The 56,116-nt window shown below is 55.5% G+C and carries 55 protein-coding genes and 1 tRNA gene (1 of these 56 running past the window's edge); 28 read left to right on the top strand and 28 right to left on the bottom strand.

The annotated features are described in order from the left end of the window. Positions 1-41: 41 nt before the first annotated feature. Positions 42-269 carry a hypothetical protein gene (locus BJF95_RS09625; protein WP_075639218.1) on the bottom strand — a complete coding sequence of 76 codons (228 nt, stop codon included), beginning with the start codon at positions 267-269 and terminating at the stop codon, positions 42-44. A gap of 205 nt (positions 270-474) precedes the next feature. Here BJF95_RS09625 and xseA point away from each other — a divergent pair, with 205 nt between their 5' ends. Beyond that, positions 475-2,082 (top strand): exodeoxyribonuclease VII large subunit, encoded by a 1,608-nt coding sequence (xseA, locus tag BJF95_RS09620; protein WP_075639217.1) that lies wholly within the window; start codon positions 475-477, stop codon positions 2,080-2,082. A gap of 15 nt (positions 2,083-2,097) precedes the next feature. Here the strand turns inward: xseA and BJF95_RS09615 are convergent, their stop codons facing one another. After that, a complete protein-coding gene (locus tag BJF95_RS09615; protein WP_075639216.1) occupies positions 2,098-2,601 on the bottom strand; it encodes a MarR family winged helix-turn-helix transcriptional regulator in 504 nt (167 codons plus the stop codon). Between the two features lie 80 nt (positions 2,602-2,681). Between BJF95_RS09615 and BJF95_RS09610 the strand changes: the two genes are divergently transcribed. Beyond that, complete coding sequence (locus BJF95_RS09610; protein WP_075639215.1) at positions 2,682-3,551, top strand: EamA family transporter; 870 nt, start codon at positions 2,682-2,684, stop codon at positions 3,549-3,551. Positions 3,552-3,603: 52 nt separating this feature from the next. On the opposite strand, the gene BJF95_RS09605 is transcribed toward BJF95_RS09610, so the two are convergent. After that, positions 3,604-5,478, bottom strand: coding sequence for a hypothetical protein (locus tag BJF95_RS09605; protein WP_075639214.1), 1,875 nt, complete (start codon positions 5,476-5,478; stop codon positions 3,604-3,606). A gap of 663 nt (positions 5,479-6,141) precedes the next feature. On the opposite strand from BJF95_RS09605, the gene BJF95_RS09600 reads away from it, so the two are divergent. Beyond that, entirely contained in the window at positions 6,142-7,545 is a 1,404-nt protein-coding gene (locus tag BJF95_RS09600) for a nicotinate phosphoribosyltransferase (RefSeq protein ID WP_075639213.1), read from the top strand. 81 nt (positions 7,546-7,626) lie between these two features. Here BJF95_RS09600 and BJF95_RS09595 read toward each other — a convergent pair whose 3' ends face one another. Both BJF95_RS09595 and BJF95_RS09590 read right to left on the bottom strand, forming a co-directional pair. Next, the gene (locus BJF95_RS09595; protein WP_075639212.1) at positions 7,627-7,998 is read right to left on the bottom strand and encodes a hypothetical protein; all 372 of its coding nucleotides are present in this window, start codon (positions 7,996-7,998) and stop codon (positions 7,627-7,629) included. 341 nt (positions 7,999-8,339) lie between these two features. Next, on the bottom strand, positions 8,340-9,287 hold the full coding sequence (locus tag BJF95_RS09590; protein ID WP_075639211.1) for an AEC family transporter: 948 nt from the start codon (positions 9,285-9,287) through the stop codon (positions 8,340-8,342). A gap of 162 nt (positions 9,288-9,449) precedes the next feature. Between BJF95_RS09590 and BJF95_RS09585 the strand changes: the two genes are divergently transcribed. The 3 genes from BJF95_RS09585 to BJF95_RS09575 all read left to right on the top strand — a co-directional run bounded on the left by BJF95_RS09585 (position 9,450) and on the right by BJF95_RS09575 (position 11,637). Continuing rightward, entirely contained in the window at positions 9,450-9,800 is a 351-nt protein-coding gene (locus BJF95_RS09585; RefSeq protein WP_075639375.1) for an ArsC family reductase, read from the top strand. 12 nt (positions 9,801-9,812) lie between these two features. Beyond that, complete coding sequence (gene ybaK, locus BJF95_RS09580; RefSeq protein WP_075639210.1) at positions 9,813-10,286, top strand: Cys-tRNA(Pro) deacylase; 474 nt, start codon at positions 9,813-9,815, stop codon at positions 10,284-10,286. 100 nt (positions 10,287-10,386) lie between these two features. Continuing rightward, the gene (locus BJF95_RS09575; protein WP_075639209.1) at positions 10,387-11,637 is read left to right on the top strand and encodes an aminopeptidase; all 1,251 of its coding nucleotides are present in this window, start codon (positions 10,387-10,389) and stop codon (positions 11,635-11,637) included. Positions 11,638-11,683: 46 nt separating this feature from the next. Here the strand turns inward: BJF95_RS09575 and BJF95_RS09570 are convergent, their stop codons facing one another. Then, positions 11,684-12,310, bottom strand: coding sequence for a ribonuclease D (locus BJF95_RS09570; protein ID WP_075639208.1), 627 nt, complete (start codon positions 12,308-12,310; stop codon positions 11,684-11,686). Between the two features lie 69 nt (positions 12,311-12,379). After that, positions 12,380-13,930 carry an alkaline phosphatase family protein gene (locus tag BJF95_RS09565; RefSeq protein ID WP_075639207.1) on the bottom strand — a complete coding sequence of 517 codons (1,551 nt, stop codon included), beginning with the start codon at positions 13,928-13,930 and terminating at the stop codon, positions 12,380-12,382. A gap of 708 nt (positions 13,931-14,638) precedes the next feature. Here BJF95_RS09565 and BJF95_RS09560 point away from each other — a divergent pair. The 3 genes from BJF95_RS09560 (at position 14,639) to BJF95_RS09550 (ending at position 18,062) form a co-directional block, all read left to right on the top strand. Further along, positions 14,639-16,063, top strand: coding sequence for a phosphomannomutase (locus BJF95_RS09560; protein WP_075639206.1), 1,425 nt, complete (start codon positions 14,639-14,641; stop codon positions 16,061-16,063). A 138-nt stretch (positions 16,064-16,201) separates the two neighbouring features. Beyond that, positions 16,202-16,696 carry an acyl-CoA thioesterase gene (locus tag BJF95_RS09555; RefSeq protein ID WP_075639374.1) on the top strand — a complete coding sequence of 165 codons (495 nt, stop codon included), beginning with the start codon at positions 16,202-16,204 and terminating at the stop codon, positions 16,694-16,696. 79 nt (positions 16,697-16,775) lie between these two features. Continuing rightward, positions 16,776-18,062 carry a UDP-N-acetylglucosamine 1-carboxyvinyltransferase gene (locus BJF95_RS09550; RefSeq protein WP_075639373.1) on the top strand — a complete coding sequence of 429 codons (1,287 nt, stop codon included), beginning with the start codon at positions 16,776-16,778 and terminating at the stop codon, positions 18,060-18,062. 137 nt (positions 18,063-18,199) lie between these two features. Here the strand turns inward: BJF95_RS09550 and BJF95_RS09545 are convergent, their stop codons facing one another. After that, positions 18,200-19,357, bottom strand: coding sequence for a GGDEF domain-containing protein (locus BJF95_RS09545; protein WP_245297279.1), 1,158 nt, complete (start codon positions 19,355-19,357; stop codon positions 18,200-18,202). 659 nt (positions 19,358-20,016) lie between these two features. Here BJF95_RS09545 and BJF95_RS09540 point away from each other — a divergent pair. Continuing rightward, positions 20,017-21,981: a methyl-accepting chemotaxis protein gene (locus BJF95_RS09540; RefSeq protein ID WP_075639204.1), complete on the top strand. Its 1,965-nt coding sequence runs from the start codon at positions 20,017-20,019 to the stop codon at positions 21,979-21,981. 137 nt (positions 21,982-22,118) lie between these two features. Here BJF95_RS09540 and lepA read toward each other — a convergent pair whose 3' ends face one another. Further along, positions 22,119-23,942, bottom strand: coding sequence for a translation elongation factor 4 (gene lepA / locus BJF95_RS09535; protein WP_075639203.1), 1,824 nt, complete (start codon positions 23,940-23,942; stop codon positions 22,119-22,121). 146 nt (positions 23,943-24,088) lie between these two features. After that, positions 24,089-25,075: a cell division protein FtsZ gene (gene ftsZ / locus BJF95_RS09530; protein WP_075639372.1), complete on the bottom strand. Its 987-nt coding sequence runs from the start codon at positions 25,073-25,075 to the stop codon at positions 24,089-24,091. Between the two features lie 188 nt (positions 25,076-25,263). Between ftsZ and BJF95_RS09525 the strand changes: the two genes are divergently transcribed. Both BJF95_RS09525 and BJF95_RS09520 read left to right on the top strand, forming a co-directional pair. Continuing rightward, entirely contained in the window at positions 25,264-25,845 is a 582-nt protein-coding gene (locus tag BJF95_RS09525; protein WP_075639202.1) for a helix-turn-helix domain-containing protein, read from the top strand. Between the two features lie 9 nt (positions 25,846-25,854). Beyond that, positions 25,855-26,394, top strand: coding sequence for a GNAT family N-acetyltransferase (locus BJF95_RS09520; protein ID WP_075639201.1), 540 nt, complete (start codon positions 25,855-25,857; stop codon positions 26,392-26,394). A 73-nt stretch (positions 26,395-26,467) separates the two neighbouring features. Here BJF95_RS09520 and BJF95_RS09515 read toward each other — a convergent pair whose 3' ends face one another. After that, a complete protein-coding gene (locus BJF95_RS09515; protein WP_075639200.1) occupies positions 26,468-26,656 on the bottom strand; it encodes a YegP family protein in 189 nt (62 codons plus the stop codon). A gap of 104 nt (positions 26,657-26,760) precedes the next feature. Between BJF95_RS09515 and BJF95_RS09510 the strand changes: the two genes are divergently transcribed. Beyond that, positions 26,761-27,069, top strand: coding sequence for an Rdx family protein (locus BJF95_RS09510; RefSeq protein ID WP_075639199.1), 309 nt, complete (start codon positions 26,761-26,763; stop codon positions 27,067-27,069). 24 nt (positions 27,070-27,093) lie between these two features. On the opposite strand, the gene BJF95_RS24635 is transcribed toward BJF95_RS09510, so the two are convergent. Both BJF95_RS24635 and BJF95_RS24355 read right to left on the bottom strand, forming a co-directional pair. Next, on the bottom strand, positions 27,094-27,183 hold the full coding sequence (locus BJF95_RS24635) for a hypothetical protein (RefSeq protein ID WP_425348687.1): 90 nt from the start codon (positions 27,181-27,183) through the stop codon (positions 27,094-27,096). Continuing rightward, positions 27,180-27,443, bottom strand: coding sequence for a hypothetical protein (locus BJF95_RS24355; protein ID WP_245297278.1), 264 nt, complete (start codon positions 27,441-27,443; stop codon positions 27,180-27,182). The genes BJF95_RS24635 and BJF95_RS24355 overlap by 4 nt, the downstream gene beginning before the upstream one ends. A gap of 520 nt (positions 27,444-27,963) precedes the next feature. Between BJF95_RS24355 and BJF95_RS09495 the strand changes: the two genes are divergently transcribed. The 3 genes from BJF95_RS09495 to BJF95_RS09485 all read left to right on the top strand — a co-directional run bounded on the left by BJF95_RS09495 (position 27,964) and on the right by BJF95_RS09485 (position 30,102). Then, positions 27,964-28,050: transfer RNA gene (locus BJF95_RS09495), tRNA-Leu, on the top strand. A 272-nt stretch (positions 28,051-28,322) separates the two neighbouring features. Next, the gene (locus BJF95_RS09490; RefSeq protein ID WP_075639371.1) at positions 28,323-29,534 is read left to right on the top strand and encodes a DNA cytosine methyltransferase; all 1,212 of its coding nucleotides are present in this window, start codon (positions 28,323-28,325) and stop codon (positions 29,532-29,534) included. Continuing rightward, positions 29,524-30,102: a GIY-YIG nuclease family protein gene (locus tag BJF95_RS09485; RefSeq protein ID WP_075639196.1), complete on the top strand. Its 579-nt coding sequence runs from the start codon at positions 29,524-29,526 to the stop codon at positions 30,100-30,102. The genes BJF95_RS09490 and BJF95_RS09485 overlap by 11 nt, the downstream gene beginning before the upstream one ends. Positions 30,103-30,117: 15 nt before the next feature. Here the strand turns inward: BJF95_RS09485 and BJF95_RS09480 are convergent, their stop codons facing one another. From BJF95_RS09480 to BJF95_RS09435, 10 genes are all read right to left on the bottom strand, one after another. Next, a complete protein-coding gene (locus BJF95_RS09480; RefSeq protein WP_075639195.1) occupies positions 30,118-30,528 on the bottom strand; it encodes a hypothetical protein in 411 nt (136 codons plus the stop codon). 122 nt (positions 30,529-30,650) lie between these two features. Beyond that, complete coding sequence (locus BJF95_RS09475; protein ID WP_075639194.1) at positions 30,651-31,631, bottom strand: type II secretion system F family protein; 981 nt, start codon at positions 31,629-31,631, stop codon at positions 30,651-30,653. A gap of 9 nt (positions 31,632-31,640) precedes the next feature. Beyond that, on the bottom strand, positions 31,641-32,645 hold the full coding sequence (locus BJF95_RS09470) for a type II secretion system F family protein (protein ID WP_075639193.1): 1,005 nt from the start codon (positions 32,643-32,645) through the stop codon (positions 31,641-31,643). Positions 32,646-32,656: 11 nt separating this feature from the next. Continuing rightward, entirely contained in the window at positions 32,657-34,126 is a 1,470-nt protein-coding gene (locus BJF95_RS09465; protein WP_075639192.1) for a TadA family conjugal transfer-associated ATPase, read from the bottom strand. A gap of 64 nt (positions 34,127-34,190) precedes the next feature. Continuing rightward, a complete protein-coding gene (locus BJF95_RS09460; protein WP_075639191.1) occupies positions 34,191-35,483 on the bottom strand; it encodes a CtpF protein in 1,293 nt (430 codons plus the stop codon). Between the two features lie 20 nt (positions 35,484-35,503). After that, positions 35,504-36,181 (bottom strand): CpaD family pilus assembly protein, encoded by a 678-nt coding sequence (locus BJF95_RS09455; protein WP_075639190.1) that lies wholly within the window; start codon positions 36,179-36,181, stop codon positions 35,504-35,506. A 7-nt stretch (positions 36,182-36,188) separates the two neighbouring features. Continuing rightward, positions 36,189-37,673, bottom strand: coding sequence for a type II and III secretion system protein family protein (locus tag BJF95_RS09450; protein ID WP_075639189.1), 1,485 nt, complete (start codon positions 37,671-37,673; stop codon positions 36,189-36,191). Positions 37,674-37,690: 17 nt separating this feature from the next. After that, a complete protein-coding gene (gene cpaB, locus BJF95_RS09445; protein WP_075639188.1) occupies positions 37,691-38,482 on the bottom strand; it encodes a Flp pilus assembly protein CpaB in 792 nt (263 codons plus the stop codon). Between the two features lie 98 nt (positions 38,483-38,580). Further along, a complete protein-coding gene (locus BJF95_RS09440; RefSeq protein WP_075639187.1) occupies positions 38,581-39,093 on the bottom strand; it encodes an A24 family peptidase in 513 nt (170 codons plus the stop codon). A 126-nt stretch (positions 39,094-39,219) separates the two neighbouring features. After that, entirely contained in the window at positions 39,220-39,408 is a 189-nt protein-coding gene (locus BJF95_RS09435) for a Flp family type IVb pilin (protein WP_075639370.1), read from the bottom strand. A gap of 428 nt (positions 39,409-39,836) precedes the next feature. Between BJF95_RS09435 and BJF95_RS09430 the strand changes: the two genes are divergently transcribed. The 8 genes from BJF95_RS09430 to BJF95_RS09395 all read left to right on the top strand — a co-directional run bounded on the left by BJF95_RS09430 (position 39,837) and on the right by BJF95_RS09395 (position 46,121). Next, positions 39,837-40,211 (top strand): pilus assembly protein N-terminal domain-containing protein, encoded by a 375-nt coding sequence (locus BJF95_RS09430; protein WP_245297288.1) that lies wholly within the window; start codon positions 39,837-39,839, stop codon positions 40,209-40,211. A 160-nt stretch (positions 40,212-40,371) separates the two neighbouring features. Further along, positions 40,372-40,995, top strand: a complete 624-nt coding sequence (locus tag BJF95_RS09425) for a TadE/TadG family type IV pilus assembly protein (RefSeq protein ID WP_075639185.1) — start codon at positions 40,372-40,374, stop codon at positions 40,993-40,995. Further along, positions 40,995-41,576 (top strand): TadE/TadG family type IV pilus assembly protein, encoded by a 582-nt coding sequence (locus BJF95_RS09420; RefSeq protein WP_245297277.1) that lies wholly within the window; start codon positions 40,995-40,997, stop codon positions 41,574-41,576. Before BJF95_RS09425 ends, BJF95_RS09420 begins: the two co-directional genes overlap by 1 nt. Before the next feature lie 78 nt (positions 41,577-41,654). Continuing rightward, entirely contained in the window at positions 41,655-42,875 is a 1,221-nt protein-coding gene (locus tag BJF95_RS09415) for a phosphopentomutase (RefSeq protein WP_075639184.1), read from the top strand. Beyond that, on the top strand, positions 42,872-43,882 hold the full coding sequence (locus tag BJF95_RS09410) for an adenosine deaminase (RefSeq protein WP_075639183.1): 1,011 nt from the start codon (positions 42,872-42,874) through the stop codon (positions 43,880-43,882). Before BJF95_RS09415 ends, BJF95_RS09410 begins: the two co-directional genes overlap by 4 nt. Before the next feature lie 84 nt (positions 43,883-43,966). Further along, a complete protein-coding gene (gene upp / locus BJF95_RS09405) occupies positions 43,967-44,596 on the top strand; it encodes a uracil phosphoribosyltransferase (RefSeq protein ID WP_075639182.1) in 630 nt (209 codons plus the stop codon). 233 nt (positions 44,597-44,829) lie between these two features. Then, a complete protein-coding gene (locus tag BJF95_RS09400) occupies positions 44,830-45,354 on the top strand; it encodes a TIGR02281 family clan AA aspartic protease (protein WP_075639181.1) in 525 nt (174 codons plus the stop codon). 137 nt (positions 45,355-45,491) lie between these two features. Beyond that, a complete protein-coding gene (locus tag BJF95_RS09395; RefSeq protein ID WP_075639180.1) occupies positions 45,492-46,121 on the top strand; it encodes a LysE family translocator in 630 nt (209 codons plus the stop codon). Positions 46,122-46,276: 155 nt separating this feature from the next. Here the strand turns inward: BJF95_RS09395 and BJF95_RS09390 are convergent, their stop codons facing one another. The 5 genes from BJF95_RS09390 to mepA all read right to left on the bottom strand — a co-directional run bounded on the left by BJF95_RS09390 (position 46,277) and on the right by mepA (position 50,316). Next, positions 46,277-46,912: a 2,3-bisphosphoglycerate-dependent phosphoglycerate mutase gene (locus tag BJF95_RS09390; protein WP_075639179.1), complete on the bottom strand. Its 636-nt coding sequence runs from the start codon at positions 46,910-46,912 to the stop codon at positions 46,277-46,279. Positions 46,913-46,931: 19 nt separating this feature from the next. Next, positions 46,932-47,744, bottom strand: coding sequence for a 4-hydroxy-tetrahydrodipicolinate reductase (dapB, locus tag BJF95_RS09385; protein ID WP_075639368.1), 813 nt, complete (start codon positions 47,742-47,744; stop codon positions 46,932-46,934). A 74-nt stretch (positions 47,745-47,818) separates the two neighbouring features. Then, positions 47,819-48,841, bottom strand: a complete 1,023-nt coding sequence (locus BJF95_RS09380) for a glucokinase (RefSeq protein ID WP_075639367.1) — start codon at positions 48,839-48,841, stop codon at positions 47,819-47,821. A 38-nt stretch (positions 48,842-48,879) separates the two neighbouring features. Further along, entirely contained in the window at positions 48,880-49,260 is a 381-nt protein-coding gene (locus BJF95_RS09375) for a methylglyoxal synthase (protein WP_075639178.1), read from the bottom strand. A 75-nt stretch (positions 49,261-49,335) separates the two neighbouring features. Then, positions 49,336-50,316 carry a penicillin-insensitive murein endopeptidase gene (mepA, locus tag BJF95_RS09370; protein ID WP_245297287.1) on the bottom strand — a complete coding sequence of 327 codons (981 nt, stop codon included), beginning with the start codon at positions 50,314-50,316 and terminating at the stop codon, positions 49,336-49,338. Between the two features lie 359 nt (positions 50,317-50,675). Between mepA and BJF95_RS09365 the strand changes: the two genes are divergently transcribed. The 4 genes from BJF95_RS09365 to BJF95_RS09350 all read left to right on the top strand — a co-directional run. Further along, positions 50,676-52,520: an extracellular solute-binding protein gene (locus BJF95_RS09365; RefSeq protein WP_075639176.1), complete on the top strand. Its 1,845-nt coding sequence runs from the start codon at positions 50,676-50,678 to the stop codon at positions 52,518-52,520. Between the two features lie 119 nt (positions 52,521-52,639). Continuing rightward, positions 52,640-53,728, top strand: a complete 1,089-nt coding sequence (locus BJF95_RS09360) for a microcin C ABC transporter permease YejB (RefSeq protein ID WP_075639175.1) — start codon at positions 52,640-52,642, stop codon at positions 53,726-53,728. Continuing rightward, positions 53,728-54,864 carry an ABC transporter permease gene (locus BJF95_RS09355; protein WP_075639174.1) on the top strand — a complete coding sequence of 379 codons (1,137 nt, stop codon included), beginning with the start codon at positions 53,728-53,730 and terminating at the stop codon, positions 54,862-54,864. The genes BJF95_RS09360 and BJF95_RS09355 overlap by 1 nt, the downstream gene beginning before the upstream one ends. Continuing rightward, positions 54,861-56,116 carry the 5' portion of an ABC transporter ATP-binding protein gene (locus tag BJF95_RS09350; protein ID WP_075639173.1) on the top strand. It continues 373 nt past the right edge of the window, so only the first 1,256 of its 1,629 coding nucleotides appear in the window; its start codon is at positions 54,861-54,863; the stop codon falls past the right edge of the window. The genes BJF95_RS09355 and BJF95_RS09350 overlap by 4 nt, the downstream gene beginning before the upstream one ends.

Genomic DNA, 56,116 nt, shown 5'->3' with positions numbered 1-56,116 from the left:
AGCGAAAGTTGAATGGTGAGGAAAACGGTTTATTGAAGATCTTATGCTGGGCGGTGGTTCGACACCACCATCGCCAGAATGAGGCAATTGATCAGCCCGACTTGATAACCGATCAAGGCCATCAGCAAGTCCATGACACCAAAGGACGTGCCAAGCACGATCATGACGATGCCACCCAGAAGCAGCATGGCTGATACCATTACAATGGAAAAGATGCTGCGCATTGCGCCTGTGGCAATGCCAATTGTCATGGCAATCAGGAAAGTCATGTCTTTGATCCCGTAATAAAAAACGTATCGTGATTTCCGCCAACATAACCCCTGAGAGTTAATGATTGTTCCATCACACTCAATATTACATTGTTGACATATGCGTGATTTGTGCGTGTGGCGGGGCACAACATGATACCGGAAAACCCTGCGTGTTGATTTGTGAAGGGGGTGCGTTTTAAAACGCACTCGGGTAAAAAGCCGCATGGCCAGTTTTTTCAGCGATGATTCGCCCAGCAATCTCAGCGAGTTTACCGTTTCGGAGCTTTCCGGATCGATCAAGCGCACCATTGAGACTGCCTTCGACCAAGTGCGGGTGCGGGGCGAAATTTCGGGTTATCGCGGCCAGCATTCCTCAGGCCATGCGTATTTTTCGCTCAAAGATGACAAGTCACGCATTGATGCGGTGATCTGGAAAGGCTCGTTTTCCAAGCTGAAATATAGACCGGAAGAGGGCATGGAAGTGATTGCCACCGGGCGCATCACCACCTTTCCTGGTTCCAGCAAATATCAGATCGTGATTGAGCAAATGGAACCGGCCGGTGCCGGAGCCCTGATGGCGCTGATTGAAGAGCGCAAGCGCCGCTTTACCGCTGAAGGCCTGTTTGATCCGGCCCGTAAACAATTGTTGCCCTTTATGCCCAAGGTGATCGGCGTTGTGACCTCGCCAACCGGCGCTGTCATCCGCGATATTTTGCACCGGATTTCCGATCGTTTTCCGGTGCATGTGCTGGTTTGGCCGGTAAAGGTGCAAGGTGAAGGCTCTGGCGATGAAGTGGCCAATGCCATCCATGGCTTCAACGCGATGGAACCGGGCGGCGCGATCCCAAGGCCGGATGTGCTGATTGTGGCGCGCGGTGGCGGCAGCCTCGAAGATCTGTGGAGCTTCAATGATGAAGCCGTAGTGCGGGCGGCAAGCGCCAGCACCATTCCGCTGATTTCAGCCGTCGGCCATGAGACCGATTGGACGCTGATTGATTACGCAGCCGACGTGCGTGCCCCCACGCCCACGGGTGCCGCCGAAATGGCGGTTCCGGTCAAGGCGGATCTTCAGGCCCAGATTGCCGGGTTGTCGGCGCGTCTGTCAGGGGCGATGAGCCGTCAGATGGACCATCACCGCCAAAGCGTGCGCGCCCTTGCGCGCGCCTTGCCATCTCTGGATCAGTTGCTTGCTTTGCCGCGTCGCCGGTTTGATGAGGCGGCCAGCGGCTTGGGGCGCGGGTTAGAGCTTAACACCATGAGCAAGCGGCGGCTGTTTGAGCGCGCCAGCGCCAAATTATCCCCCGATATGTTGGCCCGCCGGTTGATCGAGCGTCGCCAACGGGTGAGCGAACGTGCAGCGCTTGCCGACCGTATTGTCGAGCGGCTGATTGAGCGTCACAAAGCCCGCCTTGGCCGGTTTGATGCCACTTTGACCACGCTTCCCGCGCGTTTGAAAGCGCAATTGGGGCGCGGCAAGGATCGGCTGGAAAGTCTTAGCCGCCGGGCCGATAGTGCCATTGTTCACGATCTGAAACGGGCGCGCTCGATGGTTTCGGCCCATGATCGTATGTTGCAATCTTTGTCCTACAAGAATGTGCTGATGCGCGGCTATGCCGTGATCCGTGATGAGGACAATCGGCCCCTCTCGCGTGCCAATGCTCTGGCCAATGGTCAGGCCATTGCCATTGAGTTTGCCGATGGTCGGGTTTCTGCGGCCATTGGTGCGACAGATAATCCGCTACCGCCTTCGGTTCCTGCACAAAAGCCAGCGCCTGCGGCAAAAGCGCCGAAAAAGTCAGAACCGCCTGCGGGGCAGGGCAGTTTGTTTTAGAGTTGGCTTCCACTTTCAGGGTTCAAATCCGGCCAGAAACTGCCGTAACAGATCATCCAGTGCCGCTTGCTGCTCCGGCGGCAGCATAGAGACCAATCTATGCTGGTTTGCCACATGCCCGGTCACGGCTTTGTCGATCAGGGCAAAGCCCTTGTCTGTCAGAGCAATCAACAGACTGCGCCGGTCTTGCGGATTGGGCAGGCGCTGCACCAGACCTTGTTTTTCCAGCTGGTCAATGCGGTTGGTCATGGTGCCGGATGTGACCATCATGGTCGCCCACAGATCCGAGGGCGGAAGCTGGTAAGGGCTGCCCGCCCGCCGCAATGTGGCCAGCACATCAAAACTGGAGCTGTTGAGGCCGTAAGATTGCATCACCGCCTCAATATTGCGCGCCAACTGCTCGTGCAATCGGCCAAGCCTGCCCAAAAGCCCCATGGGGGTCACATCAAGGTCCGGCCGCTCACACTGCCACTGCGCCAAAATCCGATCCACGGCATCTGGTGTCTGTTTTTTTTCCATCAGGCAGCGATAGCAGAAATTGTCTTGATTTCAAGATAAACCGTGCTAGAGCTAATTATCTTGAAATCGAGATAATTGACATGAAGATAAATAAAGCATCCCTCTGGCCCATTGCCGTCACCGCTTTGGCACCTGCCATTTGGGGCAGTACCTATATCGTCACCACCAACTTGCTGCCGCAGGGCTATCCGCTGCATGTCGCCATGCTCCGTGCCCTTCCGGCTGGCATTCTGTTGCTGCTTTTGGTGCGGCAACTGCCGAGAGGGGTTTGGGCTTTGCGGGTGTTTGTGCTCGGCGGGCTGAATTTTACGCTGTTCTGGGCCATGTTGTTTGTTTCGGCTTACCGCCTGCCGGGCGGGGTGGCGGCAACCGTCGGCGCGGTGCAGCCGCTCATTGTTATTGGTCTCGCCCGGTTGGTGATTGGCACGCCGATCCGGCTGGCCGTGATCCTTGCGGCCTGCATCGGGCTTGCGGGTGTGGCGCTGCTGGTGTTGACGCCTAGGGCAGCCCTTGATCCGGTGGGGATTGCGGCTGGTTTGGCGGGGGCTGTGTCCATGGCCGCAGGCACGGTTTTAACCCGCCACTGGCGTCCGCCAGTGTCCAACCTGACCTTCACCGCCTGGCAATTAACCGCAGGCGGCTTGCTGCTGGTGCCATTGGCCTTGCTGCTGGAGCCTGCCTTGCCCGTGTTGACGCCGCTCAATTATCTCGGCTTTGCCTATCTGGGTGTGATTGGTGCCGCCTTTACCTATCTTCTCTGGTTCTGGGGCATTGCGCGGATTGAGCCATCGGCTGTTGCGGCCTTGGGCTTTCTGAGCCCCATGGTCGCAACTTTGCTCGGCTGGGCATTGTTGGGGCAAAGCCTGTCTCTGCTGCAAGGCGTTGGCTTCATTGCCGTTTTGGTCAGCGTTTTTATCGCCCAGCGGCGGGCAAGTGCTGCTGTGAAATAGACCGGCAATGGTGCTGTGGCCCTTTGCTTTCTGTTCTCCGCGCGTTGGTCTCCTATTCCAGATCGGCAATCTTCCAATAGAGCGAATCGGCAAGAATCGGCTCGTCCTGCGGTGCGGGCAGCCTGGGCAGTTCGGCATACGCCGTCTGGTCATGTGCTTCGTCTGTTGTCGCTTGTAGCAGAAGAGGGTCGTCGTCCATGGCCTCGAGAGCCTCAGTCTCCGCCTCCTCCTCTTCAGGCGGGTCCTGATTGGGCTGTTGGCGGGCATCCTGTTGGGTCTCTTCGTCGCCAAGAGCATCAATCGCGTCAATGCTGATGTCTCGCTCATCGGCAGGGGGTTGCTGATTGGCAAGGTAATTGACCACCGGCACAGGCACCGCCAGCGGAAACAGAATCTGGGAGGGCGCGGGAACAGGCACGGCTTGCGCACCCGCCAGGGTCAAGACAGCTTGCGCGCGCACGGATGCATGCTCTGTCGCCTGCTTTTCCGTCTCTGTGTCGCGGCTATCCGCCGTTTTGGGCTTGGCACTCTCAGCGTTTTGCGCAGCCTCTGGCCGGTTGGCAAGCGCGCGCAATGCCGAGGCTTCAGCACTTTCATTGAGATCGCCAGTTTGAAAAAACATCTGGCGAAACAGCTCCGCACCCGTCGATGTACTCTCCTTTTGCGCCGTGAGGGGCGCAAATAGCGCTGCTTCACTCCAACCTTTCATCGAAAGGGCGGTGGCCATCGCGGCCTCTTTTTGAAGTGCGCGTTCATCCACCACATCCGCCTGTGTCCGGGCGCTTGCTTGGGACGCAGGTCTCTCCGGGCCTTTCGCGGCGGGCGCGAGAGGTGTCGCCACCGTTGCGGTTGATCGCGGCGCTGCTTCAGCCTCTGTCTGCTGCAACGGAGATGGGGACAAGTCAGCAACCTTTGCCTTGAGCGACGATGGCTCTGCTGGCGGTGTTGTCAGCGTTTGCGCCACCGATTGTCTGGCTGACGGCGCATCCATGGGCGGGGTGGCGGACGCTTTGAGAGGCGTTGCGGCTGCCGCAGTCTGTATCTGTTCATCTTGCTGCGGGCCAGTGCTGGCAGGGAGGCCGCCAAAATTCGGTATTTTTGCGCCCAGCACTTTTGCACTTGTTCCGGTGTTGGTCTCTGGAGCGGGTGTGGTGCGGAGTGCCTTGGCCTCAGCCTCCGTGCTGCCGTCGGGCAGAGGTGACACCGAGATCACCTGTCCGGTCTCTGTTTGGTAATCGGTCAATGCGCCGGAAGACGCCTGTCTCAAAGTCGCCGCCAGATTGGCAATAGCGGCCTCCTTATCCACCACGCCAGCAACAGAGCCTTGCAGGGCAACGGTGATAGAGGTTTGCGGTGCTGTGGCGCGCGGTGTGGCACCTGCATTTGCGGCTTGTGCCTCCGAAGGCTTCTCGGGTTCGCTCTCAGAATTTTGATTGTAGGACGAAACAACCGTCTGGGCTTTAAGGTTATCGCGGTTGCTGCGCTGAATTTCCATATAGGCAGAGAGCAAGGCCGCCTCCGGCCCATCCTGATGTTGCAGCACTTGCAGCAAAACCTGCACTTGCAGGCCCTTGAGGACCTGATTGAGCTGCTTTTGCAGTGCTGCCCGCTGGCCTTCATCCAGCTTGGTCAAAGCAGCCACAAAACGAGCGGCAAAGGCGCTATCGGCTTCATTGGGCTTGCGCGCAATGCCAATGGAAGCGCCAACCATATTGGCAATGGTTGCCATATCGGCGCGCACGGTCTCGCGGCTGCTGAGCAACAGATTGTTGATGCGTCCGGCGATCGAAGAGCTGTTGTTTTGATCTGCGCGCACACCGCCATCCTGACCAGCGGTACCCGGCACATTGGGCAGTTGCGCACTCTCTGCGGTGCTGTCGGCAAAGGCGACAGCACTTCGCGATGTGGGTTGGACGGGAGGCAGCACGGCATACCCCTTTTCAGTTGCAGTTACGGCGCATCTTAAAAGCTTTGTTCTTCGGCGGATTGCCCCTTACACCATATGGTGCGAGGAAGAAAACGATCAACAACCGGATAATCGAACAAACAGTCTGTCTATCGCGCCCGGCATTTTATCAAATGCACAAATGACGCTGCAACATTTTAAATCTGCGGCATAATTTCTTAAATCGATCCCGATTGACAGAAGTATGCAGCGGGCAAAGTCGCTCATGCGACCGTGACATGGCTTGATGGGCCTAGAACAGCATGCAGAAAACTGGAATCGGCCCGATGCTCTCGATTCTTCTCTTGGCTTTGATGCGAAAACAGGTTCTCGCTTTTCAACCAGTAAAATGGGCCGCCACGGTCTCGAATCATCTGTGTTCACAGGATGATTAATCTTGGTTAATATTTGGTTAATTTCGAGTGTGTCAGGGAAAAGTGGAAGCCGGTTTTTCTGATCAGACAAACGAAAACAAGAGAAGCGACAGTCTGTCTGGTTCAATCTGAACCTGACAGACTGTGGGTGTGTGCATCTCTGCCACCTTGTCCATGCGGTAAGCTTCGGGTTGGTTTGAATGTCTATGAGGTGCATTTTGAATGCCATAATCAGACCTTTTTTGTCTGACTCAACCGCCCGGTGGACACCATGAGCCGCACAAACCCGATCTTGAATACCGATAGCTACAAGCTTGGGCATTTTTTGCAATATCCCCCCGGCACGCAGGCCTTAAGTGGTTATATTACCACCCGTGGCACCTCCATGCGGCCTGAAATCGTGTTTTTTGGCCTGCAAGCGTTTTTAAAGGAATATTTGTCGCAGCCGGTAACCGCCATCGACATTGCCGAGGCGCAAGATATTGCCGCTTTGCACGGCCAACCCTTTGATCGCAGCGGATGGCAGCATATTCTCAATGCCCATGGCGGCTTTTTGCCGTTACGCATCGAGGCTCTCCCGGAAGGGTCTTTCATCCACCGCGGCGTGCCTATGGTGCAGGTGGTCAGTACGGATCCCGCCTGCTTTTGGCTGACATCCTATATCGAAACCGCGCTGCTGCGGGCAATCTGGTATCCATCAGCGGTGGCCACCTCGCTGAGGGATGTCAAGCAAACGCTCATGCCCTATTTGAAAAACAGCTGTGATGATCCCGATGGCGTGATCGCAACCCGGCTTGCCGATTACGGCGCGCGCGGCGCGACCAGCCTTGAGCAGGCCGGTCTGGGCGGGCTGGCAACGCTTTTGCATTTCGACAATACCGATACGCTGGAAGCCATCGTCTATGCGCGCCGCTATTATGGTGCGAAAATGGCGGGTTTTTCTGTGCCTGCGTCTGAGCATACCACCATGATTGCCTGGCCGCAGAGCGAGGAAGACGCTTCCTTTGCCCATATGGTCGATCAATTTGGTGACTACCCGACCTATTCGGTGGTGTCTGATAGCTATGACATTCACAATGCGGTGTCTGAGCTTTGGGGCAAGGCGCTGCAACAAAAAGTGCGCTCCAAGCCGGGCACGCTGATTGTGCGGCCCGACAGTGGCGACCCCATTGATGTACCGGTGCAAACGGTGGCGCAACTGGCCTATCATTTTGGCACCCGGCTGAATGCCAAAGGCTTTAAAGTGCTGGATGACAAGGTGCGGGTGCTGCAGGCCGACGGCGTATCCTTGCGCGATATCACCATGATTCTCGGGCGCTTAGAGGGAATGGGCTTTTCCGCCGAAAACATCACCTTTGGCATCGGCGCGTCTCAATTGCAGAAGATCAATCGTTCCATCTATTCCTTCACCATGAAATGCACGGCATTGATGGATGACAAAGGCCGGTGGCGCGATATCTCCCGCCGGCCGGTGACCATGCATGAGCGGCTGCCCGAAGTGGGACGTCGGGCAGTGGTGTTTGAAGCCAACGAATTTACGTCCGTGCGGCTTGAAGAGCTGGGCCGGCGTGAAAACCACCTGCAACCCGTTTGGGAAAATGGAAATCTGCTGCGCGAATGCAGCTTTGATGAGGTTCGCCAGCGCGTTCGCACCAAGCATCGGCAGGATTTTTAGAATCCGACTTTAAAAATCTGACGCTTTAAAATCTGACGGAGAGACATGCGCGCTGGCGCAACGCGCATGACATCGAATGGATTACACGGTTTCTGGCAGAAACATCCGGTAAAGACCATTTTCGTCAGGATTGAAGGTTGATACACGATCAGCGGCGAAGCCGTTGCGATCCTGGTCAGAGAGAGCGTCCAGCCAGCTTGAACGTGCCTTTGCTTGCGTTGGGGCTTGCGTCGCGGTCTCGGAAGACGGTGCGGCAGGGGCTGGCGTGGTGTCATAAAAATCTTGAAACAAGGGCGGTGCCTTTACACTGTCGCGCTCGGTCTGCGGTTTGAAAAACAACAGGCCAATGTCTTTTGCATCATCATGCGCTGCCCCTAAACGCACGGTTCGTTCATTTGAAATGCTCGTCAGAGACGAAGCAGCGTCTCTTGCACTTGCCGCAGAATCCATCATGGCCACATCGGTTGAGAAACACGGAATAATTCCGCATTTACAAAGGCTTAAATAGTTCGAGACATAGGATATGGATGGCAGCACAAGCGTGCTTGCACCACAGCCTATCGCGTCGATTTTCTTTCGCGCGGCAAAGCATTTCAACTCCCCACTGCGCGCTCTGGAAAGCTACCGCCAAACCTTTAAGAAAATACTGCGCAAGTCTTTCAAAATACGGTTTCCTGCTTATCCTGTTTGAAAGACATTTCGCCTGGCTCGTTCAAAACAAATCCTGGGATAATCAGGGGTAATCCCTTGTGTCTCATGGTGAAAATTGTGCCGTGGGAACGGCAATCTGCCGTCTAGGCCCCTAGAATCCAGGCCCAGAGGGTCACAGAAAAAACACCTGAAATTGTGGTGATGGTGATGGTGGATGCGGCCAGCGCATGGCCAACGCCAAAACGATTGGCAATCAGCCATGCATTGACGCCGGTGGGAACCGACGAGGTCAGCACCATAGCCTTGGTCCACTCAGGCGACAGCTGCAAAATATGGCACGCAGCCCAGACGGTGACAGGCAGCAAAAACAGCTTGAGCGCGGATGTCACTGCCGCCAGACCCAGATTGCCGGTAACGTGATATTGCGTCAGCGCCATGCCCAGAGACATGAGGGCGGCAGGCCCCGCCATGGCGGTGATTTGCCCAAGGACAATTTCCAGCGGGCCGGGCACAGGCAGGCCAATGGCATGCACGCAAAGACCCGCCGCCACCCCGATCACCAGCGGATTGGTGATGAGATTGCGCCCCACTTGTTTGAGGATGGCAAGGATGCCCCGCGTTTGGGTGCCGTTTTCCTTGGCATCGGCATTTTCCATCAGCACGGTGCCAATCACCATCATCAAGGGCAGGTGTACCGCCAGCAGGATGGAGAGTGCAACAAGCCCGTCATTGCCGACCATATGACTGACCAAGGGCAAGCCAATGAACACATTATTGGCAAAGGCCGAAGACACGCCAGCCAAAACGCCAATGCGTGAATCGCGACCAAAAACCGTTGTGGCGAGCAGATGTCCGGTGGCCCAGGTGACGCCGACGCCTGCGAAATAGGCTGCCCAAAGGCGAAAGGGCGACGCACCCTGGAAATCGGCATTGGCGATAGTGTGAAACATCAAAACAGGCACGGCGACCTTGAAGACGAATTCTCCGAGATCGGTTCCAATACTGGCATTGAGAAAACCAGTGCGAACCAGTGCCCAGCCAATAAAGATCAGCAGGAAAATCGGAATAACATTCAAGGCTATATCATGCATGAAAAAGGCAGGCTTTCAAAGGGCTGGCAACGGGTTGGGAAAATGCACCTGCTGTTAAACCATTGTTGTGCTGTTCTCGCAATTGCAGCCCTTGCAAGGCCTGCCTTTTTTGATAGGCATGCTGCAGACAATCGCAGCAGATAATCAATGAGTGGAGCGCTTATGACCATCACCCTTTACGGCATTAAAAACTGTGACACGATGAAAAAAGCGCGCACATGGCTGGACGATCATGGTGTCGATTATACCTTCCACGATTACAAGGCCAAAGGCATTGACCGCGATAGCCTGCAAAACTGGTGCAGCAAAATGGGTTGGGACATTGTTTTGAACCGCGCCGGCACCACGTTCAAGAAATTGCCTGAGGATCAGCGCGCAGATTTGACCGAAGACAAGGCAATCACCCTGATGCTGGCGCAACCTTCCATGATCAAACGACCCGTTATGGACAAGGACGATGCCTTGCTGGTGGGCTTCAAGCCGGAGCAATACGGCGCGTTTTTTGCCGAATAAGGATGCATGCCTATGTCGAAGTCGACTCGTGCAACACTGGCACTGGAGAAGGCCAAGGTTGCTTTCAGCGTTCACACCTATGACTATGATCCCAATGCTGAACGCATTGGCCTTCAGGCCGCAGAAGCCATTGGCGAAGAGCCATGCCGGGTGCTGAAAACCCTGATGGCAGAGCTGGATGGCAAGCCCGTTTGCGTGGTTGTACCCTCTGATCAGGAAGTCAGCATGAAAAAGCTGGCGGCGGCCCTGAATGGCAAGCACGCAGCGATGATGAAGCCTGCAGCTGCGGAAAAGCTCACCGGCTTTGTGGTGGGCGGCATCAGCCCGTTTGGGCAAAAGAAGGCGGTGCCGACCGTGATTGAAATTGCAGCCTTGGACGAGCCGCATGTGTATATGAATGGCGGTCAGCGCGGGTTGCAGGTGCGGCTGGCGCCCAAAGAGGCATTGCGTGCGCTGGGTGCCATTGCGGCCCCCGTTATTGCCTAATTTATACTCGCCGCCTTCAAATGTGCTTGCCCGACTTCAAATATGCTTGAATGCGGCCTATCTGTTGAAAGATACCCATTATAACGTCAGGAATTCCCCAATGACCCTCCCCGATTTTGCGCATTCTATTGATCCGGTGAAGCTGGAAAAACTGGCCGAAGTGGCCGTCAAGGTCGGCCTTGGGCTGCAACAGGGGCAGGATCTGGTGATAACGGCACCCATCAATGCACTGCCGCTGACACGCCAGATTACCAAACATGCCTATATGGCCGGTGCCGGTCTGGTCACCACCTTCTATGCGGACGAAGAGGCAACGCTTGCCCGCTACACTTTTGCTCCGGATGCAAGCTTTGATCGCGCAAGTGACTGGCTGTATGAAGGCATGGCCAAAGCCTATGCCAATGGCGCGGCCCGGCTTGCTGTTTCGGGCGACAATCCCATGATGCTGGCAGGGCAGGATTCCTCCAAGGTTGCCCGCGCCAACAAGGCGAATTCCATTGCCTACAAGCCAGCGCTAGAGCCGATTTCCAATTTCAACATCAATTGGAATATCTGCGCCTATCCCAACCCGTCCTGGGCCAAGCTGGTGTTTCCCGATCTGCCTTTGGATGAGGCGGTGAAGAAACTGGCTGATGCGATTTTTGCCGCCTCCCGCGTTGATCAGGCCGATCCCATTGCGGCCTGGGCGGCCCACAATGGTGAGCTTGCCAAGCGTTCACGCTGGCTCAACGATGAGCGCTTTGAAGCCTTGCATTTCACCGGTCCCGGCACGGATTTGACGGTGGGTCTTGCTGATGGCCACGAATGGTTCGGTGGGGCATCGACTGCCAAGAATGGGGTGACCTGCAATCCCAATATCCCGACCGAAGAAGTGTTCACCACGCCGCATGCGCTGAAAGTGGAAGGAACTGTTTCATCCACCAAGCCGCTGTCGCATCAGGGCACGTTGATCGATAATATTCAGGTGCGGTTTGAAGCGGGCCGGATTGTCGAGGCCAAAGCCACCAAGGGCGAGGATGTGCTCTTAAAAGTGCTGGATACCGATGAAGGCGCGCGTCGTCTGGGCGAGGTGGCACTCGTTCCGCATTCATCGCCAATTTCGGCCTCCGGCATTCTGTTTTACAACACCTTGTTTGATGAAAATGCCTCGTGCCATATCGCCCTTGGCCAATGCTATTCCAAATGCTTCCTGAATGGTGCCAAACTGACACCAGAGCAAATCAAGGCGCAGGGCGGCAATTCCAGCCTGATCCATATTGACTGGATGATTGGCTCGAACAAGGTCGACATCGATGGTGTGCGGGCGGATGGCAGCAAAGTGCCGGTGATGCGCAAGGGCGAATGGGCTTAAAACAGAAGGGCCACATCAGATGTGCCTGATGTGGCCCTTCAATTGCTCAGCTATGGGCAAAAATATCCGTGTCATCCCAGCCCAGAAGGTCCAGTTTGGCGCGGGTGGGCAGAAACTCGAAACAGGCTTTGGCGTGCTCCATGCGGCCATCGCGCACGAGCCGCTCGGTGAGCTTGTCGCGCAAGGCGTGCAGATGCAGCACATCGGATGCCGCATATTCCAATTGGGCCTGGCTCAGCTTTTCCGCCGCCCAATCAGACGATTGCTGCGCCTTGGAAATATCCACCTCCAGCATTTCCTTGAGATTGTCCTTCAAACCATGGCGATCTGTGTAGGTGCGGCTCAGGCGCGAGGCAATCTTGGTACAAAACACCGGCGTGCAGGTGACACCAAAGGTGTGAAACAACACTGCAATGTCAAACCGGCCATAGTGGAAGATTTTTTCAACACCCGGATTGGCCAAAAGCCCCACCAGATGGGGGGCCTCCTTTTGATTGGCTGCAATGCGGATCACGTCAGCAGTGCCATCACCGGGAGAAAGCTGCACCACACAGAGGCGGTCCCGGCGCGGCACAAGACCAAGAGTTTCTGTGTCGATGGCAATTGCGCCGGTGTAGCGCGCGCAATCTTCTGCGCGAATATCCCCTTCATGATAGCGAATTTTGGCCGCCATATCTGTCTCCAAACGTCAATATCGTGACGCCCGCTATACTGGAAACAGGCGCGCGGAGATACCCGTTTTCTAAATCGACAGACGCGGCTTGCTGATGGGGCCATTCTCGCGAAGCTCCGTGTAGGCCAAAGTCTGGTCGAGATGCTCTGCCCGGAGCGCCAGAAGCTTTTCGGCATAGTAAAGCCGGGTGGCAAGATGGGTGGGGTCATCGGCCAGATTGTTCATCTCGCCCGGGTCCGCTTGCAAATCAAACAGCAGCGGCGGCAGACCGGCAAAATGCACATATTTGAACTGATGATCGCGCACGACAGCCAGATTGCACTGGTTGGATTTCAGGCCCAGCGCCTCCTCTGACGCATTGGTGACAACATCGCGAAAATCAAACTCCCAAAAGGCGTGATCGCGCCAGCCCTTTGGGTGTTCGCCTGCCAAAAATGGCAGAAGCGATGCGCCATCCTGATGGTTTCTGGGTGTGATCTTCATCCGCTCCAGCAGCGTCGGCATGAGATCGGCGGAGGAGGTGAAATCTTCCACCACACGCCCCGCCCTGTCTGCATGGGCCGGGTCCCTGATCACCAGAGGAATATGATAGCTGCCATCATAAGCGCCACCTTTGCCCATCATCCAGTGATCGCCCATCATCTCGGCGTGGTCGGAGGTAAACACAATGATGGTGTTGTCCCAATCGCCCTTCTGTTTCAGCGTATCCGTGATGCGGCCAAACTGAGCATCAACCTCGGCGATCATGCCGTAATAAATCGCACGTATGGTGTCGATGTCGTCCAAACTCCAATCGCACACGCGGCCTTGTGCGCCATAGACGAAGGACGATTGGGGCAGCTGGCGCAAAAACAGCGCGGCCAGCGGATGCACGGCCATTTCCTCTTCCACCGTTGCATGGCGCATAAGTTTTTTAGCACCCTGCAGATCAAACATCCGGTTATAGGGCTCAGGCACGCAGAATGGTGGATGCGGGCGCAGGAAGGAGATATGCGCAAACCATGGTCGGCTTTGCTCCTCGCGCCAGCTGAGAAAAGCGTCAGTCAAAAAGGCGGTCTGGGTTTCCTCTGCGCTATAGGCGGGAGGCTCACGGCTGGGTGTTGTGGCGAGTGGGTCTGCTGGCCAGCACGAGGGTTTGTGAATGTCGCGGGTGGGTCTGTCGCCACCCCGGCGGGTTTTCAGCCAGCTCAGCCATTGCCGGTCGTCTTCCAGCAGCAATTGCCCGACAGTGAAGCCTGGCAACACGCCTTCATAACTGCTCAGATGCGGATCGGCAGGATCCAGCGATCTGGGATCCAGCGAAACATCGGTGTAGCCGAACAATGTCGGATCATAGCCTGCGCGCCGCGCAGCCAGCGCCAGCGTGTCAAACCGGGCATCCAGTGGTGAGCCATTGCGGCAAACGCGGTGGTTCATCTGATAAAGACCGGTATAGATTGAAGCACGCGCTGGTGAGCAGGGAGCCGCATTGGCGAAATGCTGGCGAAACAAGGTGCCATCTTTGGCCAAAGCGTCGATATGAGGTGTGCGAACCACCGCATGTCCCACGGCAGAGAGACAGTCTCCGCGCCACTGATCTGCGGTGATCAGCAGTATATTGGGCGCGCGGTTATCCTTCATCAATCCTCACCTCCCGTTTACAGCACCGCTCGCCATATATTGCGCAGGTGCCGTACCAATCGATCTCCACCCCAAATGCCTTTATTTCGATGGGCAACCTATCGAAAGCCACGCTCATCGGCCATTCACTGTTTTTGGGTGTTTTCTATTATTTTATGGCCGATATGCATGAAATCAGATCAAATTTGCCGAAATTCTAGCCAATGTTGGGGCAATTTTCTCAATTTGAGGCGCTGAACCCCTGTTTTTCGGGGCGAAATCATGATGCTCATTGCTTCTTATGGATGTGAGTTATGCGAATTTTGCATTGCTGCGTTGCGGTATCGGGAATATTCAAAGCGAAAAAATGCGCTATATTCAAATCATCGAAGCGACGCACTCCTCCTCCCAGTGTCGCTTTGTTGGGATCGGCAATACTCCTCCTCCTCCCAATTGCCGATCAAGTTCAAGAGCTCGACGCATCCTCCTCCCGCGTCGAGCTCTTTTCCATTTTATCTCCCCTTATAGAATTTCCGATCTTCGCGGCATGTTTCCTTCAATCAGCGCTGATTGACAGTGAAACAACACGCAGATGTAAAGCGTCCGTTGTGAGCTTGATGAGGGGCAAAGCGCTGTCGAGACGTAAAATGTCTTTGCCCGCGTCTTCGGCACTTTGACGCCGCCTTTCTCCGTCGATATACCCGTTGCACAGAGAAGGAGACTGACCGTATGAGCGCAAAATTCGGAACGAGTGGCCTGCGCGGTTTGTCAACCGAGCTTGTCGGCAGTGTGTCGGCGCTGCATGCAACGGCTTTTGCGCATATGCTGTTGGCCAAAGGCTATGTGCGTCCGGGCGCGCGGGTCTTGATCGGGCAGGATTTTCGCCCCTCCAGCCCAAAGATTGCGGCCAATTGCATGGCAGCTCTCACGCGCGCTGGCCTAACCCCGGTGGATTGCGGTGCCTTGCCCACACCGGCCCTTGCGCTCTATGGCATGAGTATTGGTGCCGCCTCTTTGATGATCACCGGCTCGCACATTCCAGCCGATCGCAATGGCATCAAATTTTACCGCCCGGATGGCGAAATCGACAAGGCTGACGAGATTGCGATTACCGAGCTTGCCACGGCTCTGAGCGATGACGCATCCGCCAACCGCGTGGAGCATGGCACGGCTGAAGACGACAGCGCTCGCGCCGCAAGCCTGTTTGTTGAGCGCAATGCCCGCCTGCTGCCAGATGATGCCTTGGCGGGTTTGAAAGTCGGTGTCTATCAGCACAGCAGCGTGGGTCGCGATATGCTGGTGACCATGCTGGAAGGCTATGGCGCGCGGGTTTTGCCGCTGGGCCGCTCCGAGATCTTCATTCCCGTGGATACCGAGGCGGTGTCCAACGAAACTTGCGAAAAAATGAGCGTGTGGTCCAAGGAATTCGGCCTTGACGCCATTGTCTCGACCGATGGCGATGCCGACCGGCCTTTGGTGGCCGATGAGCATGGCGCACCGCTGCGCGGCGATCTGCTGGGGCTGATCACAGCTCAGTTTTTGCAGGCAGAGGTCATTGCAACGCCCGTCACGTCAAACTCGGGGATCGAGACCGTCAGCGGTGTCGATGTGGCACGCACACGCGTGGGCTCCCCCTATGTCATCGCCGCTATGAGTGAAGCTTTGCATGCGGGCAAAAGCAATGTCATGGGCTTTGAAGCCAATGGCGGGGTGATGCTGGCCTCGGATTTTTCGGTCAACGGCACAGTGCTTGCGGCCCTGCCGACACGCGATTGCATGTTGCCCATTCTGGCAGCACTTTTTGCCGCTGCCAGCAGCAAAATGCCTTTGTCTGCTCTGGTCACACGCTATGCTCTGCCGGTCGCGCTGTCAGATCGCATCGAGAATTTCGCGCAAGATCGCAGCAGCACGTTGATGGCGCATCTGCGCGCCTCAGACGATAACCTCAGCGCTTTTCTTGGCTCCATTGGCACGGTCAAAGCCAAAAGTGATATTGATGGCCTTCGGGTCACCTTGGGCGATGACCGGGTCATTCACTTTCGCCCATCGGGTAATGCGCCCGAGATGCGCTGCTATGTGGAGGCATCGGATCAGACGGCTGCGGAAAGCTTGATGCAACAGGGCCTTGCGGCCTTATCGGGCTGGCAGGTTTGAGACGCGGGCTTTTTTTCACCGTTTCCGCCGCTCTTTATATCTGCTGCATAAGTCCTGAAATTGATTTCGATTTCAGGACTTATGCAGTATCCCTTTTCGCAGGATGCAATGATATCGCAGTTGCGAAAGGATGAAGTCATGGACCGCGCCCACGATCCCAGTGAGCTTGAAATGGTTGTGCTGATGACGCCAGATATGGCGAATTTTTCCGGCAAGGTGCATGGCGGCGCGCTGTTGAACCTTCTGGATCGCGTGGCCTATTCCTGCGCCTCGCGGTTTTCCCAGCAATATGCCGTGACACTCTCGGTGGATCAGGTGGTTTTTCGCCAGCCGATCCATGTGGGCGAATTGGTCACCTTTCGCGCATCCGTCAATTACGCGGGCCGTACCTCGATGGAAGTGGGCATTCGGGTGGAGGCAGAAGAAATTCGCACCGGCGAGCGCCGTCATACCAATTCCTGTTATTTTACCATGGTGGCCGTGGATGCGCACGGCAAGCCAACAGCCGTGCCTTCGCTCAATCCGCAAACCACCGTCAAGCAGCGGCGCGAGAAGGCTGCCATCAACCGGCGCGAATTGCGCCATGAATTCCAGGCTCGGTTTGAAGAGGTCAGTGCTGCCGGGCAAGAGTAAGTGTTTCTGCCATCGTTTCGTCTCTTTCCTGCGATGAACGGTAAATGTTGAGAAATCATAACAAATGAATGGAGCCGGGATGGCTAATCTTGTGGTTGAAGGCGGTTATCCCGTCAGTGGTACTGTGCGGCCGTCTGGCAACAAGAATGCCGTGCTGCCGATGCTCTGCGCCACCTTGCTGAGTGAAGATGAGGTGACGTTGGAAAACGTGCCCGACATCAGCGACATCGATAAATTGCTGGCCTATTTCGAGAGCAAGGGCTCGCGCTTCCACCGGGATCGTGCTGCGCAGACGCTGACCATTCAGCATGATTTCCAAGCTTTTATTACCAACGAGGCCGAGTTGCCTTTTGGTATTCGTGCCGCCGTGTTGTTGCTGGCTCCGGCCATGGTGCGCAGCGGCAATCTGCATTTTGACACCGAGGCCAAAGGCTGTGCCTTGGGTGTGCGTGAAATTGATCCGCATCTGGAAATCTTGCAGCGTTTCGGCTGCCGCATGACGGCGCGCCATCCCTGCCATATGGAGGCGGTCGGGCCGGTGACGGCTGCAAAAATCTGGGCGGATTACGCCTCTGTGACCGCAACAGAAACCTTCATCATGATGGCCAGCGTGGCAGAAGGCGTCTCGGTGCTCAACAATGCGGCCTCCGAGCCGCATGTGCAGGCGCTGTGCGAGATGCTGGTGGCCATGGGTGCCAAGATTGACGGTATCGGCACATCGCGCCTGACGGTGACAGGGGTGGAGCGCCTTTGCGGAACAACGGCCCGCGTGCCGGATGATCACCATGAGGTTGCGACATTTTTGGCAATTGGCGGCGTCACCGGCGGGCGCTTGCGGGTGGAATCGGGCATTGGCGAGCATATGGAGCTGATCTTGCGTCAGTTCAGCAAGCTGGGTCTGGAGTTTGAGGTCGAGCCCGACGCCATCACGGTGACCGGCTGGACACGCAAGATCACCGAACCGTTCACGACAGAGCTGCTGCCCAAGATCGAGGCGGCACCTTGGCCGTATTTTCCGGCTGACCTTTTGCCCCAAGCCATCGGTGTCGCGGTGGGCTGCGAAGGCGACATCATGTTCTGGAACAAGGTCTATGAAGGCGCTTTGGGCTGGACGGGCGAACTGTTGAAATTTGGCGCGCGTGTGCATCTGTCCGATCCGCACCGCCTTGTGGTGTTTGGTAACAACCAGCTGCGTCCGGCGGTGGTCGAGGCACCCTATATCATTCGCGTTGTTGTGGCGCTTCTGGTGGCGGCTGTGCAGGTCAAGGGTGTCACCCGCATTCAAAATGCCGATCCGCTGCGCCGTGCCTATCCGCATTTCGTGGAAAAGCTCACGGCCCTGGGCGCCAAAGTTCACTGGGAATAAGCGGACAGGGAGCGCACAACTGCATCGTGCAGAAAATTTGAATCGGCGCGATGCTCTCAGTTTTTGTTTACGCATCGGATTTATCCGAAAACCGGTTCCCACTTTTCGGCCGATGCTCTCAAGAATGACGCAATAGCTCAGGCGAAGGAGGCTGGGAGGCGGCTGGCGGCCTCCTGCTTTGTGCTGCTGGCAAGGTCATGGGCCTTGAAAGCGCGATTGCGGCCACTTCTCTTGGCATGATAGAGGGCTGTGTCTGCTTTTTTCAGCAGATCTTCCAGGGTGTTGCTCTGCGTTGTGACTGTGGCGACACCAAGACTTGCCGTGACCACCTCGTCCTGACCAAGTCCGCTGTGGGGAATGCGCAGCGCCTCAATGGCAGCGCGGATGACTTCTGCAATTTCCAGCCCTGCCGCCTCGTCGGCATTATCGATCAGCACCAGAATTTCTTCTCCGCCAAAGCGGAACACGTGACCATCATGGCCGATCATCTCGGAAATCGATTGACTGACCTTGCGCAGGCATTCATCGCCGTGAATATGACCATGAAGGTCATTAAAGGTTTTGAAATGGTCGATATCCAGCAGGATGGCGCAGACGGTGGATGGCGGGTCACTGGACCACAAATCGGCGCTAATTCGCGACAGGCTATGCCGATTGAGCAGGCCTGTCAGGCCATCCTGCTCTGATTTGAGGATCAATTGCTGGTGCAGAAGTGAGCTTTTCAGCCGATGGAGAAAGTTCATCCGGTCGGTATGCTCAAGATAATAGGCACCAGCCCCCAAGAAAACCGCTGTGCTCAGGACAAGCGAGGCAATGCTGAGATAGACGCCGGACGTAAATGCGCCGGTGAGCTTCATCGTGATGAGGTGGATGGCCGACAGGAGCACCAGCCCGATAACACCGATGAAAAAGCGTGGGCGCAACACAATGATGAAAAACAGGAAGGCTGCGGTATTGGCGTTCTGGTAAGCATATAAATCGTGGCTGTGGCTGAATATTACAGTGGTCATCGGCAAAAGCGTCGAAAAAACCCCCACACCAATGGCCAGCAGGTCGTAGCACAACGCCGTCGGATGACGATGAAGGAAGAAAAGGCCAACAACGACCAGCGGTGTAAAAACGCAGACGCGAACAAAGAGCAATTGTTTAAAAACATCGCCCGCCAATGCCGCGTCACCAAACAGCATAAGATTGTAGACAATTGTGCCGACCACAGCCCAGCCAAGCACCAGTTTCATGCGGCTTGCAGCATAATCCACCAGATAAGCGCGCTCAATCTTTGGGGAAAATCGCATCAATGGAAATCCTCGGCTGACTTGCCGATCAACGTCCTCGACTGTGATGTTCTGCATTATAACGCGCCCAGTTCATTCTGAAATATATCATGATCCGATAAATTGTGATGAATTGATACAGCATACATGCTCTTCGAAGAATATTCTATTTAAAATCGGTGATGGTCTATAAAAAATCTATTCCATCTATGTCGATACAAAAAAATCCATGGAATTTTTAGATGTTTATTCTCTCCATGAAAGCAACGTTCAGTTGCGATTGATTAAAAAAACCTCAACATTTTGGGAATTGCCTTCATCGGCTCACGCTTGACTGACGGTATGTTCAGTATGTGTTCGTTTCTTTCATTGTTTCATGATTTTTTCATGAAATCGCTTTGCTGGCGAGGAAAATTCTCCAGTGATATTCGGGGTACGACGATTTTGTTAAGCACTTTGAAATGAAAGAACATTATAAATATCTAATCTGACGTTGAAGCGCGGCATTATGCCATCTCTCGTTGGTGAGCGACCGAACCAGTACCTATTCTGACACCGGGATTTCTCGCAAAGACCGGCAAAGTACACGGTATGACAGCGGCCGCTTTTATTGGGTTGCCCGACAATGATGAGCAAGGGGCAGGCCTCGAGGAAACGTCATCTTTGCGCAGGAGCGTTATGTGAAGCACATATCTATCATTGGAAAATTTCTCATCATTATGGCGTGCTTCGGGATTTTTTCCCTGGGAATGTCGCTCTATTCTGCCAAGCAGATCGCCAATATTGATAGCAGCTACAGTGCACTGCTTGATGAGGAATCAACGGCGGCATTGTATCTGGCGCGATCAAACCGCAGTCTGCAAGCGGCACGCGCCTCTATCGGCGATTTGCTGATGTCGCGCTCGCCGGAGTTGAATGCCAATGCTGAAAAAGAGCTGAAATCCTCGACCGACAATTTCACGCGCTATATGGATAGGGTGGTCGCAGCACTTCCGGCTCGGCGTGAAGTAGCCGACATAAAGGCCGAAGGTCTTAAAATTCTGCAGGACGCTTGCGGTGCAACCGTTGCGGCCGGGCGGGCGGCCACCAATGACCAGGATGTTAACGCATCGCAACAGCTGTTTTTAAAACAATGCCAGCCCGCTTTCGCGACCATCTCACCCAAGTTCACCACCCTGACCAATGAGATTGTCGACGCGGCATCAAAAGAGAGCGATTCGCTTTCGGCTATCTCAAGCAGCACCGTGTGGACCACGCTGGGTGCTGTCGTCATTGGCCTCCTGGCGGTATTGTTGCTTGGTTTTGTTGCGATCCGCTCTTGGCTTGTAAGACCAATTCAGTCCATGGCTGAAGCCATGAAAGTGCTGGCCGATGGTGATCTTTCTGTTGCTGTTGAAGGTGCTGACCGCCGCGACGAAGTGGGCAAGATGGCCCAGGCCGTGCAAGTGTTCAAAGATAACGGATTGCGTGCCCGCGCATTGGAACAGGAAGCCGAGAAGACCCGCAGTTTGAGCGAAGCCGAGCGTGCGCGTGTCGCACAGGCCGACCGTCAACGCGCCGAAGAAATGGCGCAGGCAACATCGGGTCTCGCCGAAGGGCTGAAATATCTCTCGAAAGGTGATCTCACCTTCCGGCTCAGCCAACCGTTTGCGTCTGATTTCGAGGCCCTGCGGTCCGATTTCAACGCGACTGTGAGCCAGCTTTCTGAGAGCATGCGTGCCGTTGCCGATGCCACGGGCTCGATTGATGGCGGTGCCCGCGAAATCAGCCAGAGCGCCGAGGATCTCTCAAAGCGCACCGAACAACAGGCTGCCTCGCTGGAAGAAACAGCCGCTGCTCTGGACCAGATCACCACCAATGTGTCCAACTCGTCGAAGCGCACAGAGGAAGCCCGCCATATCGCCATAGAGGCCAATAAATCGGCACGGCGTTCGGGCGAGGTCGTTTCCAATGCCGTGACGGCCATGCAGCGCATTGAGCAGTCGTCAAACCAGATCTCCAATATCATTGGCGTCATCGATGAGATTGCCTTCCAGACCAACCTTCTGGCTTTGAATGCAGGCGTTGAAGCAGCCCGCGCAGGCGAAGCCGGCAAGGGTTTTGCTGTGGTGGCCCAAGAGGTCCGTGAACTCGCTCAGCGGTCTGCGCAAGCCGCAAAAGAGATCAAAGGCCTCATCCGCAATTCTGGTGAAGAGGTCAGCGCCGGGGTGAAACTTGTGCAGGAGACGGGCGAAGCTCTGAAGCAAATTGAGGAGCAGGTGGTTATCATCAACAACCAGCTTGATGCCATTGCCACATCGGCCAGAGAGCAGTCCGTTGGTCTGGCGGAAGTGAACACAGCCGTCAACCAGATGGATCAGGTCACCCAGCAAAATGCGGCAATGGTGGAAGAATCAACGGCGGCCAGTGCCACTTTGGCCGGTGAAGTGAAGCGGTTGCGCGACATTATTTCCGAGTTCCGCCTTGGAGCCTCCACTGCCGTTTCATCGGGTCATCGGCCAACGGCGGGCAGGCCTGAAGCCGCAAGCCCAGATCACAAACCGGTACCGTCAGCGGCCCGGCGCATGATTGCCAAAGTGGCCGGTGCTGTCGGTCTTGGCGGCGGAGCAACGGCCGCGGCCGCCGACAATTGGCAGGAGTTCTGACACGGGCAGAATGCCCTGAACCGCAGCCGGTTCAACAAAGAGCTGATGCTATTGGATTGTCGAGCGATCATCACGAAAAAGGGGCGGTTTACCACCGCCCCTTTTTTATATTCGTCTTTTGTTTCAATGCGCGGCGCTTATTCGTCGCTCATCTTCAGGGCGGCAATAAAGGCTTCCTGCGGGATTTCGACCTTGCCGAACTGGCGCATCCGCTTTTTACCGGCCTTCTGCTTGTCCAGCAGCTTGCGTTTACGGCTGGCGTCGCCGCCGTAGCACTTGGCGGTCACGTCCTTGCGCAGGGCAGAGATGGTTTCGCGGGCAATGACATTGCTGCCAATGGCGGCCTGAATCGGGATTTTGAACATGTGCTTGGGGATCAGATCCTTGAGCTTTTCGCACATGTCGCGGCCACGCTTTTCAGCGGCCATGCGGTGAACCATCATGGAGAGGGCATCCACCGGCTCGCCGTTCACAAGGATCGACATCTTCACCAGATTGCCTTCGCGATGACCATCCAGATGGTAGTCGAACGAGGCATAGCCCTTGGAAATCGACTTCAAACGGTCGTAGAAATCGAACACCACTTCGTTGAGCGGCAGCTCATAGGTCAGCATGGCGCGCTTGCCAACATAGGTCAGCTCGGTCTGAATGCCGCGGCGGTCCTGACACAGCTTCAAAATACCACCGAGATAGTCATCCGGGGTCAGAATTGTTGCCTTGATCCATGGCTCGTGGATTTCGGAGATTTTCACCACATCCGGCATGTCAGCTGGATTGTGCAGCTCCTTCTCCGTGCCATCAGTCATGAACATCTTGTAGACAACAGACGGGGCCGTGGCGATCAGATCGAGATCGAATTCACGCTCCAGCCGCTCCTGAATGATTTCCAGATGCAAAAGACCCAAGAAGCCGCAGCGGAAGCCGAAGCCCAAGGCTGCCGAGCTTTCCATCTCAAACGAGAAAGACGCATCGTTGAGACGCAGCTTGCCCATGGCCGAGCGCAGATCTTCAAAATCAGCGGCATCGACTGGGAAGAGGCCGCAGAACACCACCGGCTGCGCAGGCTTGAAGCCGGGCAGCATGGTGGCTGTTGGGCGCTTGTCTTCGGTGATGGTGTCACCGACGCGGGTGTCGGCCACTTCCTTGATCGAGCCGGTGAAAAAGCCGATTTCGCCCGGACCAAGGCTGTCCACTGCCAGCATTTTCGGGGTCAGAACACCAACGCGCTCGACGTGATATTTGGCATCTGTGCCCATCATGCGGATGGTCTGGCCCTTGGCCAGAACACCATCAATCACGCGCACCAGAACCATAACGCCAAGATAGGTGTCGTACCAGCTATCGACCAACAGCGCTTTTAAGGGGCCTTTGTCGCCAAATTCGCTTTTGGGGGCGGGCAGGTGTTTGACAATGGCTTCCAGCACATAGGGAATGCCAAGGCCGGTCTTGGCCGAAATCAGCACCGCTTCGGATGCATCAATGCCAATGACTTCCTCGATCTGTTCCTTGATGCGGTCTGGCTCGGCGGCGGGCAGGTCGATCTTGTTGAGAACAGTGACGATCTCGTGGTTGTTGTCGATGGCCTGATAGACGTTGGCCAGTGTCTGCGCTTCCACACCTTGAGAAGCATCCACCACCAGCAGCGAGCCTTCGCAAGCCGACAGCGAGCGCGACACTTCATAGGCAAAGTCCACGTGGCCGGGGGTGTCGATCAGGTTCAGCACATAGGTTTCGCCATCGTTTGCCTGATAGTGCAAACGCACCGTCTGGGCCTTGATGGTAATGCCGCGCTCACGCTCGATGTCCATGCTGTCGAGCACTTGCTCCGACATATCGCGCTCTGCCAATCCTCCGGTCGATTGGATCAGGCGATCGGCCAGCGTCGATTTGCCGTGGTCAATATGGGCCACGATCGAGAAGTTGCGGATATGGTCGAGAGGGGTGCGGTTATCTGTGCTCATAGGGTTCGCATATAGAGCATTTCAAGGAAAAGTGTGAAGCGGTTTTCCGTCTGAAAATGCGAAAAGAGAAAAGTAATTATGCCCCGCAGCTCTCAAAATGGAAATGCGGGGCTTTTGGCTGGTGTTTTTGACCGCACAGCGGGCTTTTAGCCCTGTGGCTGCGGGTATCCATCATCGCCAAGGCCGGTGGCAACCACAGACACGCGGAAGGTGCCGTCCAGTTCCTTGTCAAAGATCGCGCCGACCACGATGTCGGCCTCATCATAGACTTCATCGCGGATGCGGGTTGCGGCTTCATCCACTTCAAACAGCGTCATATCCATGCCGCCAGAGATCGAGATCAATACGCCCTTGGCACCCCGCATCGAGACTTCGTCGAGCAAAGGATTGGCAATCGCCGCTTCGGCCGCCTTGATGGCGCGGCCATCGCCGGTGGCTTCGCCCGTGCCCATCATGGCCCGGCCCATGCCCTTCATGACGGATTTCACGTCAGCGAAGTCGAGGTTGATCAAGCCTTCCTTGACGATCAGGTCGGTGATGCAGGATACGCCCGAGAACAGAACGCGGTCGGCAATCACAAAGGCGTCGGCAAAGGTGGTCTTGGCATCGGCAATGCGAAACAGGTTCTGATTCGGAATGACGATGACGGTGTCGGTGGCTTCGCGCAGGCGCTCGATGCCTTCTTCGGCAGCCATCATCCGGCGGCGGCCTTCAAAGCTGAAGGGCTTGGTGACCACGCCAACCGTGAGAATGCCTGCATCGCGCGCAGCGCGGGCAATCACAGGAGCGGCCCCCGTGCCCGTGCCGCCGCCCATGCCGGCGGTGACAAAACACATATGGGTGCCTGCGAGATGATCCATCACCTCATGCAGGGTTTCTTCGGCGGCCATGCGGCCGGTTTCTGGAATAGAGCCTGCACCAAGGCCTTGGGTCATTTCAGCACCCAGCTGAATAAGGCGAGGGGCCTTGGACATGGCCAGTGCCTGGGCATCAGTGTTGGCGGCAATAAAGTCCACCCCCTGCAAGCCCTCGGTGATCATGTTGTTGACGGCATTGCCACCGCCGCCGCCAACGCCGATCACGGTAATCTTCGGCCGCATCTCTTCTATTTGCGGTTTTCTGATTTCGATCACGTTTGTCTCCTTGGGTCTGGGCGTCGGCAAATCAACACCGCGCACGAATCACACACTCTCTTGGCACGGGAAAAAGGCCGGGAGTTGGGCGACATGCAAGAGGCTTGTTGATGAAACATCATTTTCCTTGAGCGAGGATGACCATAAATACGGTTGACTCCATTAAATGATCATGATTTTCTACCATAATGGAAAATTATAGCAATGATTTTGACAATAGCATAGCGGAGCGTCTCAAGGCACTGCGCATGGCAAAAGGCCTCACGCTCGACCAATTGGCCGAGCAATCGGGCGTCAGCCGCGCCATGATTTCACGCATCGAGCGTGCGCAGGCCAGCCCAACGGCGGCCCTCCTTGCGCGGCTTTGCTCGGCGCTGGGGCAGTCTTTGTCAGTATTTTTTGCGCACACTGAGGATAGCTCTCCGCTCGCCCGCTTTGCGCAGCAACCCGTGTGGAAAGACCCGGAAACCGGCTATCGTCGGCGCTCGGTCTCCCCCCCCGGCACAGGATCATCCATAGACGTGGTTGAGGTGGAATTTCCGCCAGGTGCCGTTGTGCATTTCGCATCCCAACCGAGTAGCCGCAATCAATGGCAGCATGTCTGGCTGTTTGAAGGTCGCATGGAACTCACCGTCGGTGATGCGGTGCATGTGCTGGATGCTGGCGATTGCCTGCATATGAACATCGGCGATGTCCACGCCTTTCGCAACCCGACCCAGAATATAGCCCGCTATGCGGTTATCATTGATCTGGGTCGCTCGGCTTTTTGAGGAAATTCTATGACCACAATCCGTATCCTTGGTGTAGATCAGGCAAAAGAGGCGCTTGCAGATTTGAGTGACATTCTGTGTGATTGCGTCAATGGTGGCGCATCGGTTGGATTTATGCTGCCGTTTGAGGTTGCTGATGCCGAAGCCTATTGGCGCGGCGTTGTGACGGCTGTGAATGCTGGCGACGTGGTTTTGCTTGGCGCAGAGCACGGCGGCCGGATCATGGGCACCGTGCAGCTCGGATTAAATCTTCCGCCGAACCAACCCCATCGCGCCGACATCAAAAAACTTCTGGTCCATCGCACAGCCAGAGGCTTGGGCCTCTCGCGTCTGTTGATGGAGAAGGCCGAACAGCAGGCGGCGGCCTTAAGAAAAAGCCTGTTGGTGTTGGACACCGCCACCGGTGAAGTGGCGGAGACCATTTATCACAAGCTCGGTTGGACCAAGGCTGGTATTGTGCCGGACTATGCTCTGTTTCCCGATGGTCGCTTTTGCGACACCTCGATTTTCTATAAGCGGATTGGCGATGGCTCCAACCTATCTATTTAGAGTTTGTCAGGAAAAGTCGAAACCGGTTTTCTGATCAGACAAACGAAAACAAAGAAGCTTGGAGCGTGGTGTTTCATGACCCGGCAGTGGTCGTGTCCTCAATCGTTGCACCCGGCGCATTCTTTTGAATAGAAGCAATGGCACTTAAAGCTGACGCTTTGGCTTTGTAGCCTTCCGAGCCAAACATCGCTTCGCCATTGGAAGCCTTGAAACGAAAACGAAACTCGCCAGCTTTATCCTTGTAGACTTCAAACTTGTACATGATTTTCCCCCTCTTGCTCTTGGCGACATAAAATTACAGGGCATTGCGGGAAAATTCAATTGCACTTTATTATAAATTGAGAATGAAGGGGCGGGATCCGATCCATGACCGAAAAACCAAAAATCACCATTCTCTATTGCACCCAATGCAATTGGTTGCTGCGGGCGGGCTGGATGGCGCAGGAATTGCTGCAGACCTTTGGCGATGACTTGGGCGAAGTTGGGCTTATTCCCGGAACCGGTGGTCATTTTGAGGTGCGGGTCAATGGTGCGCTGGTTTGGGAGCGCAAGCGTGATGGCGGCTTTCCGGGGCCAAAAGAGCTGAAGCAGCGGGTGCGCGATGTAATCGATCCCGAGCGTGATCTTGGGCATGTTGATCGTGTGTCGGTTGAAACACAAAAGGGCGAAGCATAGGCCTCGCCCTGATTGTTGTTGGGTTTACCGGAAGGGTGAGCGGCAAATCCGGTAACGTCCATCACGATCCAGATACCGGTTGCTGTCCGGGTCGTAGGCTCTGTGGTTGTTCAGGCACCAACGGACATGCGCGCCCCAGCCATTGCGCGGTGGCGGTGGTCGGCCATAGCCGGGCGGCGGACCTGGTCGGTAAAATCCAGGCGGTGGTGGCGGCGGTCTACCATAACCGGGTGGTGGGCCGGGCGGCGGGCCTGGGCGATAATAGCCCGGCGGTGGTGGTGGCGGCCTGCCATAAGCAGGGGGTGGGCCAGGGGGGTAATACCCTGGCGGCGGTGGCGGCGGGCGGCCGAAATCGGGTCGATCATAGCAACCATAATTGTCGCAGACGTAGCGAACGTCTTGAACAAGCGGTGTGCTCTTGTCGATAGGTGCCGCCGCAAAAGGCATGGCGAATGACGCTGTCTGCGGTAAGCCAGCAGCAACCATCATCGCAATACCGGCCAGAGCCTTGCGGAAAAAAGACATTCAGTGCCTCCTCGAAGAATCCGTGAGATCCGGATCGTGGTTATGACGTCGCCGTTTGGCATGACGCTATGCAATAGCATTGCGCGTGATTCTGGAGCCGCGCAGCCTGCTATAGCCTTTTGTCTTCATGTGATGGGTGCCATGGTCGATGCGAAGAATATATTAGTGCTCGCGTTTCGGCTTGTCAGTATTTTTCTTTCTGTCAATGAAATCAGTTATTTCTCAATGAAATTCAACGGCCTGTGCAAATGTTGATTTCTCATCCTCCATGTGCATTTTTGCGACCACCAAAAAAATACACAGCCTGACATGAAAAGTTCAAAAACCGTGTTGACAGGGACCGTCTAGCCGACTAAATCCCTCTCCAACGCCCAGATGGCGGAATTGGTAGACGCGCCAGCTTCAGGTGCTGGTACTCGCAAGGGTGTGGAGGTTCGAGTCCTCTTCTGGGCACCAATTCCTTAATCAAGTCAATGGCTTGATTTAAGAATGCCAAACTATAGTCTACCAAAAAAAGCCCGGTTTTACCGGGCTTTTTTGTTGTCTGAAATCTGCGTTTCGTCCTCGGCAGCGCTCTCCCCCGAATTCTGTGTTCTCAAGCCCTAATGTCCTGCTTGTGCAGTTGCTGCCCTCTCGAAAAACATGCTAGAATGAGAACAAATCAGAAACTAATTCGTGTCATGTGTCACATCATCGATCGGGGCACAGATCAGGCTCGAAGGAATGCAATGCGACAGCCGTTTTCGTTCTATGAGTTTTTTGCAGGCGGCGGCATGGCGCGGGCGGGCCTTGGGCCAGCATGGCATTGTGCGTTTGCCAATGATGTCGACGGCAAAAAGGCACTGACCTATCAAGACAACTGGGGCACGGGTGGCGAACTGAATGTTTGTGACATCAGAGCGTTGCATGTCGATCATCTGCCGGGGGCAGTTGATTTGGCCTGGGGCTCGTTTCCCTGTCAGGATTTGTCTTTGGCGGGTGTGGGTGCTGGCCTGCGCGGGGCGCGCTCAAGCACATTCTATCCGTTTTGGGATTTGATGACGGGTCTGAATGCCGACGGGCGTGGTCCAAAGGTGATTGCTTTGGAAAATGTCTGCGGGGCGCTGACCTCCCATAAGGGCGAGGATTTCAAGGCAATTTGCGAGACATTTTCGCAAGCGGGCTATCGTTATGGTGCGCTGGTGGTGGACGCCGCGTTGTTTTTGCCACAGTCGCGACCAAGGCTGTTTTTGATTGGGGTGCGCAAGGATCTGCCGATTGATCCTTCCTTATTGTCGCCGGAGCCGACTTTGCCGTTTCACACCCGCAGTTTGCGCAATGCCCACCAGCGGCTTGGCAAGAGGGTGGCCGACGATTGGTTATGGTGGAATGTTCCGTCTCCGGCGCTGCGCACCACAGCCTTTTGCGATATTCTTGAAGAAAATCCTGCCGATGTTGTCTGGCATACGCCTGAGCAAACTTTGAAATTGCTGGCCAGCATGTCTCCGGTCAATCTGGCCAAGGTGGAGGCCGCCAAACGGGCAGGGCGGCGCATGGTGGGCGGCGTTTACAAACGCACGCGCCCCGAAGCGGCTGGCCGCATTGTGCGGGCCGAGGTGCGTTTTGATGATATTTCGGGCTGTTTGCGCACGCCCAATGGCGGCTCATCGCGCCAGACACTTCTGGTGGTCGAGAATGAGCGGGTTCGCTCGCGGCTGATCTCCGCCCGCGAAACCGCCCGCCTTATGGGGTTGGACGAGAGCTACCGGCTGCCGCGTCGTTATAATGAGGCCTATCACCTGACGGGCGACGGAGTGGCTGTGCCGGTTGTGCGCTTCCTTGCCCACTATCTGTTTGAACCACTCGTAGCGCATGATGTGGCCCATGGTGTTGCCCATGATGTGGCAAAGAACGCCAAATCGCCCATGAACAGCCAAGAGGTTGTGCGGTTTGGCCGTTGATTTCAACTTTCGAAAACGGGCGGTTGCCTCGCTGATCAATGATATTGGCGTCTACATTCTGGCCGATCTCGACAATGTGCCCCTTTATGTCGGCCAATCCAAGGATGGTATTCGCGCCCGCGTGGCCCGTCACCTGACCTCGGCGCGTTCCGATATTATCGCCAACCGGCAGATTGATGTGTGGGAAATAGCCTATGTCTGGGCCTATCCGGTGACGGACAGGGCCGAGATCAACGCTCTGGAGGCTGGGCTTTTTCACCATTTCGACCCAAGCTCTCAATTGGTCAACGGTGCCTTGCCACCGCGCACGGAGCCGCTTGAGCGGTTGCCTGCGCCAACCCAAGTGGTGCAGGTGCTGAGTGACGAGGAGATTTTGGAGCGCAAGCAGCCAGAACAGCGCCTGCCGCGCCAAGCCAATCATTACGCGCAGATTGTCAGCCATTTTCTATCGGTGAAAAATTCGACCCAGATCGCCCGCGCCATGAATGCGCATTTCGAGCGCCTCAATCGCTATCACTCGCTTTTGCTGGGCAAGGCTGAAGTGGTCTCTGGCGAAAGCGAGAGTTAAAAACGGCACAGCTTCTTATTCACCCACATCACGCGGGTTGATGCCCGGTATCCACGCACCATTATTGGGCGGCTGCGTGCCGGTGTAAGACACACCGGTGCCGTCATCGCTATTACCGGTGGTGCAGTGGTAAACCGTGCGCGGCATGCCGGAGCCGAGAAAATGAAAATCGCGGGTGCCACGGCCCTGCATCAACACGGTTTCCGTTGTGCAATTGTAGCTGGGTTGGAGATTTTGCCGATCAATTTCGGCCTGAGATTTGACACCGGGCAAGTCTTTGTAGCGCTCAGTGGGCAAGGTCCAGCTTTGCATGGTCGGCATTTTGTTTGCGCTTGGTTTCTTGATGGGCTCGGCAAATGCGGGTGTCGCCAGCGTGGAAGCGGCCAGCAGCAGGCTTGCGACAAAAGAGGCTGGTGCGCTTTGCATGGTAATCTCCTTCCCGAAGAGTTCGGGTTTCTGTCTCCTATATAAGATCAGATTGCGACCGACAAAAGGGTGGTGCGTTCACAGTTTTTTCAAAACCTGCAAGAGGCAGAGGCGAGACCGGATTAGAAACGATCCGACACCCGCATGCCAGCTGGTCCCAAAATGACAGCAATCAGCACCGGCAGGAAAAAGAGAATCATCGGCACGGTCAGCTTGGGGGGCAGGGCGGCGGCTTTTTTTTCGGCCGCATTCATCCGTTCATCCCGGCTTTCCTGGGCCAGCACGCGCAAGGCCTGCCCAATGGGCGTGCCATAGCGTTCGGCCTGAACCAGAGCCTGACAGACGGATTTAACCGTTTCCAATTGGGTGCGGTTGCCCAGATTTTCATAGGCCAGACGCCGGTCTTGCAAAAACGACAGCTCGGCCGTGGTCAGCACCATTTCTTCCGCCAGATCAGGCGATTGGGTCGCCATCTCATCGGCCACCCGGCGCATGGCCGCTTCAATCGACATACCGGATTCGACGCAGATCAGCATCAGATCAAGCGCATCGGGCCAGGCGCGGCGAATGGAAAGCTGGCGTTTGGAAATGCGATTGGAAACATAGATGTTGGGCAGGTAAAAGCCGATATAGCCCGCCACAATCGCGGCCAGAAGGCGAACGGCAAAAGGCCGCTCATGAAGATTGTGGAAGGCAAAAATCCAGATGCTGGCAAGGGTTAGAAACACAAAGGGCAGCACGAAACGGGCGGCGAGAAATGTGTTGAGCGCATTGGTAGAGCGCAGGCCCGCGGTTTTCAACCGGCCAACGGTGTTCTCGTCCACCAGGGCTTTGCGCAGATTAAAGCGCTCGACAATCTTGCTGGCAGAACTGCTATCGGTGTTGCGCAACGTTCCGCGGCCGGTTTCAGAATTCATGCGGGCACGCTCGCGCGCGCGAATCTGGTCACGCTCGGTGGAGACCGCTTTCATCCGTTTGTTGAGGTCGTTGCGTTCAAACAGCGGCACAACAATGGTGTAAAGGGTGGCAAAAACCGCAACCGCCACCAAAAGCGCGATCAGCAGGGATGGATTGGTCAGACGTGAGGCAAGATCATCTGTCATGGCTTTTCCTCAGATGTCAAAATTGATCATTTGGCGCATGATGAAAATGCCAATCGACATCCATATGCCTGACAGACCCAAAATCAGATGGCCACGCGGATCGGTAAACAAAATCCCGATATACTCAGGCGAGGTGATGTAGACCAAAAGCGTAACAATAAAGGGCAAGGAACCGATGATCACCGCCGACGCCTTGGCCTCCATGGAGAGCGCGCTGACTTTTGCGCGCATCTTGCGCCGCTCACGCAGAACCTTGGATAGATTGGCCAGCGCTTCGGAAAGATTGCCACCCGCCTGCGCCTGAATGGTGATGACGATCGAGAAAAAATTCACCTCCTGGAGCGGCATGGCGGAAAACATGCGGGCGCAGGCTTCCGGCACCGAAATGCCGAGCTGCTGCGAATCCACCACTTTGCGAAATTCCGCCTTCACCGGCTCTTGCGCGTCAGTTGCAATCATGCGCAGCGCGTCATTCAGCGGCAGGCCGGATTTGATGGCGCGCACCATCACATCCAGGGCATTGGGAAACTCGATCAGGAATTTTCCCTGTCGCCGCTTGATCATGAAGTTGACAATCCAGCGCGGCAGGCCGACGCCTGCGACAAAGCCAACGCAAGCCGCCAGCAGCAGGCTCATACCCATAATGAGACCGATGCAGAAAAACACCAGGCCCAGCGTGGTGCTGGCAATGATGAAATGGGTGAGGCTCAAAGCGAAGCCTGTCTGCGGCAAACGTTGTTTCAGCGGTTGATTGGCAATTTTTTTGGTGTTTTCCGCCTGCTTGCGCTCGAGTTCTTTCAACGTGTCCTGCACGGATTTTCGCCGCTTCGACAGTTCCTGTACCCGGTCCCGCGCACTGCGTGCCTTGATGGTGTCTGATTCGGCATTTTTCACGCGCGCCAGCCGGCTTGCCGCCTTTTTGTCGGCCTCGACCTTTGAGAACATCAGCACATAGGCCAGCGAACCTGCCGCAATGGCCGCCAGAACAACAATCGCAAGCACATTGAGGGTCATTTGTCTGGTCCTTATAGCGCGCCGGATTTCTGTTCCATGGCGTCCAGCGCAGCGGCTAGGCGTCGGTCTTCATTGAAATAGCGTGCCCGCTCCCAAAAATGCGGTTTGCCAACGCCGGTAGACATGTGGCGGCCAATGATCTTTCCGGCCAGATCTTCGCCTTCAATCTCATAGCGCATCAAATCCTGCGTGATGATCACATCGCCTTCCATGCCAATCACCTCGGTAATCTGGGTGATGCGACGAGAACCATCGCGCAGGCGGGCGGCCTGAATGATCACGTCAATCGAGCCCGAAATGATTTCCCGCACGGTTTTCGCTGGCAGCGAATAGCCACCCATGGCAATCATCGATTCCATACGGCTGAGGCATTCACGCGGGGTGTTGGAGTGGATGGTGCCCATCGATCCATCATGGCCGGTATTCATGGCCTGCAACAGGTCAAACACTTCCGGTCCACGCACTTCGCCCACAATAATCCGTTCTGGTCGCATACGCAGGCAGTTTTTCACCAGATCGCGCATGGTGATCTCGCCTTCGCCTTCAATATTGGGCGGGCGGGTTTCCAAACGCACCACATGCGGCTGTTGCAATTGCAATTCGGCTGTGTCTTCGCAGGTAATGATGCGCTCGTCCACATCAATATAGCGGGTCAGGCAGTTCAAAAGCGTGGTTTTGCCCGAACCCGTGCCGCCGGAAATGACGACATTGCACCGCACCCGGCCAATGATTTGCAAAATCTGCGCCCCTTCAGGCGTGATGGCCCCAAACTTGACCAATTGATCGAGATTGAGCTTGTCCTTTTTGAATTTACGAATGGTCAGCGCCGGTCCATCAATGGACAGCGGCGGCGCGATGACGTTGACGCGCGAACCATCGGGCAGGCGGGCATCGCAGATCGGGCTGGATTCATCCACACGCCGTCCCACCTGGCTGACAATGCGCTGGCAGATCGACATCAGCTGGGCATTGTCACGAAACCGGATTTCGGAATCAATGGTCTTGCCGCCCACTTCGATAAAGGTCTGGCCTGCGCCATTGACCATGATGTCGGAAATATCGTCGCGCGCCAGCAGGGGTTCAAGCGGGCCGTACCCCAACACGTCATTGCAAATGTCCTCCAGCAGCTCTTCCTGCTCGGAGATCGACATGGCAAAATTTTTGATGCTGATGATGTCGTTGACAATGTCGCGAATTTCCTCGCGCGCACTTTCAACATCCAATTTCGCCAGTTGTGACAGATCAATGGTGTCGATCAGGGCGGCAAAGACCTGGCTCTTGGTGTCGTAATAATCATCGGTGCGGATCTGCCGCTTTCGTGTCGGAGCCACAGGAGCTGGCTGCGGCTGCGGTGCCGGGCGCGGGGCTGCGGAGGATGGCTCGATCAGGCTCGACTGACTGGGCGATGGTGGCATGGGGGCAGGCGGCGTCTGCACCGTATTGCCCTTTCCAAAACCGTCATTTCCACGTTTACCGAACATGTCATGTCTTCCAGTTGAACCGAACCCTGATCAAAGGCTCGCGTTTGCGGCGTATCGCCTGTGGTTATTTTCGAGCAAGGCGTTCCAGCACCCGGCTAATGCCTGCTTTTTTGGCTTTCTTGGCACTGGTGCGCCCGGTGACGAGATGGGCAATCTGCGAAAAGGTTTCTGCTGTTGGGCATTTCGCATCAACCTCGGCAATCATGCGGCCGCTGTTGGCAGCATTGCCAAACAGCTGCACATCAAACGGAATGATGGCGGCGGGCTTGATGTCCAGCGGCTCAAAGAAGTCGGCGGGCGAAATCTCCGGGCGTTTGGGCATGCCGACCTGATTGAAAATCAGATGCGGCGGCCTGTCATTGGGCCTGATTTTTTTCAGGGCATCCAGCATGTTTTTGGTGTTGCGCAAATTGGCAAGGTCGGGCGCGCAGGTCAAAACAATCTCGTCCACTTCGGCCAGAAGCGCGCGTGTCCAGTCATTCCAAGTGTGTGGCACATCCAGAATGGCAATGGGCGCGCTGCGCTGCAAGGTTTCCAGCACCGGCAAAAAGGCACCCCGTTCAAAATCGTAAGCACGATCAAGCAAGGATGGGGCCGCCAGCAAGGACAGGTTTTTGGCGCAATCGGTCAACAACCGATCAAGAAATGTCTCATCCAGCCGCTCAGGCGCAAACACCGCTTCGGCAATGCCCTGCGCAGGGTCTTGATCAAAATCGATATTGGCCGTGCCATAGGCCAGATCCAGATCGGCCAGAATGGTCTCGGATGAAAACAGCGAGGCGACCATGAAGGCAACGTTATGGGCAATTGTCGACGAGCCGACGCCGCCTTTGGCCCCTATGAAAGCAATGCTACGGCCCAGGGGTTCGGCATCGGGATCAATGAAGATGGTTGAGAGCGCGCCAACGACGTCCGACATGCTCACGGGTGCCACAATATAGTCTGACACGCCGTTGCGCATCAGTTCGCGATAAAGAGCGATGTCGTTGAAATGGCCAATGACAATCACGCGGGTGGAGGGATCGCACACCTCGGCAAGCGGGGCCAGTTCCGCCAAAAGCGCTCCCGCCTGCGCCTGTGTTTCCAGAATAATCAGGTTGGGCGTTGGCGCGCCCGAAAACATGTTGATGGCTGCCGAAATGCCACCGCTGGTCACCCGCATGCTCACCTTGGCCATACGCCGGTCGCGCCCGCATTCCTCCATCACTGCCAACACACTCTCCGAGAGGCAGAAGGCATGAACGGAAATGCGTGGCAAAGGCCGCAGCTTGTCCAGATCACCGGCTTTTGACGGATCAGCCCGATGCTCATCGCCGTTTTGCGTCACGGATTGGATATCATATTGAATGGAGTTCATGACGTTGACCGATCCCGCTGTTAGTTGATTCGACCGTTGCGATAATCGGAAATGACTTTTGTTCGACGGTCTGCATCAATCGGGGTCATGCCGCGCGGGGCGATCAAGTCCGTTGGGCTTGCAAGCTGGGCTGCCAGATTGGCTTGAGTGGCACAGCCAAAGTTTTCCCAACTCTTGTTTTGCGATGTGTCATTGGCCAGATCTTCCGGCCATTGACCGCAAGGCCCCGCCACAGCTGTGGTGGCGGTATAGCTCAGGCGAATGGGTGCGGCATCACCGCTGGATTGCGCCTGATAGGGACGCTCAATAATTTTTGAAGATGGAACACCCTTGGCAATCAGCCGACTGCGAACCTGACGGGCGAGTGCGGAAGCGGCAGCACTGTTGGGCGAGCCATACGGCACCATGATCTGCACATAGCCGCTCGATGCATTGCGATAGTCTTGTGCAAAGCCTGTCACCGTGTCGCCCATGCCGGTTGTCATGCGGCTTGATCCTTGGGCCACCGGCAAATCAAGGGAATGCTCCACATCGGTCACCACAATCGGGTGGCGGGTGCGATAATCATCAGGGATCGAGCCGGTCGACATCGTATCCTTGCCCATGCCACCGCAGCTGGACAGTGATAGCAGAGCCACCAATCCCAACATCAGTTTCGGGGTCAGTTTCGCGGGGAATTTTGCATCTTGCACGATCATCACCGCCTCACTTGTAAATAAAGCCGACCGTGCCGTGGTAAGCACCGGTGGTGTTGGTGTCTTTGCGGCCATAGACCTTGTTGACACGGTTGAGAAAATACATGGCTCCGTCGCCCGCCGGATTGAAATTGTCGTCGGGGCGCTGCAATTGATTGCGGGCAACCGGGCGCGTGAGGTACGGCGTGGCGATAATCACCAGCTCGGTTTCCTTGCGGTCAAATTGCTTGTTGCGAAACAATGCACCAAGGATCGGCACGCTGCGGGCCCCGGGAACGCCCTTGCTTTGCTGGCTGATGTCGTCATTGATCAGACCCGCCAGCGTGATAGAGCCGCCCGAGGGCAGTTCCACGGATGTTGTGGCCTGCCGCTTGCGAAACTCGGTTGTGCTGCCCGTGGTCATGGGTTCGGACACTTCGGTTTCGATCTTGAGGCTGATGCGACCGGCCGACAAAACCACAGGGGTAAAGTTCAGCTTGATGCCGTAATCATAGGTCTGGGTGGTGGTCGATCCATTGGCCTGATTGATGGTGCGGATCAACTCGCCGCCTGAGCTGAATGTGGCGCTCTGGCCAGAGGTGGCGGTCAGGGTTGGCTCGGCCAATGTCTTGATGACCTTGGCTTCTTCCATGGCGTTGATCACGGATGCCAACGAATATTTGCCCAAGGCTGTCGAAATGGCCGCAGTGATTGCGCTGGAATCGGCCGGGTTGGAGGCTGTCACGGGTGTGTTGCCCGAAATGGTGTTTTGCAGTGTGGTGTTGAAGCCCAATTGCTTGAGGATTTCGCGGCGCACTTCGGCAACCGTGATTTTCAACGTCACCTGATCATCGCCCTCGATCGTCAGCATATTGACGATTTGAGATTGCTGGCGGCCTTCGGCATAAATCGCCACGGCACCATCGCCACTGCTGTTGCTGGTGGCTGTTTGATTTCGGGTGGTGGCTTCACCGCCCTTGACAAAGGCCTGGGCGAGGGCAACGGCACGGGTCGAATCCTGCGGCGTGCGCACGGTGCCGGTCAGCACGACATTGTCGGAGATGATCTCGACCTTGATGTTGGAATCGGGAATGAAGCGGCGAAGATTGGCTTCCAGCCCATCGATATCGCGCTCGATTTGCAGATCAAGGCTGACAATTTCGCGCCCGTTGGCACCGAAGATGAAAATATTGGTTTGCCCAACGGTTTTGCCAAACAGGTAGATGCGCCGCGACGTACGGGTCACGGCATCAGCCAAGGTTGGGTCGGCCACCAGAATGTCCTGCGCATCTTCTGGCAGGTCCACCACAATCGCCTTGTTGAGGCCAAGCTTCAGCGTGCGGTGCGCGCCGGGGCCAGATTGGGTGATGCGCACCAGCGATTGCTGTTCGGCATGGGCTTTTGCACCGTCGTGCCACAGGCTTGCGCGCTCGCCGGGAATGCCTGACACCGTGAAAGCAAGTGCGACGCCTGTCAGTGTGAGGGCGCGAAGCAGGCGAGGGCGGATAGCGCTCATCGGAGTGATCCTGTTCATTATTGCGTGCCCCCCGCACTGGTCACGACGGAGCCTGACTTGATAACCTGCACTTGGTCGCCGGTGTTCAACGTATCGGGCTCTTGTGCATCAGAAACCGAACGCAGGGTCAGCGACAATCGCTCGGCGGCTTGCTGGCCTGCGGCAAGCGAAATTGACTGCTCAGGCGTGAGTTCGAGGGTTGCGGTGGTACCGATGACCGAGCGGCGGCCGCCTTCCTTTTCTTCAATCTGTTGGTCAATCGCCAGCACACGCACATTGCTGAGCAAGAGCGAACTGACGTGAACATCGTTGTCGCCGCCTTGCTTTAACTTGCGTACCATGATGACATCGACGCGATCATTGGGCAGGATAAAGCCGCCAGCCCCGGTTGCCACCGAGATTTCTGTGGCAACGGCACGCTTGCCAGCGGGAAGCAGCGCAGACAGCGTGCTGCCCGACGCGTCGGCTACTTTTTCAATGCGGATCGGCTCACCTTCAAAAATTGGCAGACGCACGATGCTGCCGTTCAGATCCTTCATCGCATCCGGGCGACTGTCCTGGGTGATGAAACCGGTTACCAGATCATTCTTCGGCCAGGCCATCCAGCGCATCACCTTATCGGACAGGCGCGCACCCACCGGCATGCTGGTCGAGGCAACCAGAATATTGATGCTGGGATCTTTGATGACCGTTTTCTCAGCCTGCTGAACAACAACCTGCTTTGGCCCACTCATGCTCATGGCCAGCAAACCAGCAAGCCCTGCCGCAACAAGGGCGACAACAAGAATGAAGATACGGGCGGGTTTCATGGTCTTTCCTCAGGTGCAAGCGCAATGTCTTGGCCTTTAGAAGATCAGGAATTGGTGTAATTAGAGTTAACAAATGCCTTATGCATTTGGTTAATGATTTATTTCTTCGCGCTGATTGCCAGTAAAACCAGTGGCGATTGAAGGACACTGCAAAAGCCGCCAATGGCGATGGCAATGCCGTAAGGAATCTTTTTCTCCATCAGCAAAGATCTCGGCACGGGCAAGCGCAGCGCCAAAATATGCGAAGACTGGCTGCGAATCAGCAAGATGAGAAGGGTGAGCACCCCGCCCAGAATTGTCACCTGCAGCAAAAACACCAAAAGGCTGAGATTAAAGCCAAACCACACGGCGGCAGCACTCAGCAGTTTTGCATCCCCTCCGCCCATGACATTGAAGGCGAAAAAGGTAAAGCAGGCCAACAATACAATAAAACCAGACAGAAGATGAAGACTAACTTCGCGCAGAGGCAATCCCACCACAGCGGCCAAAGCAAAAAAGCCTGCCAACATGACAAGTGGGATCATATTGGGGATTTTCATCTCAAACAGATCAGTGAAAGCGGCTGCTGCTAGGCAGAGTGGAAAGATAAGCACGACTATTGCAGCCATCATGGCGGAAAACCCCGTTTGGTAAGGGGTGGAGGATAGGGCTGAAATGTAAACAAGAGGTTTGGTAAACAAAAAGAAAAACCGCCCTATCAAGGGCGGCTTTTGTAGCGATAGGCGATCAACTTTACATCAAGGTGCTGTCTTTGCCACAGCGGCGTTAAGCTTTGTAGAAATTCCAGAGAATGCTGCGTTCAAGCTATTGCCCAGCGTTGTTGCACCAGCGATGATGGCCACAGCAATCAGGGCTGCAATCAGGCCGTATTCGATGGCGGTTGCGCCGGATTCGTCTTTTATGAAACGTGCAAAAATCTTTGACATATTGTTTTCCTGCTCCAAGAGGGTGATCAGCTCCGTCAACTGTTTCCGCTGATCGGCTGGAGAGAAATTACAGGCAAGGCCATTGCGATTGACTTAAGAATTCGAGTTAACAGAGTTTTAATCCATGCTCTTGGCGCTTTTGGTAAATGAACTTTCAATACTATTTATAATCATGTCAGTATTGCGAAATATTCTGCGTTTGTTCTGATTTCAGGGCGCAAGAGCCTGCATTTTTTCAACGAATTTTATGCTGTTGTTGAAGCTCTGTTGGATATCGTCTTGCTGCATGTCTCAACGTGGAGCGTGTATTTAATATTCTGTTTACCATTTTGCTGCACACTATGGGGCAATTCAGAAAAAGAGATTGTTCTTATATGAGACCGGTTCTGCCGTTTCGCTTGGGATTTGCGCTTGCACTTGTTGCAAGCATGGCAGCGGCAAGCTTTGCCCGGGCTGACAGCAACCTGCTGCGGGTTTATATGAATCAGGCCCGGATCTTGAAACTTGATCGGCCGATCAGCAAAGTCATCATCGGCAATGACAAGGTGGCCGATGCAACGGTTGCCGATGCCAAAACCATTGTGTTGACCGGGCGCAGTTTTGGCACCACCAACATTGTCTTACTGGATCGCGACGGCAATGCCGTGCTGGATGAGCGTATTCTAGTGTCGATTGACGAGAGCAATACGGTGCGGGTTTTCAAGCAAACAGAGCGCACAGTTCTGTCGTGCGATCCCAATTGTGAAGAGCATTCAAAGTTCAATAATGCCGCCACAACCGGCGCTGTCGGTGCGACCAATTGATTGTCTCGATCCGGTCTTTATGGGGCAGGAATAGCTATTTTTTAAATATCACCCAAAACAGGGTTTGCGATCATTCTGTGCAAACCGAGACAATTTGGAAACGAAACTTAAAGACTTGACCTCATAATCTATGGTCACGTTAAACAATCGGCGCTGAGACATGACGTTCATCAAGCGGGCCAGTGACAGCCGGTCCAGACCACGCCGTTACACATGGCTGAGGTTGCTCAGGCGATTTAGGCGCTCAGCAGACGGCTCGGCGGCGATTGAGTTTGCCATCCTGGCTATTCCTTATTTTCTCATTGTCTTCGCCATTCTGGAGACCTTCATTGCCTTTGTTGCCGAGCAAGTGGTGACGTCAGCCGTCGACACGTTGGGGCGCAATCTTCGCACCGGCAATATTACCTATAATCTTGAAAAATCGACCAATAAGACGAGTGCTGAATTTCGCCAGCTGTTTTGCAATGAGATTTCATTTCTATTGAAATGTGACGCCTCTGAAATCGCAACGCCCAATCGGCTGTATCTGGATGTGCGCAGCTTTTCCACCTTTGCCGCAATCCCCAAAGTTGTCACGACTGCGAACGGCAGTCTGGATACGACGGGCTTTGCATATGCGCCTGGCGGCCCGGGCACCATTAACATGCTCCGCGCTTATTACTATTGGCCGGTCACCACAGATTTGGTCCGCTCCTATGTTGCCACCATTCGAAAGCCCGGTGAAACCAGCAATTCGGATTATCTGATTGTGGAAACCACGGCTTTCCAGAGCGAGAATTATTGATGATGCTCTGGCGTAACAACATCCAGCTTCTGATCCATCGCCTTCAGCATTTTTCGAAGGACACCTCAGGCGTCGGCGCGGTGGAATTTGCGCTGATCGTGCCCGTGCTATTGCTGCTCTATCTCGGCGCGTTCGAGCTGACGCTTGGGCTCAACGTCGCCTCACGCGCCACCTCCAGCGCCGGTGCCATTGCCGATATTGTGGCAAGCAAGGATGGCAACTTCAACAAGGCATTCCTGGCGACAATGCCCGATGTGGCTGCTGCCATTTTCGCACCAAAACCAACCACGGGTTTTGCAATGAAAATCACCGGCATTCAGGTGGATCAGAGCCTCAATGCCAAGGTTGCGTGGTCATGGGCGCAAGATGGCAGCAAGCCGTACAGTGTCGGGAGCGCAGCAACCATGCCATCGGGCATGGCAGCGGCTTCCTCCTCCTTTGTGCATGTCGAGTTTTCAATTCCTTATAAATTGATCACCTACGTGCCGGGGCTGAATGCATCGCTCAGCATCATCACCATCAGCCGCGATTTTTATTATCGCCAGCGCACGAGTGAAACGGTGAGCTGCTCCGATTGCTAAACGGCTGAAGCGTAGAGATTTGCAACACCGTGGGCAAATCGCTATGGATCAGGAACAATAAACGGCATTTGGTGAAGTATGGCACGGGCATTTCTTTTTGTTCTCGACTCCTTCGGTGTTGGCGGGGCACCCGATGCTGCACGCTATCATGATGAGGGTGCCGATACGCTTGGCCATATTGCCGAGTTTTGTGCAGCCGGTGCCGCAGACCGCCAAGGTTTGCGCGAAGGGCCATTGCAGCTTCCCAATATGTCCGCGCTGGGGCTGATGCACATTGCCCAAATGGCCAGTGGCTCGCTTCCGCTCGGCATGCCTCTGCCCGACCGCACCTTTGGCATCTATGGGGCCGCCTCGGAAGTGTCAAAGGGCAAGGACACGCCCTCTGGCCATTGGGAGATTGCTGGCACACCGGTGATGTTTGATTGGGGTTATTTCCCCACCGACGGAGATGCCTTTCCGCCCGAATTGGTGGAGCAGATTTGCCAAAAGGCCAATCTGCCCGGCATTTTGGGCAATTGCCACGCCTCCGGCACAGATATTATCGCTCGTTTGGGACAGGAACATTGCCGCAGCGCCAAGCCGATCTGCTACACATCCTCCGACTCGGTGTTTCAGATCGCCGCCCATGAGCGGTATTTCGGCCTCGATCGGTTGCTGAAACTCTGCGAGATCGTGCGTGAATTGCTGATGCCTTATAATATCGGCCGGGTGATTGCGCGACCGTTTGTTGGCGAAACGCCAGCGACGTTTGAGCGTACCGGCAACCGGAAGGACTATTCCGTGTTGCCGCCCGAGCCAACGTTGTTGGATCGCCTTACCCAGGCAGACCGCACCGTGCACGCCATTGGCAAGATCGGCGATATTTTTGCCCACCAAGGCACCAAGCGCGAAATCAAGGCCAGCGGCAATGAAGCGCTGATGGCGGCCACCTTGACCGTGATGGATGAGGCCGAGGACGGCGACCTCGTGTTCACCAATTTCGTGGATTTCGATATGCTCTATGGCCACCGCCGCGATGTGCCGGGCTATGCGGCAGCACTTGAGGCCTTTGATCTGTGGTTGCCCGCCGTCTATCGCAAACTTGTGCCCGGCGATCTGGTCATCCTCACCGCAGATCACGGCTGCGACCCCACATGGCGTGGCACCGACCACACCCGTGAGCGGGTGCCGATCATGGCCTTTGGCCCCGGCATTCGCAGCCGCTCGATTGGTCTGCGCCCCAGTTTTGCCGATATTGGCGAAAGCATTGCCGCCCATCTTGGTATTGCGCCTGGTGCGCACGGGAGGAGTTTTCTATGACACAAAATTTGCTGAAAGCCGAATTGCATTGCCACGTTGAAGGTGCGGCACCGCCCGCGCTGACACTGGCACAAGCCGAGAAATATGGCATTGATTCCCGTTCCTTTGTGCGCAATGGAGCCTATGTCTGGACGGATTTCACCAGCTTTATAGCCTGCTATGATTTTGTCGCATCCGTGTTTCGCACCCAGGAAGACTATGCCGATCTGGCTGAGGCCTATCTGTGCGAACTGGCCGGTGTAAATACGATCTATAGCGAGCTATTTGTATCGCCAGACCATGGTGAAGCGGTGGGCCTCTCGGCTGAAGCCTATATTGAGGGCCTGGCCGAAGGCATTGCGCGCGCAAAAGAAAAAACCGGCATAGAATGCCGCATGGTGATTATCGGCGAGCGCCATCTGGGACCAGACAATGTTCTGCGCCGCGCCAAATGGCTGGCAAACTACAGCCATCCGCTGGTAACAGGCTTCAATATGGCCGGCGAAGAACGCATGAACCGGGTGGTGGATTATGCGCCAGCATTTCAAATCGCCAAAGGGGCAGGCTATGGCATCACCATCCACGCCGGTGAATTGTGTGGCGCGTTCAGCGTGACGGATGCGCTCGACCATGTTGCACCAAGCCGCATAGGCCATGGGGTGCGATCCATTGAAGATGCGGATCTGGTCAAGCGGCTCGCCGATCTCGGCACGGTGTTGGAAGTTTGCCCGGCCTCCAATATTGCCCTACAGGTCTTTCCCGATCACGATAGCCATCCGCTTCGGCAATTGACGGATGCGGGTGTGCGGGTCTGCATCAATTCCGATGATCCGCCGTTTTTCCATACATCTTTGGCGCAAGATTATGAGATCGTCGCCAACATGGGCTTTGATAGGTCCGAGATTAACGCCATGACGCGCACTGCCATTGAAGCCGCTTTTGTGGATGAGGCCACGCGATCTCGGCTGCTTTTGCGCCTTGATGAGCCAACACGTCAGGATGCATCTGGGGATGATTTGGTAAAATAAGCGGCACACTCTTGCTCTGACGGGTTATTCTTGGAACAGAATGGATCCCAAGATCAGAGCAATAAACATAAGAAGGTTCTCTCCATGGACGGCGTTACAGTCATCAATCACCCCCTCGTGCAGCACAAGCTGTCTTTCATGCGGCGCAAGGAAACCTCGACTGCTGGCTTTCGGCGCTTGCTGCGGGAAATTTCCACGCTGCTATGCTATGAAGTGACCCGTGATCTGGAACTGACCATGGAAACCATCGAAACGCCGATGGTGGAGATGGAAACACCGGTGCTGGAAGGCAAGAAGCTGGTGTTTGCGTCCATCCTGCGCGCTGGCAACGGCCTGTTGGAAGGCATGCTGGATCTGGTGCCTTCGGCCCGCGTGTCGCATGTCGGCGTCTATCGCGACCATGAAACCCTGCAAGCGGTGGAATATTACTTCAAGGCCCCGGAAAGCCTGTCCGAGCGGCTGGTGATTGTGGTGGACCCGATGCTGGCCACCGGCAATTCCTCGATTGCCGCCGTGGACAAGCTGAAAGAGCGCGGCGCGATCAATCTGCGCTTTGTCTGCCTGCTGGCAGCGCCAGAAGGCATCAAGAATTTCCGCGAAGCGCACCCTGATGTGCATGTTTACACGGCAGCCATTGATAGCCATTTGAACGAGCACGGCTATATCGTGCCTGGTCTGGGCGATGCGGGCGACCGCATGTATGGCACCAAGTAAGCTTTGCGTTAACCAGAAAGACTTGCAACCCCGGTGCTTTTGCGCCGGGGTTTGTTTTTGCGCAATGCTGTTAACCGAAGTGAAAGTCGCAGGTGCGTTTTCTCTATGCGACAGCGTTTGTCAGGGAAAAGTGGTAACCGGTTTTACTGATCAGACAAACTCAAACAAAGAAGTTTAGAGACTATCTGGTTCAATCTGAACCCGACAGTCTCTAAATTTGGGGAGGCAGTTTTATGCTCATGCGGGTTCTGATCTTTGCGGGGCTGATCGTGGTGGTGGCAACCCAGCTTCCGGCCTATCTGCAAAGCCATATTGAAGCACCTCCGGTGGTTGCCAGTTTAAACACAGAGTCTCAATCAGCCCCACCAGAGCAAGCGTCAAGCTATGGGCAGGCGCTTTTGCGCGCCGATCAACGGGGGCATTTCATCACCACTTTCCGCATCAATGGCAAAGCCGTGGAAGCGATGATTGACACAGGCGCTTCATCCGTGGCGATCAATGAAACCACGGCGCGCCGCTTGGGCATGAGCGGCAACGATCTCAATTTTAAATACAAGGTCAACACTGCCAATGGCGAGACGCCTGCCGCTGTGGTGATGCTGGATCGCATCGAGGTTGGCGGTGTGCGTGTTGATGATGTGCAGGCCATGGTGCTGAAAGACACGGCGCTATCAAGCACGTTGATCGGTATGACGTTTTTGAAAAAGCTGGGTAGCTACAAGGTCGAAAACGGCCAGATGCGCTTAAGCCAGCGATAGGGGCGGGCAAACGGCGTCTTGTCGCATTGGAGGTCAGAAACTGCCCTGGGCATTCGTTTCTCTGTTGTGCAGTCTCAAGATGCTCATATAAGTTGAGTTCTTGTTTCCTGAGATCAGAATGAGAGGCGACAATCGACATGAATTCAGATGTTGTAACGGTTCTGACGGCGCTTGGCCTGTATGCTGCTGTGGTGATCAGTCCCGGTCCGAACTTCGCTTTAATATCCAGATTGGCAATGTCCGGGGCACGATCAACCGCCGTGGGTGCAACATTTGGATTTGCTATTGCCGCAACCTTTTATGCGGTTCTAACCATGGCGGGTTTGGCGCTGTTTTTGGCAAAGGTCGGGTGGTTGGCAAGCCTTATGCAGATTGCTGGCGGCTGTTATCTTGTCTATCTCGGCCTGATGGCGTGGCTCTCTGGCAAGCCTGATACGGCGAAACAAGGCGTGCCGCCTGTCGAAAAGGGCAGTGTTTTGCGCGGTTTGCGCGTGGGGATGATTGTTAATCTCTCCAACCCGAAGGGGATTGCCTTCTTTATTGGCCTTTATGCCGTTGCAGTGCCGCCCGAGACGGGTCTTTTAGCAAAACTGGCAATTCTTGTGGGTGGATTTTTGATTGAGATCATCTGGTACAGTCTGGTGACCGCTCTGTTGTCTCGCAGGCAAGCCAAAGCCGTCTATGATCGATTTGCTCAGTGGATAGAACGCGCGATTGGAACAGTGCTGGCCGGGTTTGGCATCAGGCTGATTGCTGAAAAAATCTGATCTTCTCAACGGTGCCGCCCATTGAATTGCATGAGCGGCGCAATTCTAAATCGTTTAGGGTCTGTCAGGTTCAGATTGAATCTGGCAGACCCTATATTCTTTTGTTTTCGTTTGTCTTTTCGGGAAAACCGGGTTCCACTTTTCCCTGGCAAACTCTAATGCGCGCCAGACATATCGCCAAGCACTTCCTTGGATGCCACGGTGGAATCGGCATTGAGCTTGTAAACCATCGGCACGCCGGTGGCCAAATTCACGCCCAGAATCTGTTCCTTGGTCAGCTTGTCCAGCACCATCACCAGTGCGCGCAGCGAGTTGCCATGGGCTGCCACCAGCACGGTTTCGCCTAGCAGCACGCGTGGCAGGATTTCCATCATGTAATAGGGCCAGACGCGCGCGCCCGTATCCCGCAGGCTTTCGCCGCCCGGTGGTGGGACGTCATAGGACCGGCGCCAGATATGCACCTGCTCTTCGCCCCATTTGGCGCGGGCGTCATCCTTGTTGAGGCCCGATAGATCACCATAATCGCGCTCGTTGAGGGCTTCGTCGCGGATGGTCTCTAAGCCAGCCTGTCCCACATTGTCCAAAATAATGCCGCAGGTTTTCTGGGCGCGGCTGAGGTTGGACGTAAAAGCAATGTCGAATTTAATGCCGTAGTCGGCCAGTGCCTTGCCGCCAGCATTGGCTTCCTGCACGCCCAGTTCGGTCAGGTCTGGATCACGCCAGCCGGTGAACAGGTTTTTCAAATTCCATTCGCTCTGGCCGTGGCGCACGAGCACGAGGGTACCAGTCATCGACAAATCCTCTCAGATATCAGTTAGTATGAGCCAGCCCGAGCACATCGAGCATGGAATAGAGACCGGGGTTTTTATCCCGCGCCCAAAGGGCAGCCTTCACAGCACCCCTTGCAAATATAGAACGATCACCTGCGCTGTGCGACAGCGTCACAATCTCGCCTTCGCCAGCCAGCATCACCGAGTGCTCGCCGATCACTGAGCCGCCGCGCAAGGTGGCAAAGCCAATCGAGCCAGCCTCGCGGGGACCAGTAAAACCGTCGCGCACTTTCACAGCCTTGTCTTTCAAATCAATGCCTCGGCCTGAAGCGGCGGCTTCACCCAGCAACAAAGCGGTGCCAGATGGTGCATCGACCTTGTGCTTGTGATGCATTTCCAGCACTTCAATATCCCAGCCAGCCGCATCCAGTGCTTTTGCCGCCTGCTGCACCAAAACCGACAGCAGATTGACGCCGAGGCTCATATTGCCCGATTTGACCAAACGTGCGTGGCGCGCGGCGGCGTCAAACTTGACCTGATCGGCCTCCGAGCAGCCGGTGGTGCCAATCACATGCACAATGCGGGCCTGAGCGGCCAGTGCGGCAAATTCAACAGAGGCTTCGGGCCGGGTAAAATCAATCACGCCATCCGCATGCACAAAAGCTGCGAGCGCATCATCGGTGACGGCAACACCCAGCGGACCAAGCCCTGCCAATTCACCAGCATCTTTACCAAGAGCGCTTGAGCCAGCCCGCTCAACCGCGGCATGCAGCACAGCCCCGTCTGTCTCAGTGATAATGCGGATCAGGGCTTGCCCCATCCGGCCACTTGCGCCCACCACCACCAATTTCATCGGCCCTGTGCCAACCGCATTTGCCATTGTCGTTGTCTCCACGTCTTTTACAGCATCTGGATGCGTGTTTTTCTTCAGCGTGTCCAGCGCCGCCCTTCGTGCCGAACGCCAAATTTTTCGGGTGTGCGGGCGTAAGCGGCAAGGCCGAACAGCGCGGCTTGCGGATGCGTGACCACAAAGGTCGGTATGGATTTCATCATGGCTGTGTGCGGCGCTTTATCTTCAAACGCCGCCCGGAAAACCGGATTTTTCAACAAGGATGCAATTTTCTGCGAAATACCGCCAGACAAGAACACACCGCCGCGCGCCATGAACACCAGCGCCATATCCCCCGCCAAGCGACCCAGATAGGTCACAAACAGCACCATGGTTTCCACGGCCACCGGATCGCTGTCGTTCAACGCATGGGTCGTCACCTCAGCGGGGTCTGTCCACTTTGGCTCAATGCCGTCGGCGGCACAAATGGCATTGTAGAGGTGGATGATGCCACGGCCACACAGGATTTGTTCGCCGGAAATGCGACCTTCAATCCTGTCAATATGCGGAAAGATCTCAAAGTCGCGTGCGCTGCGCGGACCAAGATCCACATGGCCGCCTTCACCGGGAACCGGAAACCACTTGTGCTGGGTATAGAGCAGGCCGCCAACACCAAGACCGGTGCCGGGTCCAAGAATAACCCGCGAACCCACCGTCGCTTCGGTGATCTCACCCACGGCCAGATGGTCATCAAGCGGCAAGGCTGCTGCGGCCAGCGCCTGCGCCTCGAAATCATTGACAACCAGCACGTCATCAAAGCCGAGATCGGAGATCATTGCCTTTGGGCGAATAACCCAGGGGCAATTGGTCAGCGGAATTTCATCGCCCTTGATGGGGCCCGCAACCGCCAGAATGGCCGAGCGCGGTTTGATTTCGCTTTGGTCCAGAACGCGCTCTTGAAGCGCCTGATCAATGGTTGGAAAATCGGCTGTTTGGATATTGGTGAATTCTTTTGGCTTCGCATCCGCATCGGACAAAATCCAGAACCGGGCATTGGTGCCACCAATGTCACCAACCAGAACCGGAAAGGGGAGGTGGTCATTTTCAACAGGATGAGGCATCGACAAATCCATCTTTCGCCGCGCTGGCGTATGTATCGTTAACGGGCAATCGCTGGCAACAGCACTTCTGCTGTCGCCCGGTTCAGCGCCATGGGCGTATCATACAGGATCGCCAGCCGCATCAATGCCTTCACATCAACGTCATGAGGCATGGGCGTCAAGGGATCAACAAAAAATACCAAAAGTGCCACTTCTTCTTGCGCAATCATCGCCCCGATCTGCTGATCGCCGCCCAGCGGGCCGCTTTTCATGCGGGTGATATTGAGCTTGGGACAGGCGTCTTGCACCTGACCGCCGGTGGTGCCGGTGGCGACAATCTGCCATGGTTGAAGAGCATCCTGATGATGACGGGCAAAATCCGCCATCTGCTCTTTCATCTTGTCATGGGCAATCAGCGCAATTTTCCGTCGCTCAACCATGGCTCCCCTCCCAAAATTTCAATCGATTTGATTCCTCTTATATCAAGGTTCAGGCCGATGAAAACCCTCATGCTCTCAAGGTTTCGGTAAGCCTACATCTTCTGAGGGAAGGTTCGGATCGTCCGGTGCGCTGGCTGAGGCTTTCACCGGCACTGCCCCCGGATTGGTATAGGCACCTGGCCCGCCATAGGTTGCCTGTTTTTCTGAGGAAACGGCAGGTGCGTTGAGAATGGCGCTACATGCCTTTGGCAAATCAGACACCATCACCGGGCGCGGCTTTGGTGCCGGTTTTGCATTGGGATCTTTCTTTTTTGGCTCCCATGGTTCTTTGGTAAACCACCAGGCCAGGGATTGGTCGCAGCCATCACCCTTGCCGGTTGCGGCCTGTGGCTTGCAATCACTCGCCCCCGGTGGGCAGAACAGCCGGATATGGAAATGGGCATCATGGCCATACATGGGGCGCAGCTTGCCCATATTGGTACGATCGCCGGTCCAGGTGTCGCACATCTTCTTTTTGATGGCCGGATTGACGAAAATCCGCTGCACCTGCGGATAGCTGGCCGCCAGCATCAGCAGTTTGGCGTGGGCTGGCGTCCATGTCTGCGGGTTGATGGTCAGGAACTTGTCCTTCATGATCATCGAGGTAAAGGGCAGATCTTCGCGCTGTTGCGCGGTGAGGCGCTTGGACGGCATGGGCGTCAGCCAGATATCGGCATCCATGCCGATCTGGTGCGATGCATGGCCGCTGGCCATTGGCCCTCCGCGCGGTTGGGCAATATCGCCCACCAGCAGGCCGGGCCAGCCGATTTTGGTGGCATCTTTTGAGAGTTGCTCAAGGAATGCAATGGTGCGCGGATTGCCCCAGCGCCGATTGCGCGACAGGCGCATGGCCTGCCATGTCGGCCCATCGGTGGGCAGGGCCACAGCACCGCTCATGCAGCCCTTGGCGTAAAACCCTTCAGGCGATGCCGGGCCGGCCGTGGGCAGGGTTACGGCCCCGAAAGCTTGCTTGGCGGGTTGATCAGCAAACGCTTCGCCAAGGCTTGCCGTCGCCATGAGGATGGCAAGGCCGATCATGGACGCGCGGATAGATGCGGAATGTTTCACCAAAAGTCACCTCGGGTTGGCAATCATGCGTGATTCTCTTGCCCGTAAACCTACTGCATAATTCCATAAATCGGAATCGATTTAAGGAGAAAATTATGCAGCAGTTTTAAAGTGTTACAGCGCCGTGCGCCATAGAGGGCGCGTAAAGCGTCGCGATAACCCTGAATGCTTGCGGCATAATTTTCCCTGGACCGATTGAGGTTCAAGGAGAAAAGCATGCTGCCGTGACAACCGCCTGTCTTTCGCCCCGATTTGTCGTAGAGTAACGGACAAATCAGGTGTTCACTGTTGAAATGCGGGGGTAATTTATGGCTGTCATGCGTCTTGGTGCGGGGTTTCTTGCGCTGCTCTTGAGTGTTTTTGTCAGCCCTGTGACGGCGCAGGAACTGCAATGGCGGCACGCGATTGGCATTATTGAAGCCCCGAAATACCCGCAGGGCTTTGCGCATTTCAACTATGTCAATGTGAATGCGCCGAAAGCGGGGGAGCTGAAGCTTTCCGCCGAAGGCACATATGACAGCTTTAATCCGGTGGTTGGTAAAGGGCAATTGGCGGCGGGCCTAGTGCCCCGCCTGTCTTTGGTCACGGAAACACTGTTGAAGCCGTCCATGGATGAGGATGGAACCTCTTATGGCCTGCTTGCCGAAGCGGTTGCCTATCCGGATGATTATTCGTTCGCCAAATTCCGGCTCCGCCCTGATGCCAAATGGGCAGATGGCCAGCCCGTGACGCCGGAAGATGTGGTGTTCAGCTTCGAGAAGTTCAAAGAGCTGAACCCCATGTATACTAGTTATTACAGCCATGTGCTCAAAGCCGAAAAGACCGGCGAGCGCGAGGTGACATTTACTTTCGACCAGAAAGGCAACAAGGAACTGCCCGCGATTGTCGGCGAGATTGACATTGTGCCCAAGCATTGGTGGGAAGCAAATGGACCGGATGGAAAGCCCCGCGACATTGCCAAAACCACGCTGGAACCCATCATGGGGTCCGGGCCTTATCGCATTGCTGCGTTTTCGCCGGGTGCATCGGTACGCTATGAATTGCGGGATGATTATTGGGGCAAAAACCTCAATGTGAACATTGGCTATAACAACTTCAAAACGGTGAATTACACCTATTTCAACGATGACAATGTTGAGTTCGAAGCCTTTCGAGCGGGCAATATTGATTATTGGTATGAAACCAAGGCAGCCCATTGGGCCACGGCCTTTGATTTTCCAGGCGTCAAGGATGGCCATGTCATTCGCGAGGAATTGCCAAACCCATTCCGCACCACCGGCATCATGCAGGCCATGGTGCCAAATATGCGGCGGCCAATCTTCAAGGACGAGCGGGTGCGCAAAGCGCTGTCCTACGCCTTTGATTTTGAAGAGCTGAACCGGACCGTGTTTTACAACAGTTACAAGCGGGTCAACAGCTTTTTCTGGGGCACTGAGCTTGCCTCATCCGGCCTGCCCAAAGACAAGGAACTGGCAATTCTCGAAGGTTTGAAAGACGAGGTGCCGAAGGAGGTGTTCACTCAACCGTTTGAGAATCCGGTTGGCGGAACGCCCGAAAAGCAGCGCGATAATCTACGCAAGGCGGTGGGTCTGCTGAAACAGGCAGGGTATGACCTGCGCGGCAATAAAATGGTCAATGTTGCAACGGGCGAGCCACTCAAATTCGAGATCCTGCTGCCCAATCCAACCTTGGAGGTTGTTGCGGTTCCCTATGCCAATAGCTTGCGCAAAATTGGCATTGAGGCGAGTATCCGCACTGTTGATTCCTCACAATATATCAATCGCTTGCGCAGCTTTGACTATGACATGACCTGGACCGTTTGGGCCCAGACCCGTAATCCCGGCAATGAGCAGCGTCAGTACTGGGGATCAACGTCTGTCAATAAGGAAGGGTCTCGCAATTATGCAGGCATTGCCGATCCGGCTATCGACAAACTGATCGATATGGTAATCTTTGCCAAAAGCCGGGATGATCTGGTGGCATCCACACGGGCGCTCGATCGGGTGCTGTTGGCCCATCACTATGTGGTGCCCATGTATTATGGCAGCACGGCGCGTCTGGCGTATTGGAGCCGGCTGACCCGTCCCGCAGACCTGCCCACCTATTCCACGGGCTTTCCCGACATATGGTGGTCAAAAACCTCCCTGCAATGAGCAAAGCTTTGCAGGCGGCGCTCTAGGGTTTACCAATAGGCACACGAATCAGATGCATCAAAAAGGATCAATGGATTGGCAAAGCAGCATGGCATGGCAACATCGGGAGTGATTGACTGATGGGTGCTTATATCCTGCGGCGTCTGCTGCTGATGATTCCAACCATGGTTGGCATCATGGGCATTTCCTTTCTGGTCATCCAGTTTGCCCCCGGCGGCCCGGTGGAGCAGGTGGTGGCGCAGCTTTCGGGGCAGGGCGATAGCGCCGATCAGCGCCTGTCCGGTGGTGGCGATATTGTTGGCCAAGGGGCTGGCAACGACGGCTCCACCTATCGCGGCGCGCAAGGGCTGGACCCGGATCTGATCAAGAAGCTGGAAAAGCAGTTTGGCTTTGATAAGCCGCCACTCACCCGCTTTCTTGATATGATGTGGAATTATATCCGCTTTGATTTTGGCGAGAGTTTTTTCCGCAACGCCTCGGTGTTGTCGATTATCGCCGATAAAATGCCGGTGTCGATCTCGCTCGGCGTGTGGGTGTTGTTGCTCTCCTATGCCATTTCCATTCCGCTTGGCATTCGAAAAGCCGTCAAGGATGGCTCGACATTTGATGTCTGGACCTCTGGCGTGATTGTGGTGGGCTATGCGGTGCCGGGCTTTTTGTTTGGCATCTTGCTGATCGTGCTGTTTGCCGGTGGGTCGTTTTACAACTGGTTTCCCTTGCGCGGCCTGACCTCTGATAATTTTGCCGACTTAAGCTGGTGGCAGAAGATCCTGGATTATTTCTGGCACCTCACATTGCCGCTCACAGCCCTGTTGCTCTCGGCCTTTGCCACCACGACGCTGTTGACCAAGAATTCCTTCATTGATGAAATCAAGAAGCAATATGTGGTGACAGCGCGTGCCAAGGGCCTGTCTGAGCATCGGGTGCTATACGATCACGTGTTTCGCAATGCCATGCTGATTGTGATTGCCGGCATTCCGGGAGCCTTCGTGGCTGCCTTTTTCACGGGTTCGCTGTTGATTGAAAACATCTTTTCGCTCGATGGCCTGGGGCGGCTTGGCTATCTCTCCATCGTCAATCGCGATTATCCCATTGTGTTTGCCACGCTCTATATTTTCTCGCTGTTGGGGCTGGTGGTCGGGCTGGTGTCAGACCTGATCTACACCTGGATTGACCCCCGCATCGATTTTGACCGGAGGGATGTCTGATGACGATAACCTCTGAAACCACCATAATGCCACCGAAGAAGCCGTTTCTGTCGCCGGTTAATCTGCGCCGTTTGCAAAATTTCAAAGCCAATAAGCGTGGCTATTGGTCGTTCTGGATTTTCATGGTGCTGTTTATCCTCAGCCTGTGTGCCGAGCTGATTGCCAATGATCGCCCGATTATCGCATCCTACAAGGGCGAAATCCTGTTTCCGATTGCGGTGAACTATCCGGAAGAAAAATTCGGCGGCTTTCTGGCGGTGACGGATTATCGCTCAAGCTTTGTTGCGGATGAAATCAACGCTCATGGCTGGATGATCTGGCCGCCGATCCGCTATTCCTACCGAACGGTCAATTCCGAAATCCCGCACTCTGCCCCCACCCGGCCATTCTGGCTGATGGATAAAAAAGAACGCTGCTCGGCCTATCCCAAGGGCGTCGATGATCCCAATTGCATCATTGGCAATATGAATTGGCTTGGCACCGATGATCAGGCCCGCGATGTGGCAGCACGTATGATCTACGGTTTTCGCATCTCTGTGCTGTTTGGCCTGACGCTGACGATTTTCTCGGCCATCATTGGCGTGTCAGCTGGTGCCGTGCAGGGCTATTTCGGCGGCTGGACCGACCTGTTGATGCAGCGGTTTATCGAAATCTGGTCCTCGGTGCCGGTGCTCTATATTCTGCTGATTATCGCTTCCATTCTGCCGCCCGGCTTCTTCGTGCTGTTGGGCATTATGCTGCTGTTCTCCTGGGTGCATTTTGTTGGCATTGTTCGGGCAGAATTTTTGCGGGCGAGAAATTTCGAGTATGTGAATGCCGCCCGCGCCTTGGGCGTCGGCAACTGGACCATCATGTTCCGCCACCTGCTGCCCAATGCCATGGTGGCAACGCTGACCTTTTTGCCCTTCATTCTGTCTGGTTCCATCACCACGCTCACCTCGCTCGACTTTCTCGGCTTTGGCATGCCGCCGGGGTCGGCCTCGCTGGGGGAATTGATTGCCCAGGGCAAACGCAATTTGCAGGCCCCATGGCTGGGGCTCACGGCCTTCTTCACCATGGCGATCATGCTGTCCTTGCTGATTTTTGTCGGCGAAGCGGTGCGCGATGCCTTTGATCCGAGGAAGACATTTAAATGAGTGCGCCGCTTCTTTCCGTCAAAGACCTCTCCGTTGTTTTCCATCAAGGGGGCAAGGAAAGCCTTGCCGTCAACCATGTCAGCTTTGACATCATGCCCGGCGAAATCGTGGCACTGGTGGGCGAATCCGGCTCTGGAAAATCGGTGTCTGCCGCTTCGATTTTAAGGCTCTTGCCCTATCCCGCCGCCAGCCATCCTTCCGGCCAGATTCTGTTTGAAGGCCGTGATGTGATGGCGTTGAACGAGCGCGATCTTCGCAAAGTGCGTGGCAATGACATCACCATGATCTTTCAAGAGCCGATGACCTCGCTGAACCCGCTGCACAGCATTGAGCAGCAGATTGGCGAGATTCTGGAGCTGCATCAAACCATCATCGGCGAGGCTGCTCGGCAAAAAACGCTGGAACTGCTGCGCCAGGTCGGCATTCGCGATCCGGAAAAGCGCCTAACCGCCTATCCGCATGAACTCTCCGGCGGTCAGCGTCAGCGGGTGATGATTGCCATGGCGCTGGCCAATCGCCCGAAATTGCTGATTGCCGATGAGCCAACCACGGCGCTGGATGTGACCGTGCAGGCGCAAATTCTGGAACTTCTGGCTGGGTTGAAGGATCAACATGGCATGTCCATGCTGTTCATCACCCATGATCTTGGCATTGTGCGCAAATTTGCCGATCGTGTTTGCGTGATGACCAAGGGCGAGATTGTCGAGACCGGCCCGGTTGCCGACATTTTCGATCATCCCCAACACGCCTATACCAAAAAGCTGCTGGCCGCAGAACCCAAGGGCGAACCCCCTGTCGCTGATAGCTCCAAGCCTGTGGTGATGCAGGGGCAGGATATTCGCGTATGGTTCCCCATCAAGGCCGGGTTCTTGCGCCGGGTGGTGGATCATGTGAAAGCCGTGGATGGGGTGGATCTGACGCTGCGGGCTGGCCAAACACTTGGCGTGGTGGGTGAATCCGGCTCTGGCAAAACCACCCTTGGGCTGGCGCTGGCGCGGTTGATCTCATCGAAGGGCCGAATCAGCTTTATCGGCAACGATATCAACGGCTATTCCTTCAAAGCCATGCGCCCGTTGCGGGATCGCTTGCAGGTGGTGTTTCAAGACCCGTTCGGCTCACTCAGCCCGCGCATGTCAATCAGCGATATCATCGCCGAAGGGTTGAAAGTGCATGAGCGCGGCCTCTCGGCAAAACAGCGTGATGAGCGCGTCTGCTGGGCGCTGGAAGAGGTGGGGCTGGATGTCTCCACCCG

Source organism: Rhizobium oryziradicis (assembly GCF_001939045.1).
In the GTDB taxonomy this organism is placed as follows: domain Bacteria; phylum Pseudomonadota; class Alphaproteobacteria; order Rhizobiales; family Rhizobiaceae; genus Allorhizobium; species Allorhizobium oryziradicis.
Note: the sequence above shows the minus strand (reverse complement) of the source record. Positions and strands in the feature narration are given on the sequence as shown.

What these genes read in the sequence shown, in the direction of transcription:
- BJF95_RS09625 (WP_075639218.1), bottom strand. Translation starts at nt 269, where the DNA reads ATGACTTTCCTGATTGCCATGACAATTGGCATTGCCACAGGCGCAATG.
- xseA (WP_075639217.1), top strand. Translation starts at nt 475, where the DNA reads ATGGCCAGTTTTTTCAGCGATGATTCGCCCAGCAATCTCAGCGAGTTT.
- BJF95_RS09615 (WP_075639216.1), bottom strand. Translation starts at nt 2,601, where the DNA reads ATGGAAAAAAAACAGACACCAGATGCCGTGGATCGGATTTTGGCGCAG.
- BJF95_RS09610 (WP_075639215.1), top strand. Translation starts at nt 2,682, where the DNA reads ATGAAGATAAATAAAGCATCCCTCTGGCCCATTGCCGTCACCGCTTTG.
- BJF95_RS09600 (WP_075639213.1), top strand. Translation starts at nt 6,142, where the DNA reads ATGAGCCGCACAAACCCGATCTTGAATACCGATAGCTACAAGCTTGGG.
- BJF95_RS09595 (WP_075639212.1), bottom strand. Translation starts at nt 7,998, where the DNA reads ATGATGGATTCTGCGGCAAGTGCAAGAGACGCTGCTTCGTCTCTGACG.
- BJF95_RS09590 (WP_075639211.1), bottom strand. Translation starts at nt 9,287, where the DNA reads ATGCATGATATAGCCTTGAATGTTATTCCGATTTTCCTGCTGATCTTT.
- BJF95_RS09585 (WP_075639375.1), top strand. Translation starts at nt 9,450, where the DNA reads ATGACCATCACCCTTTACGGCATTAAAAACTGTGACACGATGAAAAAA.
- ybaK (WP_075639210.1), top strand. Translation starts at nt 9,813, where the DNA reads ATGTCGAAGTCGACTCGTGCAACACTGGCACTGGAGAAGGCCAAGGTT.
- BJF95_RS09575 (WP_075639209.1), top strand. Translation starts at nt 10,387, where the DNA reads ATGACCCTCCCCGATTTTGCGCATTCTATTGATCCGGTGAAGCTGGAA.
- BJF95_RS09570 (WP_075639208.1), bottom strand. Translation starts at nt 12,310, where the DNA reads ATGGCGGCCAAAATTCGCTATCATGAAGGGGATATTCGCGCAGAAGAT.
- BJF95_RS09565 (WP_075639207.1), bottom strand. Translation starts at nt 13,930, where the DNA reads ATGAAGGATAACCGCGCGCCCAATATACTGCTGATCACCGCAGATCAG.
- BJF95_RS09560 (WP_075639206.1), top strand. Translation starts at nt 14,639, where the DNA reads ATGAGCGCAAAATTCGGAACGAGTGGCCTGCGCGGTTTGTCAACCGAG.
- BJF95_RS09555 (WP_075639374.1), top strand. Translation starts at nt 16,202, where the DNA reads ATGGACCGCGCCCACGATCCCAGTGAGCTTGAAATGGTTGTGCTGATG.
- BJF95_RS09550 (WP_075639373.1), top strand. Translation starts at nt 16,776, where the DNA reads ATGGCTAATCTTGTGGTTGAAGGCGGTTATCCCGTCAGTGGTACTGTG.
- BJF95_RS09545 (WP_245297279.1), bottom strand. Translation starts at nt 19,357, where the DNA reads ATGCGATTTTCCCCAAAGATTGAGCGCGCTTATCTGGTGGATTATGCT.
- lepA (WP_075639203.1), bottom strand. Translation starts at nt 23,942, where the DNA reads ATGAGCACAGATAACCGCACCCCTCTCGACCATATCCGCAACTTCTCG.
- BJF95_RS09525 (WP_075639202.1), top strand. Translation starts at nt 25,264, where the DNA reads ATGGAAAATTATAGCAATGATTTTGACAATAGCATAGCGGAGCGTCTC.
- BJF95_RS09520 (WP_075639201.1), top strand. Translation starts at nt 25,855, where the DNA reads ATGACCACAATCCGTATCCTTGGTGTAGATCAGGCAAAAGAGGCGCTT.
- BJF95_RS09515 (WP_075639200.1), bottom strand. Translation starts at nt 26,656, where the DNA reads ATGTACAAGTTTGAAGTCTACAAGGATAAAGCTGGCGAGTTTCGTTTT.
- BJF95_RS09510 (WP_075639199.1), top strand. Translation starts at nt 26,761, where the DNA reads ATGACCGAAAAACCAAAAATCACCATTCTCTATTGCACCCAATGCAAT.
- BJF95_RS24355 (WP_245297278.1), bottom strand. Translation starts at nt 27,443, where the DNA reads ATGGTTGCTATGATCGACCCGATTTCGGCCGCCCGCCGCCACCGCCGC.
- BJF95_RS09490 (WP_075639371.1), top strand. Translation starts at nt 28,323, where the DNA reads ATGCGACAGCCGTTTTCGTTCTATGAGTTTTTTGCAGGCGGCGGCATG.
- BJF95_RS09480 (WP_075639195.1), bottom strand. Translation starts at nt 30,528, where the DNA reads ATGCAAAGCGCACCAGCCTCTTTTGTCGCAAGCCTGCTGCTGGCCGCT.
- BJF95_RS09475 (WP_075639194.1), bottom strand. Translation starts at nt 31,631, where the DNA reads ATGACAGATGATCTTGCCTCACGTCTGACCAATCCATCCCTGCTGATC.
- BJF95_RS09470 (WP_075639193.1), bottom strand. Translation starts at nt 32,645, where the DNA reads ATGACCCTCAATGTGCTTGCGATTGTTGTTCTGGCGGCCATTGCGGCA.
- BJF95_RS09465 (WP_075639192.1), bottom strand. Translation starts at nt 34,126, where the DNA reads ATGTTCGGTAAACGTGGAAATGACGGTTTTGGAAAGGGCAATACGGTG.
- BJF95_RS09460 (WP_075639191.1), bottom strand. Translation starts at nt 35,483, where the DNA reads ATGAACTCCATTCAATATGATATCCAATCCGTGACGCAAAACGGCGAT.
- BJF95_RS09455 (WP_075639190.1), bottom strand. Translation starts at nt 36,181, where the DNA reads ATGATCGTGCAAGATGCAAAATTCCCCGCGAAACTGACCCCGAAACTG.
- BJF95_RS09450 (WP_075639189.1), bottom strand. Translation starts at nt 37,673, where the DNA reads ATGAGCGCTATCCGCCCTCGCCTGCTTCGCGCCCTCACACTGACAGGC.
- cpaB (WP_075639188.1), bottom strand. Translation starts at nt 38,482, where the DNA reads ATGAAACCCGCCCGTATCTTCATTCTTGTTGTCGCCCTTGTTGCGGCA.
- BJF95_RS09440 (WP_075639187.1), bottom strand. Translation starts at nt 39,093, where the DNA reads ATGATGGCTGCAATAGTCGTGCTTATCTTTCCACTCTGCCTAGCAGCA.
- BJF95_RS09435 (WP_075639370.1), bottom strand. Translation starts at nt 39,408, where the DNA reads ATGTCAAAGATTTTTGCACGTTTCATAAAAGACGAATCCGGCGCAACC.
- BJF95_RS09430 (WP_245297288.1), top strand. Translation starts at nt 39,837, where the DNA reads ATGGCAGCGGCAAGCTTTGCCCGGGCTGACAGCAACCTGCTGCGGGTT.
- BJF95_RS09425 (WP_075639185.1), top strand. Translation starts at nt 40,372, where the DNA reads ATGACGTTCATCAAGCGGGCCAGTGACAGCCGGTCCAGACCACGCCGT.
- BJF95_RS09420 (WP_245297277.1), top strand. Translation starts at nt 40,995, where the DNA reads ATGATGCTCTGGCGTAACAACATCCAGCTTCTGATCCATCGCCTTCAG.
- BJF95_RS09415 (WP_075639184.1), top strand. Translation starts at nt 41,655, where the DNA reads ATGGCACGGGCATTTCTTTTTGTTCTCGACTCCTTCGGTGTTGGCGGG.
- BJF95_RS09410 (WP_075639183.1), top strand. Translation starts at nt 42,872, where the DNA reads ATGACACAAAATTTGCTGAAAGCCGAATTGCATTGCCACGTTGAAGGT.
- upp (WP_075639182.1), top strand. Translation starts at nt 43,967, where the DNA reads ATGGACGGCGTTACAGTCATCAATCACCCCCTCGTGCAGCACAAGCTG.
- BJF95_RS09400 (WP_075639181.1), top strand. Translation starts at nt 44,830, where the DNA reads ATGCTCATGCGGGTTCTGATCTTTGCGGGGCTGATCGTGGTGGTGGCA.
- BJF95_RS09395 (WP_075639180.1), top strand. Translation starts at nt 45,492, where the DNA reads ATGAATTCAGATGTTGTAACGGTTCTGACGGCGCTTGGCCTGTATGCT.
- BJF95_RS09390 (WP_075639179.1), bottom strand. Translation starts at nt 46,912, where the DNA reads ATGACTGGTACCCTCGTGCTCGTGCGCCACGGCCAGAGCGAATGGAAT.
- dapB (WP_075639368.1), bottom strand. Translation starts at nt 47,744, where the DNA reads ATGAAATTGGTGGTGGTGGGCGCAAGTGGCCGGATGGGGCAAGCCCTG.
- BJF95_RS09380 (WP_075639367.1), bottom strand. Translation starts at nt 48,841, where the DNA reads ATGCCTCATCCTGTTGAAAATGACCACCTCCCCTTTCCGGTTCTGGTT.
- BJF95_RS09375 (WP_075639178.1), bottom strand. Translation starts at nt 49,260, where the DNA reads ATGGTTGAGCGACGGAAAATTGCGCTGATTGCCCATGACAAGATGAAA.
- mepA (WP_245297287.1), bottom strand. Translation starts at nt 50,316, where the DNA reads ATGGCGACGGCAAGCCTTGGCGAAGCGTTTGCTGATCAACCCGCCAAG.
- BJF95_RS09365 (WP_075639176.1), top strand. Translation starts at nt 50,676, where the DNA reads ATGGCTGTCATGCGTCTTGGTGCGGGGTTTCTTGCGCTGCTCTTGAGT.
- BJF95_RS09360 (WP_075639175.1), top strand. Translation starts at nt 52,640, where the DNA reads ATGGGTGCTTATATCCTGCGGCGTCTGCTGCTGATGATTCCAACCATG.
- BJF95_RS09355 (WP_075639174.1), top strand. Translation starts at nt 53,728, where the DNA reads ATGACGATAACCTCTGAAACCACCATAATGCCACCGAAGAAGCCGTTT.